This is a genomic window from Haladaptatus rarus (assembly GCF_054177585.1).
This window is the reverse complement of the sequence record NZ_JBPEHG010000002.1, coordinates 1-56,340: the sequence shown is the minus strand read 5'-3', so window position 1 is coordinate 56,340 and position 56,340 is coordinate 1. Positions and strand designations below refer to the sequence as shown.

General features: G+C 61.2%; 55 protein-coding genes and 3 pseudogenes (1 of these 58 only partly in view). 26 read left to right on the top strand and 32 right to left on the bottom strand.

Annotated features, from left to right (window positions below):
• A protein-coding gene (gene thsA, locus ACR3FE_RS05390; protein WP_458206064.1) for a thermosome subunit alpha crosses the window boundary here: on the bottom strand, positions 1–988 show its 5' portion. 683 nt of this gene lie to the left of the window's left edge; only the first 988 of its 1,671 coding nucleotides appear in the window; the start codon lies at positions 986–988; its stop codon lies beyond the left edge, outside the window.
• Positions 989–1,172: 184 nt separating this feature from the next.
• Here thsA and ACR3FE_RS05385 point away from each other — a divergent pair, with 184 nt between their 5' ends.
• From ACR3FE_RS05385 to ACR3FE_RS05370, 4 genes are all read left to right on the top strand, one after another.
• Positions 1,173–2,153 carry an AIR synthase family protein gene (locus ACR3FE_RS05385; protein WP_458206063.1) on the top strand — a complete coding sequence of 327 codons (981 nt, stop codon included), beginning with the start codon at positions 1,173–1,175 and terminating at the stop codon, positions 2,151–2,153.
• A gap of 95 nt (positions 2,154–2,248) precedes the next feature.
• Positions 2,249–4,426, top strand: a complete 2,178-nt coding sequence (gene mutL, locus ACR3FE_RS05380) for a DNA mismatch repair endonuclease MutL (protein ID WP_458206062.1) — start codon at positions 2,249–2,251, stop codon at positions 4,424–4,426.
• Between the two features lie 208 nt (positions 4,427–4,634).
• Entirely contained in the window at positions 4,635–5,261 is a 627-nt protein-coding gene (locus tag ACR3FE_RS05375) for a hypothetical protein (protein ID WP_458206061.1), read from the top strand.
• Between the two features lie 31 nt (positions 5,262–5,292).
• A complete protein-coding gene (locus tag ACR3FE_RS05370) occupies positions 5,293–5,478 on the top strand; it encodes a DUF7333 family protein (RefSeq protein ID WP_458206060.1) in 186 nt (61 codons plus the stop codon).
• Here the strand turns inward: ACR3FE_RS05370 and ACR3FE_RS05365 are convergent, their stop codons facing one another.
• The 9 genes from ACR3FE_RS05365 to ACR3FE_RS05325 form a co-directional block, all read right to left on the bottom strand.
• The gene (locus ACR3FE_RS05365) at positions 5,479–5,892 is read right to left on the bottom strand and encodes a hypothetical protein (protein ID WP_458206059.1); all 414 of its coding nucleotides are present in this window, start codon (positions 5,890–5,892) and stop codon (positions 5,479–5,481) included.
• Positions 5,889–6,326 carry a class I SAM-dependent methyltransferase gene (locus ACR3FE_RS05360; RefSeq protein ID WP_458206058.1) on the bottom strand — a complete coding sequence of 146 codons (438 nt, stop codon included), beginning with the start codon at positions 6,324–6,326 and terminating at the stop codon, positions 5,889–5,891. The genes ACR3FE_RS05365 and ACR3FE_RS05360 overlap by 4 nt, the downstream gene beginning before the upstream one ends.
• Positions 6,327–6,690: 364 nt before the next feature.
• Complete coding sequence (locus ACR3FE_RS05355; RefSeq protein WP_458206057.1) at positions 6,691–7,662, bottom strand: phosphoadenosine phosphosulfate reductase family protein; 972 nt, start codon at positions 7,660–7,662, stop codon at positions 6,691–6,693.
• A gap of 161 nt (positions 7,663–7,823) precedes the next feature.
• The gene (locus tag ACR3FE_RS05350; protein ID WP_458206056.1) at positions 7,824–8,399 is read right to left on the bottom strand and encodes a DUF7110 family protein; all 576 of its coding nucleotides are present in this window, start codon (positions 8,397–8,399) and stop codon (positions 7,824–7,826) included.
• A gap of 105 nt (positions 8,400–8,504) precedes the next feature.
• Positions 8,505–8,852 carry a glutaredoxin family protein gene (locus ACR3FE_RS05345; protein WP_458206055.1) on the bottom strand — a complete coding sequence of 116 codons (348 nt, stop codon included), beginning with the start codon at positions 8,850–8,852 and terminating at the stop codon, positions 8,505–8,507.
• Positions 8,853–8,929: 77 nt separating this feature from the next.
• Entirely contained in the window at positions 8,930–9,946 is a 1,017-nt protein-coding gene (locus ACR3FE_RS05340; protein WP_458206054.1) for a methyl-accepting chemotaxis protein, read from the bottom strand.
• Entirely contained in the window at positions 9,943–10,101 is a 159-nt protein-coding gene (locus ACR3FE_RS05335; protein ID WP_458206053.1) for a hypothetical protein, read from the bottom strand. The genes ACR3FE_RS05340 and ACR3FE_RS05335 overlap by 4 nt, the downstream gene beginning before the upstream one ends.
• Positions 10,102–10,251: 150 nt before the next feature.
• Positions 10,252–10,878 (bottom strand): transcriptional regulator GfcR, encoded by a 627-nt coding sequence (gene gfcR, locus ACR3FE_RS05330; protein WP_458206052.1) that lies wholly within the window; start codon positions 10,876–10,878, stop codon positions 10,252–10,254.
• Complete coding sequence (locus tag ACR3FE_RS05325; RefSeq protein ID WP_458206051.1) at positions 10,875–11,939, bottom strand: glucose 1-dehydrogenase; 1,065 nt, start codon at positions 11,937–11,939, stop codon at positions 10,875–10,877. The genes gfcR and ACR3FE_RS05325 overlap by 4 nt, the downstream gene beginning before the upstream one ends.
• A 128-nt stretch (positions 11,940–12,067) precedes the next feature.
• Here ACR3FE_RS05325 and ACR3FE_RS05320 point away from each other — a divergent pair, with 128 nt between their 5' ends.
• Complete coding sequence (locus tag ACR3FE_RS05320; RefSeq protein ID WP_458206050.1) at positions 12,068–13,108, top strand: NAD(P)-dependent alcohol dehydrogenase; 1,041 nt, start codon at positions 12,068–12,070, stop codon at positions 13,106–13,108.
• Positions 13,109–13,172: 64 nt separating this feature from the next.
• On the opposite strand, the pseudogene gfo6 reads toward ACR3FE_RS05320, so the two are convergent.
• The 5 genes and pseudogenes from gfo6 to ACR3FE_RS05295 all read right to left on the bottom strand — a co-directional run bounded on the left by gfo6 (position 13,173) and on the right by ACR3FE_RS05295 (position 16,015).
• Positions 13,173–14,248, bottom strand: a pseudogene (gfo6, locus tag ACR3FE_RS05315) (D-xylose 1-dehydrogenase Gfo6).
• Positions 14,249–14,321: 73 nt separating this feature from the next.
• Positions 14,322–14,603, bottom strand: a complete 282-nt coding sequence (gene hisE / locus ACR3FE_RS05310) for a phosphoribosyl-ATP diphosphatase (protein WP_458206049.1) — start codon at positions 14,601–14,603, stop codon at positions 14,322–14,324.
• Positions 14,600–15,052, bottom strand: a complete 453-nt coding sequence (locus tag ACR3FE_RS05305) for a bifunctional nuclease family protein (protein ID WP_458206048.1) — start codon at positions 15,050–15,052, stop codon at positions 14,600–14,602. The genes hisE and ACR3FE_RS05305 overlap by 4 nt, the downstream gene beginning before the upstream one ends.
• Before the next feature lie 251 nt (positions 15,053–15,303).
• Complete coding sequence (locus tag ACR3FE_RS05300; RefSeq protein WP_458206047.1) at positions 15,304–15,618, bottom strand: ASCH domain-containing protein; 315 nt, start codon at positions 15,616–15,618, stop codon at positions 15,304–15,306.
• 31 nt (positions 15,619–15,649) lie between these two features.
• Complete coding sequence (locus tag ACR3FE_RS05295) at positions 15,650–16,015, bottom strand: DUF5518 domain-containing protein (protein WP_458206046.1); 366 nt, start codon at positions 16,013–16,015, stop codon at positions 15,650–15,652.
• A gap of 99 nt (positions 16,016–16,114) precedes the next feature.
• On the opposite strand from ACR3FE_RS05295, the gene ACR3FE_RS05290 reads away from it, so the two are divergent.
• Positions 16,115–17,074 (top strand): NOG1 family protein, encoded by a 960-nt coding sequence (locus ACR3FE_RS05290; protein WP_458206717.1) that lies wholly within the window; start codon positions 16,115–16,117, stop codon positions 17,072–17,074.
• A gap of 12 nt (positions 17,075–17,086) precedes the next feature.
• On the opposite strand, the gene ACR3FE_RS05285 is transcribed toward ACR3FE_RS05290, so the two are convergent.
• Both ACR3FE_RS05285 and ACR3FE_RS05280 read right to left on the bottom strand, forming a co-directional pair.
• Positions 17,087–17,836, bottom strand: a complete 750-nt coding sequence (locus ACR3FE_RS05285) for an SIMPL domain-containing protein (protein ID WP_458206045.1) — start codon at positions 17,834–17,836, stop codon at positions 17,087–17,089.
• A 34-nt stretch (positions 17,837–17,870) separates the two neighbouring features.
• Complete coding sequence (locus ACR3FE_RS05280) at positions 17,871–19,199, bottom strand: TIGR00341 family protein (protein ID WP_458206044.1); 1,329 nt, start codon at positions 19,197–19,199, stop codon at positions 17,871–17,873.
• 103 nt (positions 19,200–19,302) lie between these two features.
• Here ACR3FE_RS05280 and engB point away from each other — a divergent pair, with 103 nt between their 5' ends.
• The 3 genes from engB (at position 19,303) to ACR3FE_RS05265 (ending at position 21,911) form a co-directional block, all read left to right on the top strand.
• Complete coding sequence (gene engB / locus ACR3FE_RS05275; RefSeq protein ID WP_458206043.1) at positions 19,303–19,923, top strand: GTP-binding protein EngB; 621 nt, start codon at positions 19,303–19,305, stop codon at positions 19,921–19,923.
• 499 nt (positions 19,924–20,422) lie between these two features.
• Positions 20,423–21,646, top strand: a complete 1,224-nt coding sequence (locus ACR3FE_RS05270; protein WP_458206042.1) for an HAD family hydrolase — start codon at positions 20,423–20,425, stop codon at positions 21,644–21,646.
• A 115-nt stretch (positions 21,647–21,761) separates the two neighbouring features.
• Complete coding sequence (locus ACR3FE_RS05265; protein WP_458206041.1) at positions 21,762–21,911, top strand: TRASH domain-containing protein; 150 nt, start codon at positions 21,762–21,764, stop codon at positions 21,909–21,911.
• Here the strand turns inward: ACR3FE_RS05265 and ACR3FE_RS05260 are convergent.
• Together ACR3FE_RS05260 and ACR3FE_RS05255 are read right to left on the bottom strand one after the other, a co-directional pair.
• On the bottom strand, positions 21,908–22,543 hold the full coding sequence (locus ACR3FE_RS05260; protein WP_458206040.1) for a hypothetical protein: 636 nt from the start codon (positions 22,541–22,543) through the stop codon (positions 21,908–21,910). The genes ACR3FE_RS05265 and ACR3FE_RS05260 overlap by 4 nt on opposite strands.
• A 140-nt stretch (positions 22,544–22,683) precedes the next feature.
• Positions 22,684–22,956, bottom strand: coding sequence for a MoaD/ThiS family protein (locus tag ACR3FE_RS05255; RefSeq protein ID WP_458206039.1), 273 nt, complete (start codon positions 22,954–22,956; stop codon positions 22,684–22,686).
• A gap of 101 nt (positions 22,957–23,057) precedes the next feature.
• Here ACR3FE_RS05255 and ACR3FE_RS05250 point away from each other — a divergent pair, with 101 nt between their 5' ends.
• Positions 23,058–23,972: a dihydrodipicolinate synthase family protein gene (locus ACR3FE_RS05250; RefSeq protein WP_458206038.1), complete on the top strand. Its 915-nt coding sequence runs from the start codon at positions 23,058–23,060 to the stop codon at positions 23,970–23,972.
• 66 nt (positions 23,973–24,038) lie between these two features.
• Positions 24,039–24,845 carry a NosD domain-containing protein gene (locus ACR3FE_RS05245; RefSeq protein WP_458206037.1) on the top strand — a complete coding sequence of 269 codons (807 nt, stop codon included), beginning with the start codon at positions 24,039–24,041 and terminating at the stop codon, positions 24,843–24,845.
• Positions 24,846–24,863: 18 nt separating this feature from the next.
• Here the strand turns inward: ACR3FE_RS05245 and ACR3FE_RS05240 are convergent, their stop codons facing one another.
• Positions 24,864–25,967: a cellulase family glycosylhydrolase gene (locus ACR3FE_RS05240; RefSeq protein ID WP_458206036.1), complete on the bottom strand. Its 1,104-nt coding sequence runs from the start codon at positions 25,965–25,967 to the stop codon at positions 24,864–24,866.
• A gap of 226 nt (positions 25,968–26,193) precedes the next feature.
• On the opposite strand from ACR3FE_RS05240, the gene ACR3FE_RS05235 reads away from it, so the two are divergent.
• The 4 genes from ACR3FE_RS05235 to ACR3FE_RS05220 all read left to right on the top strand — a co-directional run bounded on the left by ACR3FE_RS05235 (position 26,194) and on the right by ACR3FE_RS05220 (position 31,227).
• Complete coding sequence (locus ACR3FE_RS05235; protein ID WP_458206035.1) at positions 26,194–27,657, top strand: thioredoxin domain-containing protein; 1,464 nt, start codon at positions 26,194–26,196, stop codon at positions 27,655–27,657.
• A 202-nt stretch (positions 27,658–27,859) separates the two neighbouring features.
• Positions 27,860–27,985 carry a hypothetical protein gene (locus tag ACR3FE_RS05230; protein ID WP_458206034.1) on the top strand — a complete coding sequence of 42 codons (126 nt, stop codon included), beginning with the start codon at positions 27,860–27,862 and terminating at the stop codon, positions 27,983–27,985.
• An 80-nt stretch (positions 27,986–28,065) separates the two neighbouring features.
• Positions 28,066–29,304, top strand: coding sequence for a mandelate racemase/muconate lactonizing enzyme family protein (locus tag ACR3FE_RS05225; protein WP_458206033.1), 1,239 nt, complete (start codon positions 28,066–28,068; stop codon positions 29,302–29,304).
• Positions 29,305–29,562: 258 nt separating this feature from the next.
• Positions 29,563–31,227, top strand: a complete 1,665-nt coding sequence (locus tag ACR3FE_RS05220; protein ID WP_458206032.1) for an outer membrane protein assembly factor BamB family protein — start codon at positions 29,563–29,565, stop codon at positions 31,225–31,227.
• A gap of 54 nt (positions 31,228–31,281) precedes the next feature.
• Here the strand turns inward: ACR3FE_RS05220 and ACR3FE_RS05215 are convergent, their stop codons facing one another.
• Positions 31,282–31,644 (bottom strand): hypothetical protein, encoded by a 363-nt coding sequence (locus ACR3FE_RS05215; protein WP_458206031.1) that lies wholly within the window; start codon positions 31,642–31,644, stop codon positions 31,282–31,284.
• A gap of 237 nt (positions 31,645–31,881) precedes the next feature.
• Here ACR3FE_RS05215 and ACR3FE_RS05210 point away from each other — a divergent pair.
• The 4 genes and pseudogenes from ACR3FE_RS05210 (at position 31,882) to ACR3FE_RS05195 (ending at position 34,883) form a co-directional block, all read left to right on the top strand.
• A pseudogene (locus tag ACR3FE_RS05210) lies at positions 31,882–32,745 on the top strand (IS1595 family transposase).
• Positions 32,746–32,926: 181 nt separating this feature from the next.
• A pseudogene (locus ACR3FE_RS05205) lies at positions 32,927–33,567 on the top strand (RNA-guided endonuclease InsQ/TnpB family protein); the annotation flags it as partial.
• Positions 33,568–33,675: 108 nt separating this feature from the next.
• Positions 33,676–34,746, top strand: coding sequence for a thioredoxin domain-containing protein (locus ACR3FE_RS05200; RefSeq protein ID WP_458206030.1), 1,071 nt, complete (start codon positions 33,676–33,678; stop codon positions 34,744–34,746).
• Between the two features lie 5 nt (positions 34,747–34,751).
• Positions 34,752–34,883: a zinc ribbon domain-containing protein gene (locus tag ACR3FE_RS05195; RefSeq protein WP_458206716.1), complete on the top strand. Its 132-nt coding sequence runs from the start codon at positions 34,752–34,754 to the stop codon at positions 34,881–34,883.
• 1,408 nt (positions 34,884–36,291) lie between these two features.
• Here ACR3FE_RS05195 and ACR3FE_RS05190 read toward each other — a convergent pair.
• The 3 genes from ACR3FE_RS05190 to ACR3FE_RS05180 all read right to left on the bottom strand — a co-directional run bounded on the left by ACR3FE_RS05190 (position 36,292) and on the right by ACR3FE_RS05180 (position 38,684).
• Positions 36,292–36,882: a hypothetical protein gene (locus ACR3FE_RS05190; protein ID WP_458206029.1), complete on the bottom strand. Its 591-nt coding sequence runs from the start codon at positions 36,880–36,882 to the stop codon at positions 36,292–36,294.
• Positions 36,875–37,987 carry a DUF3179 domain-containing protein gene (locus ACR3FE_RS05185; protein ID WP_458206028.1) on the bottom strand — a complete coding sequence of 371 codons (1,113 nt, stop codon included), beginning with the start codon at positions 37,985–37,987 and terminating at the stop codon, positions 36,875–36,877. The genes ACR3FE_RS05190 and ACR3FE_RS05185 overlap by 8 nt, the downstream gene beginning before the upstream one ends.
• Before the next feature lie 88 nt (positions 37,988–38,075).
• On the bottom strand, positions 38,076–38,684 hold the full coding sequence (locus tag ACR3FE_RS05180) for a rubrerythrin family protein (RefSeq protein WP_458206027.1): 609 nt from the start codon (positions 38,682–38,684) through the stop codon (positions 38,076–38,078).
• Positions 38,685–38,755: 71 nt separating this feature from the next.
• Here ACR3FE_RS05180 and ACR3FE_RS05175 point away from each other — a divergent pair, with 71 nt between their 5' ends.
• Positions 38,756–39,994, top strand: coding sequence for an MBL fold metallo-hydrolase (locus ACR3FE_RS05175; RefSeq protein WP_458206026.1), 1,239 nt, complete (start codon positions 38,756–38,758; stop codon positions 39,992–39,994).
• On the opposite strand, the gene ACR3FE_RS05170 is transcribed toward ACR3FE_RS05175, so the two are convergent.
• Both ACR3FE_RS05170 and ACR3FE_RS05165 read right to left on the bottom strand, forming a co-directional pair.
• The gene (locus ACR3FE_RS05170) at positions 39,991–40,203 is read right to left on the bottom strand and encodes a hypothetical protein (protein ID WP_458206025.1); all 213 of its coding nucleotides are present in this window, start codon (positions 40,201–40,203) and stop codon (positions 39,991–39,993) included. The genes ACR3FE_RS05175 and ACR3FE_RS05170 overlap by 4 nt on opposite strands.
• A 45-nt stretch (positions 40,204–40,248) precedes the next feature.
• Positions 40,249–41,022 carry a YihY/virulence factor BrkB family protein gene (locus ACR3FE_RS05165; RefSeq protein ID WP_458206024.1) on the bottom strand — a complete coding sequence of 258 codons (774 nt, stop codon included), beginning with the start codon at positions 41,020–41,022 and terminating at the stop codon, positions 40,249–40,251.
• Between the two features lie 163 nt (positions 41,023–41,185).
• On the opposite strand from ACR3FE_RS05165, the gene ACR3FE_RS05160 reads away from it, so the two are divergent.
• Together ACR3FE_RS05160 and ACR3FE_RS05155 are read left to right on the top strand one after the other, a co-directional pair.
• Positions 41,186–41,770 carry a flavin reductase family protein gene (locus ACR3FE_RS05160; protein ID WP_458206023.1) on the top strand — a complete coding sequence of 195 codons (585 nt, stop codon included), beginning with the start codon at positions 41,186–41,188 and terminating at the stop codon, positions 41,768–41,770.
• On the top strand, positions 41,767–42,579 hold the full coding sequence (locus tag ACR3FE_RS05155; protein ID WP_458206022.1) for an AAC(3) family N-acetyltransferase: 813 nt from the start codon (positions 41,767–41,769) through the stop codon (positions 42,577–42,579). The genes ACR3FE_RS05160 and ACR3FE_RS05155 overlap by 4 nt, the downstream gene beginning before the upstream one ends.
• 30 nt (positions 42,580–42,609) lie before the next feature.
• Here the strand turns inward: ACR3FE_RS05155 and ACR3FE_RS05150 are convergent, their stop codons facing one another.
• Positions 42,610–42,945 carry a 2Fe-2S iron-sulfur cluster-binding protein gene (locus tag ACR3FE_RS05150; RefSeq protein WP_458206021.1) on the bottom strand — a complete coding sequence of 112 codons (336 nt, stop codon included), beginning with the start codon at positions 42,943–42,945 and terminating at the stop codon, positions 42,610–42,612.
• Between the two features lie 123 nt (positions 42,946–43,068).
• On the opposite strand from ACR3FE_RS05150, the gene ACR3FE_RS05145 reads away from it, so the two are divergent.
• On the top strand, positions 43,069–44,436 hold the full coding sequence (locus ACR3FE_RS05145; protein WP_458206020.1) for a geranylgeranyl reductase family protein: 1,368 nt from the start codon (positions 43,069–43,071) through the stop codon (positions 44,434–44,436).
• Between the two features lie 226 nt (positions 44,437–44,662).
• Here the strand turns inward: ACR3FE_RS05145 and ACR3FE_RS05140 are convergent, their stop codons facing one another.
• Positions 44,663–45,163 carry a GNAT family N-acetyltransferase gene (locus ACR3FE_RS05140; protein WP_458206019.1) on the bottom strand — a complete coding sequence of 167 codons (501 nt, stop codon included), beginning with the start codon at positions 45,161–45,163 and terminating at the stop codon, positions 44,663–44,665.
• Positions 45,164–45,273: 110 nt separating this feature from the next.
• Between ACR3FE_RS05140 and ACR3FE_RS05135 the strand changes: the two genes are divergently transcribed.
• A complete protein-coding gene (locus ACR3FE_RS05135) occupies positions 45,274–46,236 on the top strand; it encodes an ABC transporter ATP-binding protein (RefSeq protein ID WP_458206018.1) in 963 nt (320 codons plus the stop codon).
• On the top strand, positions 46,233–47,066 hold the full coding sequence (locus tag ACR3FE_RS05130) for an ABC transporter permease (protein WP_458206017.1): 834 nt from the start codon (positions 46,233–46,235) through the stop codon (positions 47,064–47,066). The genes ACR3FE_RS05135 and ACR3FE_RS05130 overlap by 4 nt, the downstream gene beginning before the upstream one ends.
• A gap of 49 nt (positions 47,067–47,115) precedes the next feature.
• Here the strand turns inward: ACR3FE_RS05130 and ACR3FE_RS05125 are convergent, their stop codons facing one another.
• Entirely contained in the window at positions 47,116–48,165 is a 1,050-nt protein-coding gene (locus ACR3FE_RS05125; protein WP_458206016.1) for an NAD(P)-dependent glycerol-1-phosphate dehydrogenase, read from the bottom strand.
• A gap of 686 nt (positions 48,166–48,851) precedes the next feature.
• The gene (locus ACR3FE_RS05120; RefSeq protein ID WP_458206015.1) at positions 48,852–49,841 is read right to left on the bottom strand and encodes an NAD-dependent epimerase/dehydratase family protein; all 990 of its coding nucleotides are present in this window, start codon (positions 49,839–49,841) and stop codon (positions 48,852–48,854) included.
• A 91-nt stretch (positions 49,842–49,932) separates the two neighbouring features.
• Here ACR3FE_RS05120 and ACR3FE_RS05115 point away from each other — a divergent pair, with 91 nt between their 5' ends.
• The gene (locus tag ACR3FE_RS05115) at positions 49,933–50,667 is read left to right on the top strand and encodes a GNAT family N-acetyltransferase (protein WP_458206014.1); all 735 of its coding nucleotides are present in this window, start codon (positions 49,933–49,935) and stop codon (positions 50,665–50,667) included.
• 66 nt (positions 50,668–50,733) lie between these two features.
• Here the strand turns inward: ACR3FE_RS05115 and gltB are convergent, their stop codons facing one another.
• Positions 50,734–55,269, bottom strand: a complete 4,536-nt coding sequence (gene gltB / locus ACR3FE_RS05110) for a glutamate synthase large subunit (RefSeq protein ID WP_458206013.1) — start codon at positions 55,267–55,269, stop codon at positions 50,734–50,736.
• 204 nt (positions 55,270–55,473) lie between these two features.
• Entirely contained in the window at positions 55,474–55,974 is a 501-nt protein-coding gene (locus ACR3FE_RS05105) for an Lrp/AsnC family transcriptional regulator (RefSeq protein WP_458206012.1), read from the bottom strand.
• Between the last annotated feature and the right edge of the window lie 366 nt (positions 55,975–56,340).

Genomic DNA, 56,340 nt, shown 5'->3' with positions numbered 1-56,340 from the left:
CGACCCGCCCACCCGTCGCGCGCGCGAGATATTTCATATCGCTCGCTTTCGCCCGACGGACGGCGAGGATGCCCTCCTGTGCGAGGAAGTGCTGGGCCATGTCGTCGATCCCCTTCTGGCAGAAGACGACGTTCGCGCCGCTTTCTACGATTCGGTCGACCATCTCGCGCAGTTGTGCCTCTTCGCGTTCGAGGAACGTGGTCAGTTGGTCGGGGCTGGTGACACTGACCTCCGTGTCCGTCTCCGTCTCGCGCACTTCGATCGCCGAGTCTACGAGTGCTATCTTCGCGTCCTCGACGCGCCACGGCATGTTGTCGTCCACACGCTCTTTGTCCACGACGACGCCCTCCACGAGTTCGGAGTCAGAGATGCCACCGCCGACGACCGTCTCGACCGAGACGTTCGAGAGGTCGATCCCCTCTTCGTCCTCGTCTCTGATCGACCGTACCGCCTGGACGACGAGTTCTGAGAGCGCCTCTCTCGCCGCTTCCGCACCTTTTCCTGTCATCGCGGTCTGGGCGATCTCGCTCAGCAGGTCGGTCTCCTCGACCGGGTGGGACTTCGATTCGAGCACGCGGGATGCTTCCTCGCTGGCGAGTCGGTAGCCTCGCGCGAGTGTCGTCGGGTGGACGTTCTGGTCGAGCAGGTCTTCCGCGCGTTTCAGCAGCTCCCCCGCGAGGATGACCGCGGTGGTCGTTCCGTCTCCCGTCTCGTCCTCCTGGGTCTCGGCGACCTCGACCACCATCGTCGCCGCCGGGTGCTCGATGTCCATCTCTTTCAGGATGGTGACGCCGTCGTTGGTGACGACGACGTCGCCCATCGAATCGACGAGCATCTTGTCCATCCCCCGCGGGCCGAGCGTGGTACGAACGGCTTCGGCGACCGCTTTCGCCGCGGTGACGTTCATCTCTCGAGCGTCACGACCGCTGGTTCGCTGTGCATCCTCTCCGAGTATCAAGATCGGTCCCGATCCGAGTTGGTTCGCCATGGTATCCCCAACCACGGTACGACAGCATCCACAAAAGAACTAATCCCGCCACGCCCACCATTCGATCCGCTCCATCCCTGTGATTCGATTCCGCCACACCCGCCATTTGACTCTCCACGGGCACGATTCGGTTCACCACAGCCGCGGCGAAACGCACATTGGCGCGCCCTGAGAACGTCGCGGCATGATCGGCAAACTCGACCCCGAGGCGCTTGCGATGGTCGTCTCACGCACGGGTGCGGAAGACGACGACGTGCTGGTCGGCCCCGAGTACGGTGAGGACGCCGCCGCGATTCGGGTGGACGACCGAATCCTGGTCGTCAGTTCCGATCCGCTCTCGCTGGCACGGGAGCGACTCGGAACCCTCGCGGTAAGTGTCGCCTGCAACGACGTGGCCGCTTCCGGTGCCGACCCACGCTGGCTGACGAACGTCGTCTTCCTCCCGGACGACGATTCGGAGACGCTGGACGTGGTGACTGGCCAGATAGACGATGCCGCAACGAACCTCGGGGTCGCCATCGTCGGCGGTCACTCCGAGTACGCTCCCGACCTCCCACGTCCGACGGTCACGATGACCTGCATGGGGCTGGCCGACGAGTTCGTCCCGACCGGCGGCGCGGGACCGGGCGACCGCCTCGTTCTCACGAAGGGTGCCGGAATCGAAGGGACGGCCATCCTCGCGACAGATTTCCGTGACCAGGTCGGCGCTGCCGCAGAAGGAGGCGAATCGTTCTTCGAGGAGATCAACGTCGTCGAGGACGCCCGTATCCTCCGCGAGTACGCGACCGCCATGCACGACCCGACAGAGGGCGGCGTCGTGACCGGCCTGCTGGAGATGGCCGAAGCGTCGGGAGTTCGGTTGGAAGTAGAGCGTGCCGACGTGCCAGTTCGGGACGTGACTCGGGGTTGCTGCGACGCGGTTGGTGTCGACCCCCTCCAGATCTTCGGGTCGGGTGCCCTCCTCGCGGCGGTTCCACAGGAATCGGTAGCGGAGGTGCTCGAAGCACTCAGTGCGGCAGGGATTTCGGCAGCGGAGATCGGGCAGGTGAGTGATGAAATTGGTGACGGTGACGGTGACGAGGATGACGATACCGGAGAACTCGTGTTGGATGGCGCGGTCATTTCGGAACCCCCGCGCGACGACCTGTACGATCTCTGGGAATAGCGACGAGCAACACACAGCGCAAGCGAACATCCGACGGACGACCAGTCGAGCGAATACACGAAGCTTGAAGAAGCCGGAACGAAACGGTTCGAGAGATGACCGACGGCGAGACGAACATCCGCCCGCTTTCTGAGACGACCGTCCAGCGAATCGCGGCAGGGGAGGTAGTCGAGCGACCGGCCTCCGTGGTGAAGGAACTGGTCGAGAACAGCCTCGACGCGGACGCGTCGCGTATCTCGGTTCGCATCGACGGCGGCGGAACGGAGAATATCACCATCACCGACGACGGCGTCGGGATGAGCGAAGCAGACGTGCAGGTCGCCGTCGAAGAGCACACGACGAGCAAGATTCGGGATATCGACGACCTCGAATCGGGCGTCACGACGCTCGGATTCCGCGGCGAGGCCCTGTACACCATCGGGGCAGTGTCGCGGATGACCATCCGGACGAAATCCCGAGGAGGTGCGCGAGGCACCGAACTCCGACTCGTCGGTGGCGAGGTCGAGGAAGTCGGGCCAGCGGGCTGTCCGGAGGGGACGACAGTCGAGGTCGCGGATCTCTTCTTCAACACCCCGGCGCGCGAGAAGTACCTGAAGACCGACGCGACCGAGTTCTCGCACGTCAATCGTGTCGTCACGCAGTACGCGCTGGCGAATCCCAACGTGGCGTTCTCACTGGAACACGACGGACGCGAGGTGTTCTCGACGACAGGGCAGGGAGACCTCCGATCGACGATATTGTCAGTGTACGGACGCAAGGTCGCTACCGCGATGATCGCCGTCGATGGGTCGAGAGAAGTCGACGTCACGGGCTACGTCAGCCACCCCGAGACGACCCGGAGCACCCGCGAATACGTCGCCACCTACGTCAACGGTCGGTACGTCCGGTCCGCGGTCGTCCGCGAGGCCGTCCTCTCGGCCTACGGCAATCAGCTCGCGCCCGACCGCTATCCCTTCGCCGTCCTCTTTCTCGACGTTCCTGGCGACTCGGTTGACGTCAATGTCCACCCCCGGAAGATGGAAGTCCGTTTCGGGGACGAGGGCAGGGTTCGCCAGAGCGTCCGAAACGCGGTAGAAGACGCGCTCCTCGACGAGGGACTCATCAGGTCGTCCGCCCCGCGTGGTCGCTCCGCACCTGCTGAAACCGACGTGACGCCCGAAGCGGTGCAGTCGGAACTCGACGCCACGACAGACTCGGGTAGTTCGAACGACACCGAGAATACCTCGGCTTCTCCTCCCTCTCCTTCTCAGACTGCCGAGACGAGCGAGCAGACCCATCGTACGAGTGGCTCTGAGTCGCGCGCGAGCAGTTCGAATCCGAACGCGAACACCCCGACAAGTTCGATAGGTTCGGCACGTTCGACGAGTTCGAACGGTCAGGATTCGACTGAGACGAAACACCTGACGAAAAGCCGGCAGACGCCAGACAGCCAGACTGAAGGACGACAGACAGCGAACCAACCTGCGACGGAGCGACCAACGACAGGCCGACCAGCGACGAACCGACCGGCAACCAACTCCGCGACCAGCGACGCCGACACGAAACCCGAGCCACCCCGCGAACCGGAGCGGAAGTTCCGCGCGCCGACCGAAGCCGGGACGCTGGTGGACTCGCCCGACGAAGACGCAGTGCCGAACCGAGAGGAGTTCGACCGCCTGCCACCGATGCGCGTCCTCGGGCAACTGCACGACACGTACGTCGTCGCCGAGACGCCGGACGGGTTGGTGCTCGTCGACCAGCACGCTGCGGACGAGCGCGTGAACTACGAACGACTCTGCGAGCAGTTCGCTGGCGACACGACGACACAGGTGCTCGCCTCGTCAGTCGAACTCGAACTGACGGCGGCGGAGGCGGCGCTGTTCGACGAGTACCAGGAGGCGCTGGCGCGGTTGGGATTCCACGCCGCGCTCACAGGAGAACGGACGGTCGAGGTGACGACGGTTCCCACCGTACTCAGCGAAACGCTTGCGCCCGACCTACTGCGGGACGTGCTGAGCGAATTCGTCTCGACCGACCCGGATGAACGAGACAGAACTTCGGCGGAGGCGGTGGCCGACGCGCTCATCTCCGATTTGGCGTGTTATCCCTCCGTCACCGGCAACACATCGCTTCGGGAGGGTGACATGGTACAGCTTCTCTCGGCACTGGACGACTGCGAGAACCCCTACGCCTGCCCACACGGGCGACCGGTCGTCATCGAGCTCAACGGACAGGAGATCGAAGACCGGTTCGAGCGGGATTATCCGGGGCACGCCGGTCGGCGGGCAGAATGAATCGATGGAAGGAGATGATTGAAGGACAAGTAGTATCTGGAACTGGTAAGGAGAAAGTTCTTATCGGCTGGCCGAATCAAGCCAGAGTATGGCACGCGGGACGAGTCAGGGAGGAGGACTCATCGGCGCGATACGATTCGACATACAACAGTTACACACAGGGTGGATGTCGCTGTTCTTTCCACGACAGTGACAGAACTCCCACTCCGTGCTCGGGAAGTGGACACCCCAGAGCACGTCGGGAAAGATGGCATATCGTGTGTGGGGTGGAGTAGGGGCGTTCGTCGTCGCCCTACTCTACCCGTTCGTCCTGTTCGGGTTCGCGGCGCGCTACTACACGAGTCGCATCGACCGAACGGCGGCGAGTCTCGGAGTGCTGGGCGTCATGCTGCTGTCGGTGGTCGTGTGGGGCGGTCTGGCAGCACTGGCGCGGATACGCTTCACGCAAGAGGGATTCCTGGCGGTTCTCGCCGCCGGGGGCGTCGCCACCGTCGCGGCAGTGCTGGCGTACCTCACTAGCAAGTACGGCGGTCGGATAACCACGGTGCTGTTCGCCTACCCGTTCGGCATGACGGCGCTGTTCTTGCCACCCGTCGTCGCGGCGCTGTACTCGCCGACGATTTCGGCGGTCGTGTTTCCGAATAGCGAGTCCATCGCGGTGTGGTTGCTCGACAACGTCCTCGCCTACGGAAACGTGAACGACTACCTCCGAACACGGTACGACCTCGAAGGACTCGCCTACGTCGGTATGTGGTTCGGCATCGCGGTTCCACTCGACTGGGTGCTGGGTGTTCTGGTGACGCTGGCGAATCTCATGCGCCCGAAATCGGAGTAACGCTTTTAATCGCGTCGGCTAACCCTCTCGTATGAAGTTCGACGAAGTCACGACAGCAGTCGCGTTCCTCGTCCTCCTGGCAGTCGTGCTCGGCGGGACGCTGACGAGTGGCATGCCACAGACGATATCGATGATGGTCAGCGGCGGACTGGTCGTCTTCGGCGCACTCGTGTTGGCGCTGGGGGTAAAACACGGTGAGTATCGGGCGACGAAGTAATCACTCGACGCGACCGACCGCGAGGATGTGATTCGACAGGTCGGCGATGGTCGGGTCTTCGCGGAGCGTTCGGACGATTTCAGCGACCCTCTCCTGTGCATTCTCGTCAACCTCTTCCAGTGTCGTCCCGAAGTTGGAGGCCGGGCCTTCGAGTCCGGCGACGACCTCGACCGCAACGCCGTGGTCAGTCAGCAGGTGGCGGAGTTCGTCGGCGGGGAAGAAGTGACACTCGACGAAGGCCGGATCGTCGCCCTCGTACTTCTCGGCGAGTTCGGGCGAGTACGTACCCGTCTCGATGAATTCGGGGAGTTGTCGAACCCCCGCCTCGAAGTGGGGTGCACTCTTGATGAGGTTCTGGACGACCGCGACGAACCCCATCACGGAGACGAAGGCGGGGGCACCCGACCTAGTCACGCGATGGAGTTCACGGACCGCCTCGCGGCGTTCGTCGGCGTCGATGACGTGCGAGAGCGGCCCGCCGAGACAGAGGGTGGCGTCGAAGCTGTCGTTTTAGGAAGGTCGCGGATGTCGCCCTGCTGGACGGTAACACGGTCTTCAAGGCCGTGCTCCGCAACGCGCTCTCTGGCGATGGCGACCTGTTCCGCCGAGAGGTCGAGCAGTGTTACGTCGTATCCCTGCTCTGCCAGCCAGACCGAATACCGACCCGCAGCCCCGCCAGCGTCCAGCACCCTCCCCGACGCCGGGAGATACTGGTCGAGATAGTCGGTCGTGCTCTCGAACTCCAGCGAGTTCTTGAACGTTGCTTCGAGGCGCCCCCACTCGCCCTCGGCGAGACGGTCGTAGTAGTTCGCCGGGTCGGTCTTCGCTAACGGGCCGTCGTCTGACATCTTCACCCGACGATACCGGAAGTACGCTAAAATCCTTTCTCGAAACATGCTAGCAAACCGCACCACCTGCCGAACAGCGACCGAGTGAAACGAGGGAGATAGGTAGACCGACCGCCAGAGAATCCGTGAACCGACACCGGCAACTGGAATCAGCGGGTGACACAACCACCAGAGATCAGCCCACTCTCCGCGAGCGAGGAACGTAGTGACGAGCGAGCGGGCCGACGACTGAGCGGAACGGTAGTGGAGTGAAGAAGGAGTGCTTTTGGTCTAGCTTTTACAGGGAACCCGCGAGCACGGCGATGGTGGTCATCGCCGTGCTCGCCTGTGACCGTCGTAAAAGGTGGTAGCTAAAAGGTCGTTTTTACATGTAACCGAGATCGCGCAGACGCTCCATCAGGTCTTCTTTGTCCTGGGCGCGGCCTGCACGCTCGGTCGTGTTCGCCATGTCCTGCAACCATGCAGGGTCTTCGTCGCTCTTCTCGGTGCTGATCTCGCTGCCGAGCGAGCGGAACCCTTCGAAGTACTTGGGCGAGACTGGGATGTCATCCTGCGTGAGCCCGTTCGGAAGGTCGTCGTAGGACTCCGGGACGTACCCATCGTCGGGGTAGTCCTCGACGGTGTCCGGCACGACGAAGTGCCAGAAGGCGTCCCAGACGGCTGCCTCGTCGAACTGGAGGATGGGCTGGATGCGGTCGTGGGGTGGGTAGATCTCGGGATCGTGGCGCGGGCTGAAGAACGTCTCGTCGGCGCGGGCTTCCTGCTCGTCCCAGCGGACGCCGGAGATGACGCCGTCCACGTCGTACTCTTCGAGCGCGTCGTTCAGTGCGACCGTCTTCAGCAAGTGGTTGCCGACGTAGGTGTCGAGCAGGAACGGGAACGTGTCCTCTTCGTATTCGAGGAGGTTCCGCACGTGGTGCTGGTTGTGCTCCGAGAGGTCGGCGATGTCGATGTCGTCGCCCGGTTCGAGACCGTGCTCGTCCACGTATCCGCCGACGTCCTCGTTGCGGGCGTAGATGACGTCCAGATCCCACTCATCGGCCCAGCGATCCACGAAGTCGTGGATATCCTGGAAGTGCTGGAAGTGGTCGATGAACACCGCGGGCGGGACTTCGAGGTCGTGACGCTCCGCGACCTCTTTGATGAAGTACAGCGTGAGCGTGGAGTCTTTCCCGCCAGTCCACATGACGACAGGGTTCTCGTACTTCTCGAGACCCTCTCGCGTGACGTCGATCGCTTTCTCGATCTTGTCTTCGAGCGATGGGTAATCTTCAGGGTCTTCGCCTTCGCCGTCCGTGTAATCTACATCGAGGTAGTCTGGGAACTCGTCTGGCATGACTCGTAATTACATATAATTAGGCGGCTAAAGTGCTTTTCGGCTCACCGTGAACAATCATTTCAATTCTACACGTGGTGCAGTTCGAATTTCGAACTGCCGTCGGAGAAAAACTGTGTGGTTCGAACTCGATAGGTGCGAAAGCGTCGTAAAGCAGCGAGTTAGGAGATGAACTTGTTGTCGCGCCAGTTCACGCCACTGGACGAGGAACTCTCCTTTCGCGGCCCCTCTACCACTTCGATGGAGGCGGGGCGGTCGTCCCCGTCCACGATGCGGGTCGCTTCCAGACCGCCCTCAACTTCAGAGATGGCGGTGAGTGTGCCTTTCTCGGCTTGGCGGGCGAGCGAACAGAGCACCTCGAACATCGGGTACTGGAGCGCGGTGTTCTGGAGCACCGTCTCGCGGTCGCCCTTGAACGCGGCCATCTCGATGAGTTCGCCCGTCGGCTCTTCTTCGTCTTCGTCGTACTCTTCGCCCCATCGCGGAGCGTTGCGACGTGCTTCCTCCTCTTCGGTGAAGACGCGCGTCTCGGAGACGCTCGCTTTCAGCTGAGCAGTGGGGGTGTACTTGCTGATGCTTTCGTCCGTCGAGACAGCACTGATGATAAGCGTGTTGTTACGGCGAGTGATATCGATGCTGTCGATCCCCTCCGGTAGATGGGGGTCGCTTTCGAAGTAGTCGTAGACGGTCTCAAGCGGCAGTTCGAGCGTCGAGTGCAGTCGGTATACCTGGCTCATTTGTGGTCGGTGGTTCCGTCTCCCGTCGGTTGTCCAATTACTCCTACGCGCCCCGAACTTATAGGGTCTACTCTTTCGGTTGCAGATGTCGCCACTGAAACGACCCTACTCGGTTCGGAGTGTGGCTTCTAGTTCATCGCGCTCTTCCATCTCCGCCAGCACGTCGCTCCCGCCGATGAATTCGCCGTTGACGAACGTCTGTGGAATCGTCTCCCACCCGCTGTGGGCCGAGAGCGACTCGCGGTAGGCGTCCAGGTTGTCGAGGACGTCTACCGTCTCGAACTCGTCGCCACGGTGTTTGCCGATGAGTTCCATCGCGCGCTGGGAGTAGCCACACTGAGGCATCATCGGCGTCCCTTTCATGAACAGGACGACCGATTCGTCTTCGAGCGCCGAATCGACTCGCTCTTTTACTTCGTCGGAAGAGAGCTGTTCGCCGGGTGTGAATGTCATACGTTTGCGTTGGAACCGACGCCGCAAAGAAGTTGCGACCGAGTCTCGAACCGGTCGTCCAATCGCAACCGCGCTCGTTATTCGTTCAGCCGCCGGACGGATCGCTCGATCTCGTGTACCTGTTCGGATTGCTGTTCGGCGGCGACGGCGATATCCCGAATCTCGGTCGTTATCTGCCCTGCCTTCCCGGACACTTCATCTACCATCGCAGCGATCTTTTCCGCGCTCGCGGCCTGGTCGTCCGTCGCATCCGCGACCTCCTCGATACCGTCGGCGGTCGCGCGCACGGCTTCGACGATATCCTCCAGTTGGTCAAGCGACGACTCGATGTGGTCGATACCCTGTTCGATCCGTTCGTCGGTTTCGCGCAGGCTCTCGACCGTCTCGTCGGTGTTCGTCTGCATCTCGTCGATCATCCCCTCGATGCCCCCCGCCTGCGTCTTCGACTCCTCGGCGAGGTCTTTTATCTCGTCACCAACGACCGCGAATCCGTTGCCCGCCTCGCCCGCACGAGCGGCCTCGATATTGGCGTTCAGTGCGAGCAGGTTCGTCTGGTTCGCGATCTCGTTGATGACCTCGACGACCTCGTCGACCTCGCTCGCGGTCGACTGGAGGGCGTCCATGTCTGCCGTGACCTGATGGCTCGCGTCGTCGATGTCCTGCATGACCTCGATGGCGTCTTGCGCTGCCGTCTGGCCCGTCATAGCGAGTCTGTCTGCCTCTTTGCTTTCGCGCTTGACTTCGCTGGCACTGGCGGCGATCTCCTCGACCGTCGCACTCATGCTCGACACCTCGGCGGCGACCTCCTCCATGTCCTCGGACTGTTCGTCGGAGAGTTCGGTTATCTCCTCCGTAGCGCCCGTTACCCCTGCCGTCGTCTCGCGGAGTTCAGCGACCGACGTGCCGATTCGTTTCGTCGCCTCGGAACGCCGCTCTAGTTCCGTTTCCATCTGGTTGCTGTAGGAGTCGATGTACGTGTCCATCGCCACCTGCTGGTCGATGTTGATGAGACGGAGAACGGACATGGTGCGCTCGACGACCTCCTCGACGGCGAGTTCGACCGCATTGTCGGAGTTTCGATAGGTTTCCGTCACGTCATGCTCGACATCTCCGACAGTCGCTCGGCGTCCGTCCGGTCGAATCCGGTGTACCCCTTGCGCCAGTGGATCTCTTCCTGGTCGATACAGATATTTTCGAGCAGTTCCTGATCATCGACCTGCGATGCCAACTCCCCTTTAGATTCAGACATGAACGGTCCGACACAACAAATAGATAAAATTTTATCCCCAACGACCTTCGAGAATGCTGTTAGATTTATAAAACAGCTGTATGTTCTAAATCAGGTAGGTGACTCTGTACGAGTCGTGTCGGGAGGGAGTAAATACGACGATCGGCGAAACTACTCCTCGCTTCCGACGCCGATGACCTGCACCAGCGAATAGACGGGGACGCCGTTCAGTTCTTCGGTTCCTTGCTTGTCGGCGAGGACGATGCAGGCGACCGGTTCACCGCCACGGTCTTCGATGGCCTCGATGGTCTCGGTCATCGTCGTCCCACTCGTGATGGTGTCGTCGACGACGTAACACTCGCGGTCACGGATCTGCGCGAAGTTGCGCGAGAAACTGCCGCCGTGCTCGTCGATGTCACCTTCTTCCCACTGGTGCTTTCGTGGGGCGTACGTTCCGAGGTCGGTGTCGAGTTCGCGCGCCACCACCGTCGCCAGCGGCGCCCCTGCTTTCTCGATACCGATGGTCAGATCGACTTCTTCGCCGTGTTTCGACAGCAGGTCGGCCATCGCCGCGCCGACGTAGGAGAGTCGGGCACTGTCGCGCCCGATGGCGCTCCAATCGACGTGGATGTCCTGCGGGCCGCCCGTGGGTTTGGGGGCTGTTGCGCTGCCACTGCGCTCGACCAGCCAACTGGCCGTCTCGCGCGACACGTTCAGTTCGTCCGCGATCTCGCCTTTCGAGAGGCCACGCTCCGCGAGTTCCGCCGCACTTTCGATGAGGTCGTCTACGTTCTTCATTGGGTGTGGAATTTTACCGCCGTCTTTATTGTCGTTTCGTCGTCCGCGAAGGCGTCCTCGAAATTCGACACGTCGAAGATGCCCGTGACGAGGTCGTCCAGCAGCCAGTCGGGGAGTCCGGCGAGCGTTTCGACCGCCGACTCGAAGTGCCGGTAGCCGGAGTTAACGCTCCCGACCAGCGCCTTGTTGCCCATCACGAGTTCCCGGTGAAGCGCACCGCCATCGACCTCGAACGTCCACGAATCCGGGACCCCGAGCAGTGCCGCGACACCGTTCGGGGCGAGTGCGTCGATAGATTCGAAGGCGTGTTTCGCGTACCCCGTCGCCTCGTAGACGAAGTCCATCGATTCGTAGGTGTCCGGAATCTCGGACACGGGCGTCTCGCGCGAGTCGATGTACGTCGCTCCCAACGCCTCGATGATGTCGATGGTCGGATCCGGGCGGTCGCGCCGCCCGAGACAGTAGGTTCGCTCGAACGAATCACCGAGCATGGCTAACGTGAGCAGTCCGAGACTGCCGTTTCCGAGGACGAGCGCGTTCTCCGGTTGCCAGTCGAACGACGACCGCGACGCGCGGGCCAACTCGATCGCCTTCTCGGAGATGCTGATCGGTTCGACCAGAAAGCCACATTCGGCGAGGTCGTCCAGAATGGGCACCAGGAACTCGGCCGGGCTGGTGAAGTACTCGCTCATGAAACCGTGTGCACCCGAGATGCCACGCTCGGCAGTTTCGTCTGCCGGTGCCATGTCGGGTTCGCCGTGTTCGAAGAACTCCGTCGGGCCGTTCGGAAGTGGCCTTCGAACCGTCGGGGCGACTACGTCACCCGGTTCGAAAGCGGTTCCGTTCGGGTCTTCGACGACGCCGACCGCCTCGTGGCCGAGGACGAGATGGTCGTCGCCTGCCGGAAAACCGCCGTGGTGTCCGGCGATGACCTCGTGGTCGGTGCCGTCGACGCCGACCGCGAGCGTCCGCACCAACACCTCTCCCGAATCCGGTTCCGGTCGAGGTTTCACCAGTATCTCGGGGGTATCGGCCCCACGTGGAAGTGCGACTGCGTCCATACGAGACCATTGACACTGCTAGCTCAAAAGATTTATTCTTTACCGAGTAAATACTTTGTATCGCTGTTTCCGTCAGCCGTCTCCCTGTTGCCACAACACCTGTTGTCGTTCGCGTCGTGGCTCAGCGTATGCGCGCTGCAAGACTCCACGAGTACACTGACGAGATGGGTGATGCGCTCTCGATCGACGAGGTAGACCGACCAACGGCGACGGAAGGCGACCACGTCGTCGTCGAGATAGAGGGTGCGGGCTGGTGCCAGACCGACAACCACGCTATCGAGGGCATGTGGGAAGAGCCGATGAACCAGTCGCTCCCGATGACGCTCGGCCACGAGAACGCCGGAATCGTTGCCGAGACGGGCGACGACGTGACGCTCGTCTCGGAGGGTGACGCCGTCATCTGCCACCCGGCGATGACCTGCGGTATCTGCCGGGCCTGTCGTCTCGGGCATGACATGCACTGCGAGAACCTCGCATTCCCCGGTCTCTCGACCGACGGCGGGTTCGCGGAGTATCTCCAGACGAACGAACGCGCCGTGATTCCGCTTCCCGACGGGGTCGATCCAGCAGAGATCGCACCACACGCCGATGCCGGAATCACGGCTTACCACGCGGTGAAGAAGGCGGCCCGCGAACTGAACCCCGGCGACCACGCCGTCGTCGTCGGTGTCGGTGGTCTCGGCCACATCGGCCTGCAAGCCCTGCGGGCGATGAGCGCGGCAGAGATCACGGCCGTCGAAGTGAAAGACGAAGCACTGTCTCTCGCGCACGACCTCGGTGCCCACCACACCGTGAACTCGCGGGACGAGAACGTGGCGGACGAAGTGGACGCCATCACGGACGGGTCCGGCGTCCAGCAGATCCTCGACTTCGTGGGTTCGGATGGGACGCTCGACTACGCGCCGAATCTGCTCGCGGCGGGCGGCGACCATCACGTCGTCGGCTACGGCGGCCACATCCACGAGCCAGCACAGGCGCTCGTCAACGGCGATTTCGACTACCGAGGGACGCTCGTCGGCAACTACACCGAACTCCAGGAACTCATGGCACTCGTGGCCGGCGGCGACGTGGACCTTCGCACCTCGCGGTACGAGTTGGACGAGATCAACGACGTGGCAGAAAAGTTAGAGCACGGAGAGATCGAAGGCCGGGCCGTCATCACCCCGTGAAAGATCTCGGTCGTCGGAGCGAATCGCGGTCGTCACGGCTCGACGGGAACGCTTCGAATTCGGTTCACTCCCGAATCGGCACTCGTTCGCCGGTTTCGGCGGACTCGTAGATGGCGCCGATGGCTCGCATATCCACCAGTCCGTGTTCGCCATCGGGTTCCGGGTCACGACCTGCGAGCAGGCAATCCGCGAAGTAGTCGAACTCCGCCGCCACCTCGTCCACCGGTTCGACCGTAAAGTCCGCTTTCGCATCGCCGCGTTCGACCGTCAACTGGGCTTCGCCGAAGAACGCCGGGTCGAGTGTCAGTCTCCCCTCGGTTCCCGTGACGGTGAAGCGACTCCGGCGCTGGGCCAACTGGCTGGCGGTACAGGCCGCCGTAACGTCGTTCTCGAACTCGACTTCGAACGAGACGTGCTGGTCGACGTCCGTGAAGGCCTCGTGTGGACTCGCGATGGTTCCCTGTGCGCTCACGGGGTCTGAGCCGAGGACGAACCGGGCCGTGTTGAGCGAGTAGATGCCGAGGTCGATGAGGCAGACCCCCCGGCGAGGTCAGCGTCCAGTCGCCACTGGTTCGGGTCGGGTGAGATGGTCTCGAAGACGTTCTGGCACATCGTCCCCTCGACGAGTGCGGGATTCCCGACGAATCCTTCTCGAACGAGTTCACGGAACCGCCGCACTGCGGGATTGGTGTGCATCCGGTAGCCGACCATCAGGGTGACTCCGGCGTCGTCGCACGCATCGACCAGTCGCTCGGCACGCTCGACCGTCGCCTCCATCGGTTTTTCACAGAGCACGGCTTTCCCGAGGTCTGCCGCCGTCTCCACGAAATCGAGGTGGGTCGCGTTCGGCGTGGCGACGTAGACGGCGTCGTAGTCCTCGACTCCGTTCCCCTCGTGGAATTCGTCGTAGGTGAGCGCGCTGTCTGCATCCGTCTCGTCGCGGACGCGCATCGCCTTCTCCGGGTTACCGCTGACGACCGCCCCGATTTCACAGAGGTCGCTCTCCGCGATGGCGGGGATGACGGCGGTTTCCGTGAACCAGCCGATACCGACCAGCGCGACCCGGATTCGTTCGTCCGGGTCGATGACGGTCTGCCAGTCGCGCCGGACGAACTCGGAGAGATGATCTGCGAGTTGCATCTGTGTTCTGGACGACGGGCGTGATTCGGTTAGAAGTTAGGGCAGAGATCGCTCGGGAAAACGCGAGCAACGATCACCGATTTCGTAGTTCCGTACGGAGGTCGTCCAGGGTCATGTCCTTCATCGACAGCAAGACGAGCAGGTGGTAGACGATGTCGGCGCTCTCGTGGGCGATCTCGTCGTAGTCGTCGTCCTTCGCGGCCAGCACGAGTTCGGTCGTCTCCTCACCCAGTTTTTCGAGGACGGCGTTCTGGCCCTTCTCGTGGGTGAACAGCGATGTGGTGTAGGAGTCCTCGGGAAGCGTCTCCTTGCGGTCTTCGATGAGGGCGAAGAGGTCGTCCAGAACGTCGCTCATGGACCGATCTGGGCGACTTCCCGGATATCCTGAAGTTCGTCGAACTGCGCGCGTTCCTGCCGTCCGTGTTCGAACACCTCTTCTGCGACTTCGATGGGTGCGTTCGTTCGAGATGCCAGCGCCAGCGAGTCACTGGGTCGGGCGTCAACGACCTCGTGCCCACGCGGCGTCTGGATGTGCAGGTCGGCGATGTACGTGTTGTCCTGAAGTTCGCTGACGACCACGCGGTCGATCCGTCCCCCCAGTTCTTCCACGACGTCGAGCAGCAGGTCGTGGGTCAGCGGTCGACCGATATCCTCGGCTTCCATCCCACGAGCGATGCTGATGCCTTCCTCGAATCGAATGAAGATAGGGAGGACGCTGTCACCATCGTCCGGCGTGAGTACGACCACGGGCAGTGGGCCGTCGCCGGTCGCGGCGACACGCACCGCGTCGATTGATACGTTCATACCAGAACCGAAGTGTCCCAGTGCCAAAAACTTGCTTACCGCCTCGCGTATCGGCCTCGCGATAGCTGTTTTCCGGTCGTTTTTCGGCACGCATAGACGTTGTCCCGTCTCGAAGTATCATGTTTCTTTTAGGTATTCGATCCGTCCTCAGACAGTACATTCCAGTACGAATCAGGAGGTATCAGTACACGGCGACTGATCAGTACATTCCAGTACAAAACAGTACATCACGGCGGCGGTGGCGGCGTCTCTTACTCCGCTTGCTCGAAGCGGTGCCGATACACCGTCGCGTTGTCGTCCCACTCGAAGTGTTCGTGGGCCTGGTCGAGTCGCTCCCTGTACTCCTCTAGATTCGCCGACCCCTCGGCCTGCGCGTCTTCGTCGGTCAGATCACCCAACTTCCGCTCGGTCACTTCGACCACCTCGAACGTCTCGCCGTCGATGTCGAAGGTGTCGCCTTCATCGGCATACTGGTCGCCGCGATGCAACTGCGATACGCGTCCCGATGCGACCGCCTGTCGGATGTGCTCTGCCGGAAGTACCGTACTGGCGTCGATCTCGGCCATGGTGGTCGTTCGACCTGCGAGCGGAAAACAGCTAGCTTTTCAGCAGTGAGCCGAGCACCCCACCGAGCGCGCTGTCGAGCGCCATGATGAACGCGACGATGACGGCTGCGACGAATAGGCCGACGCCGCCGAACAGCGAGCCGACCGGGCCGCCCGCCAGTCCACCGAGGATGGTTCCGGCGAGGCCGAGGAAGAGGGCGACGACGAGACCGCCGAGCGACCCGGCGAGCAAGCCGTGCCAGAATCCCCGACCCAATCCCCCACCTGCGACGTAGCCCGCAGCGAATCCGCCGATGAGCCCGGCACCGATGTGGCCGATTCCGGGGACGGCGAAGGCGACGATTCCCGCGAGAACCGAGACGACGAACCCGACCAAGACTGCGTACCAATCGGTCATGCCACGAGAATAAGGGACGAACCGGCAAAAGCATCCCGCCGAGAGAGGTCGAACGACGCTATGAACGCCCTTTTAAGGGGGGAGGCCATACGGATGACCATGATTTTCGAGACCCTCCCGACGACGCCCACGTCGGAGGAACTCATCGACAAGGCGTTCTCGCGGGCTGCACGGGCGGGCCGGGCCAAGAGCGGTGTGCAGGCCCAACAGTCCATGCTCCAGACCGCTTCGAACGTCCTCTCGGACAACCTCCAGAACGTGGTCACGTCGTGGCCCGACTTCCGAGAGGTCGACCCCTTCTACTACGAACTCGCCGACGCTGTGGTGGACGTAGACGAAGTGCGAAAGAGCCTCTCCGAGATCCAGTGGGCCTCCCGGAAGACGAAAGAGATCGGACGCGAGTATCAAGGGAAACTTCGTGGCGACATCGACTACGCCCGTAAAGTTCGAAAACAGGGGTTCGCCCGCCTCGCGGACGTGGTCGAAGAGGTCGAAGACGACCTCGACCGGGTCGGCGCGGCGCGAAACGACCTTCGTGTCCTCCCCGACATCGACCCCGACGACCCCACCGTCGTCGTCGCGGGCTACCCCAACGTCGGCAAGTCCTCGTTCGTCAACAGCGTGACCCACGCACGCAACGAGATCGCGGAGTACCCATTCACGACCAAGGGTGTCCGGGTCGGCCACTTCGAGCGCGACCACATCCGCTACCAGATCGTGGACACACCGGGACTCCTCGACCGTCCTGCCGACGAGCGAAACGCCATCGAATCACAGGCCGTCTCTGCGCTCACTCACCTCGCCGACTGTATCCTGTTCATCGTCGATGCGAGCGCCTACTGCGGTTTCCCGCTCGACGCACAGCTCGAACTCAGAGATTCCGTCGAGGAGCAGTTCGACGACGTGCCCGTCCTCACTATCTGCAACAAATCCGACCTCTCGACCGACGTGGAGGCAGACCTGTTCATGAGCATCGAGGAGGACGACAACGTCACGGAAACGCTCGACGCCGCCGTCGAAGCCATCGGCTACGAACCCGAACTGCCGTTCGACGGATAGCAGCCCGAACCGTTACCGCTCTCCCGACCGCGCTTCGTAGGTTACCACCACCTGTACCGCGACCGTCACCGGGCCGGATTCCACCTCCGTCTTCCCGCCAGCATCCGCAACTGTCGTCGCCCGAGTCTCGACTGGAACGAACGACGAGTCCACTGTCGAGACGGTTCTGACGCCCGTGACCGTCAGATTCTCAGCTCCGGCGATGCTCTCTGCGTCGGTTCGTGCGCTCTGCATCGCTCGCTGGAGTGCGCGCGCTCGCAGTTCGTCGCGCCGGGCCTCCGAGAGCGTGAACGCCACTCCATCGACCTCGTTCGCACCGTTTTTCACCGCCGTGTCGATGACGCTCCCCACGCGATCGGTGTCGTTCAACGTGATCTCGAACGTGTGAATCCCCCGAAAGTCTGCCGGGGCACCTTCTTCGTCGCGGTCTTGGCGAATATCGAATGCGACGGTTCGAATCTGCTCGTCGCTGACGTCGATCTGGCGGAGTGCCTCCCGCAGCCGCGAGACGTTCTTGGCGAGTCGCGTTCGAACCATCTCGGCATCGTCTCCAGACTGGACGACTGCGACTCGTAAGAGCGCTTGGTCCGGTTCTGCCTCGGCTTCTCCGACTGCCGAGACGCGAATCGTGGTGGTCGCCGTATTCACCGTGTTCTCGGTCGTCGTTTCGTTCTCTGCTTGTGTCACACCACCGGCAGTCCCCCCTCCTACGGAAGCGAGCAGGACAGCAACCCCCAGTGCTGCGATGAGTGCGAGTCGCATGGCGACAGAAGTACACCGCCGAGTGACAAATAGCTCAGGCTGAAACTTCGTCAGTCTCGACGTACCGAACCTGCACCCAGACTTCTTGCCCAGTTCGGCGCTCGATCCGATTCTGTAGCTGACTCGCGAGTCTGGGATAGCGGCTGTCCGCCGGTCGCCCTACGGTTACGACGACTCTGTCAGGTTGTCTGAACGGGAGGCTGCGAGCGTATGTGCTTTGTCCCATCGGGAGACCACTTCGATACTGAACCTGAACGTCGATCCGCTCTGCTTGCTGGTACTGAGATTCGGAGAGGACGTTCCCGACCGCACGATTGGTCTGTTCCTCGAACTGAGCACTCTGGTAGGACGAGTACGTGACACCTCCGAGGAAGAGGGAGAGCACGGCGATAGCGAAGACGAGAATACCGATTCTGCGGTACATCTCGGTCTGCGAACGCTCCAATTTGAACCAGCTTTTCGGTTGATAGCCCATGTACTGGAGCGTCACGATGGCCGAGAGGTTGATAGACAGGACGTTCACCAACACGAGAACGCCAGCAGCGAGCGCGATGGTCGGTTGTCCCCACGCGATGCCGATACCGACTGCTGCGGCGGGCGGGATGAGTGCCGCCGCAATCATGACGCCGACGAGCGCGACCGACACGCCTGCCGCGAGGCTGACGACCCCAGCCGACCCGGCACCGAGGGCAACGATGAGCGAGAGGAAATCGGGCGTCAGTCGCCCGCTTATCTGCGAGATCGACGTTACATCGGTGTTCGGCGGGAAGAGGTAGAGATACCGGACGACGAGAGCGAAGATGGTCGAGCTGATGATAGCGATGACGCCACCGAGCACCTGTAGTTTCACGCCGCGACGAAACAGATCCTGATCGTTGAGGACGGTGCCGACACCTGCCGAGAGCGCAGGGCCGACCAACGGTGCGATGACCATCGAACCGACGACGACGGCAGGCGAATCGATGAGCAGTCCTGCCGTCGCAACGACAGCACTCACGACAGTCATGAAGACGAACGTCCGAAACCGGGGGGACAGCTCTCGCGCCTGCATGAGGATCTCGTCGCGGGCGATACGGTCGCCACCGTTCTCCGCGTCGTATCGCTTCGACAGTTCCTCGAACTCGCGGGAAGTGTCGGTTTCGGCGTCGATGATGATGGCGTGTGCGTCGTCGCTCAATCCCGCCTCGTAGAGTTTGTCGATGACGGACTGTACCGCGTTCTGCGGGAGGGGGAACGTCGCAATCGCGGTGTACTTTCGACTGCCCGTTTCGTCGGTGAGAAAGTAGTCGACACCCTCGGCTTCGAGCGCCTGAACGACGGCTTTGCGCTTGCCCGTCGGGATAGAAACCTGTACAAGTCGCACGTTTTACGGTGGGAGGTGGAGTGTGATATAATCGCTGGGTCGAAGAACGATACGGTGGACCGCGAAGCACGTCGGTTAAGCGTCGGCGATGGTAAGCGACGGTATGTTCGAGAATCGGCCAAACCGGAGCGCAGAGATCGTGTTCGTCGGACGGTCCAACGTCGGCAAATCCACACTGATGCGCGAACTGACGGGCCACCGCTTCGAGACTGGCGGAAAGCCCGGTGTCACGCGCAAACCGAACCACTTCGATTGGTCGAGCGAGGATTTCATGCTCAGCGACCTGCCGGGGTTCGGGTTCATGTCCGGCGTTCCCGAAGAGCGGCGTGAACAGATCAAGACCGATATCGTCCAGTACGTCGAAGAACACGCGGACGACATCCTCCTCGGCATTCTCGTCGTGGACGGCAAGAGCGTCGTCGATATCATCGACCGCTACTCCGGCGAGGACGAGATTCCACACGACGTGGAGATGTTCTACTTCCTCCAGGACGTGGGCATCCCGGTCGTCGTCGCGGTGAACAAGATGGACAAGGTGGACGACAAAGACGAGCGACTGGACGACCTCTGTGACCGCCTCGGCCTGCATCCACCGTGGCGGCAGTGGCAGGACACCATCGCCCCCATCAGCGCGAAACGCGGGAACATCGAGTCGCTGAACGAGGCCGTCAAGACCCACCTGCACGAGGAGAAGCGTGACGACCTGCTGAAGTTCTTCTCGTAGAGTGGGTGTTTGCGGTTCTCGTTCGTTTCTCTCGGGCATCGACGGTTCTGGTCGCTCGATCGTTTATAAATGTTCGTGCGACGAGTAGGTCACAGTAACCCCCGTTGCCCCGCTCACGCCGGTTCGACCACTCCCGATTCTTCGAACCAGATAACCCTTTCAGTCCACCAGGATGTAGAAGGGATGGACAGGGGCGCTTTCGTGACAGAGCGGTGTGGTCGCCCAGCGGTTGATCGGCCTTTCGTCGCGGTGTCGCGTGCGAGCAACGCGCGCGAGGGACGCCCACAGGGAGAAGGCTGGGGAAGGACGAGATGCGGTGACTGTTGCGTGGCGGTTACGTCGTCTGGGTATCCTCGTGAGTGACGATGGAGCGGGCGAAGGTTCGTCGTACTAAAATGTACTGGAATATACTGAAATGTACTACTCGACGGAACCGTCGAGACGCGAACGACGAACGAACGACCCGAACTTTATCCCGGAAAACGACCCACTTCTGAGCATGGAACGCTACGACGCCCTCTATCGCCTCTACGACGAGTTCGATACGAAGACCCTCAGAGCGTATCAGGACTTCGTGAACCTCTTTCCGCCGGTCGATTCGCGGGTCGCACTGGAACACTGGCAATCGGTCAGCGAAGAACTCGACACCAAGAAAGACGAGATTCGCGGGGGGTTCGAGGCAGGCGAGACCTACGCCGACATCGCCGCGCACGCCACGCGCGACCAGTCGTTTACCGCGCTCGACCTCTACTCGAAGTACGGACGGGCGGTGAACGCGCTGGTGTTGGACGTGGACGAGACCCTCCGCTCTGCGGGCGGGACGGACAACGAGATTCCCCGTGAGACGCTCCACCTACTCACCGAATTCCACGAGAAGGGCGTCCCTATCGTCGTCTGCACCGGACAAACTCTGGAGAACGTCAAGGGATTCGCCATCCAGGGACTCGGCAACGAGATCGTCCACTCCGGGAACCTGAGTATCGTCTACGAAGCAGGAACAGGAGTGTTCACGCCCGGCCACGGCGCGGAGACGAAGCGCCTGCTCTACGAGGAGTTGGACGACGAGATCCGCACGGTCTTCGATACGGTTCGCTCGCAGGTGCTCTCGGCCGCCCCCGACGAACTCCGGCGATGCACCCATCTCCAGGGCAACGAGTTCAACGTCACGATGAAGCCGAACTTCGAGACGGGAAGCACGCGGGCGGTCGAGGTTATCGACGACGCACTGGTCTACCTGCTCGACCTGCTCGGCGAGACGGTGGCCGACGACGGAAGCGACTGGGCGCGCGCCTACTACGCCGATAGCGACCCCGAGATTCGCGGCGTGCTGGAAGAACACGGCGAGACCCCCGACCACGACGTTGCGGAGATTCCGGCGGACGTGCAGGACACCTTCGAGCGGATCGACGTGGCCTACTACGAGGGAGACGCCGCCGAGATCGGCAGCCGAGAGTTGAACAAGGTGGTCGGCGTGGAGGCTGCACTGGCGGTACTCGGCGTCGACGACCCTTTCACGCTGGTGATGGGCGACAGCAAGAGCGACCTGCGCGTGATGCGATGGGTAGCGGAGAACGACACCGGCATCGCCGCCGCCCCCGAGCACTCCTCCCGCGACGTGTTAGACCACGTCGTCCGCACCGACGAACTCATCTTCGACCGCGGGAAGGCAAGCGACGTACTTCGGACGGTGTACGCACTGAATCGGCTGGCGCGACTGGGGTAGAATGACGCGCCTCGGGTGGGATGGCACGACCGGGTAGCACCTGTCGTCGCACGATTCGAACTGCCTTGCCATCGCAACCAAAGCGACCTTTCGCCCGACCGCCGAACCGGCAGGTGTGCAACAATGCCCAGTCTGCGGAACTGATCTCTACGAGAACCGCGAATCGGAGTTCGTCACCCGCCATATCGGTCAACAGTACCGGTTCTGCTCGGAAGACCATCGAGAGCAGTTCGAACGTGCGCCGGGCGAGCACGCTACCGGTTAGCCGTACCGGTAGACGAAACCGGCGACCGAAAGCGGGACGGTGGCGAGCCAGAGAAAAAGACGGACGGCGAGCAGTTGCACCGACGAGAGCGGGTCGGATATCCACGAGTCCTGGACGACGTAGTATCGTCCATCGTGACGGACGATACGGTGCTGACCGTCGACTTCGTGGGACGAGACCGCGTGACCGCCCTCGATAGCCTTCTGTATCGATTTATCGTGTCCCGAGACTGACGGAAGCGGTGAGTATGCGATATCCGAGAGGACAGCCGTTTTGGACACCCTTCGAGACGAGAGATACACCGTTCCGTTCTGCTCCTGGACGGTCGGTTCGAAGTATCCATCACGGGTAGCGACGTACTGATAATCCGCGTACAACTCCGTGTCTTCAGCGTTGAGGGCTATCGGTTCGTTCCTCGCTTGCAGTTCGATTCCACAGGTGCGGGATTTCTCGAGGATACACCGACGAACGGACGGATGTGCATCGATGTAGTGGCGTGCATTCGATTCGTTCAACTCGACGGCCCGATACTCGTACCGCGGTTCGTCGGCGTGCGGAAACAGCCAGAGCGTGTTCGCGGCGAACGCGAGTGCCAGCGCGAAACAGAGCAGGCCCACGAGTCGCCTGTTCACGAGAACACCTCTCGTCCGGGAACCATGCCGACAGAATTGCCAGTAACCGTTATATGTTTTATGATGGTCAAGAAGGGAAGGAAACGAGGTGGGAGGGAGAATCGAGGTGAGAGAAAGAACCGAGAAATCCGAAGGCCTGCTCAGGCGTTCGGCTGGACGCGCACAGTGTCGCCCGCTTCGAGCGGACTACGAACCGAGAGCGGTTCCACGTCGTGGTCGGATTCGCGGAGAACCTTGGTGTCCGAACGGAGGCCGAGACCGTCGACGATTCCGGCGCGAACCTGTGGGCCGTACTGCTCGCCGAGTTTGTTCACGACGTCTTCGACCGTCGCCTCCTCGGGGACTGCAACACGGGCGTCGCGGGTTCCAGTTCGCGCGACCAGCGTGCCAGAGAGTTTGACTGTGACGTTCATACTCGTACGTACGAAGCAGGGGAACAAAAAGTTTACTCACTATTGAAAAAGTCCTGCTGTGGGCAAAACTGCTTATTGGTTCGAACCACGACCATCCCACCATGGCGCACGCACCCGAACCGGGTTCGGACGACCCGCTCTCGCTCCACGGGGTCATCCCACCCACGATAACGGCGTTCCACGAGGACGAATCGGTCGACTACGAATCAACGGCTGCCCACGCAAAATTCGTCGTCGAAGGCGGCGCACACGGCGTCTTTCCCCTCGGGACGAACGGGGAGTTTCCACTCCTGACGGGCGAAGAACGCCAAGGTGTGGTCGAAGCGGTCACCGACGCCGTCAGCGACGTCCCCGTCATCGCGGGTGTGGGTGCACCTAGCACGCGCGAGACCGTCGCCCACGCCGAACACGCCGAATCGGTGGGCGCGGATGGCATCGTCGTCGTCACGCCGTACTACTTCCCGCTCGACCACGACGCCGCCGTCACCCACTATCGGCGCGTCTGCGATGCGGTCGACCTGCCGGTGTACGTCTACCACATCCCGAGCAAGACCGGTAACGCGCTGTCGCTCGACACCCTCGGCGACCTCGCCGCCATCCCGAATCTCGCGGGACTCAAGGATTCGAGCAAGGACGTTCCGTGGCTCGCGCAGGCCATCGCCACCTATCCCGAACTCACCTTCCTCGCGGGGTCCGACTCCCTGCTCTTCCCCGGACTGGAGATCGGTTGTACCGGCATGGTCAGCGCGGTCGCAAACGCCTTTCCGGAACTGGTCGTCGACCTCTACGACGCCTACGACGCTGGCGACGAAGAGCACGCCCAGGAACTCCAGAGCGAGGTGTTCGCGGTGCGAGATGCCCTCAAAGGTGGTTCGTACATGGCTGGCGTGAAGAGCGCCCTCGATCTGCGGGACATCGACTTCTCACCTGGCCCGCTCCGGAGCCCTCTCCGAAAGATGAACGACGCAGACCGTGCGGCGCTCGAATCCGACCTTCGAGCACTCGATCTACTCTAAATTTTCTCGGTGACGTGTCGTTCGTTGGCGATAGCATATAACAGGGAGGACGGCGTGCATGAGCGCATGGAGGTTTCGCGCGCTCTTGCGGTCGTCCTCGTGGTCATCTGCGTTCTCGGTGGTATCGCTCCCACTGCAACTGCACGCCCGACCGCCCCGACTATCGATTCCTGCACGACGATCACGGAACCCGGACACTACGTCCTCGGAAGCGACATCCACAACGGGAAGACGCGAATCTCGACCGGTTGTGTCGTCGTTCAAGCCGACGACGTCGTGCTCGACGGTCGCGGGCACACGCTCGACGGATTCGGCGTCAGCGATACGAGCGGTATCCTCGTCGAAAACGCCTCCGACGTAACCGTCAGGAACGTCCACGTGAAAGACTGGAATCGCGGTATCGCGGTCAGAGATTCGAACGACGTAACGATACAGGGCGTACGGGCTTCGCGGAACGCCATCGGCATCGACGTTCGGAACTCGAACGCTCGACTGGTCGGCAACACCGTGACGAAGGATCTGCAGGGCATCGTCCTCGCCGATCCGTGGGACGACGACCTCCAGAACAACGATATCCAGAACAACCACGCGCTCGACGTTCACGCACCCATCTCGGTCGTCGACGTATTCGGCTTCCGACTCACGCTCGGTCCGCCGCTCGACCCCGACGGGGACGGTCGCTACGAGGACGTGACCGGCAACGGCCACACCGGATTGTGGGATGCGGTAGCGTTCCCGGTCGTCGTGGTGACGGACAGCCTCGGGATCGGAGACGTTCCAGCAGAACAGCAAAGAGCCCTCGATTTCGACGGTGACGGTGCACTCGACCACGGCGACGTGTTGTCCTACGCGGGACTCACGAACACGGCCTGATGTCGCCCGCCACCGAATTCACGAACGCCGCTCGATCTCTTTTGCCCACGCTGGCCACTCTTGGCGCTCCTCTCCATCGAAATCGGCGTGGCCGGACATCGATTTGATGGCACTGGCGTCGTCGGTGCTCCAGACTGCCCCATCCTCGTGGAAGACGCCGTTCAGGACACCGCGCCTGCGCTGCACGAGCGCGTACGCGGGTTGGAGCATAAGTGACCAGAAGAAGTTCCCGACGCCAGCGTCGCGGATGACTGGCGCGAGCGATGCGTAGTTCGGACTCGCCTGTTCCGGTGAGATATCTGCATTGCCCCAACCGAAGTTGGCGACCCGTTGCCACTCGGTCAGCCAGACGGGCATGCTGATACTCTGCTGGAGTTCGACCGCCTGTTGGAGCAGATTACGGTAGATGCCCCGCGAGTCCGGATAGTTGTAGTGAAACTGCACCACGTCGATTCCCCAATCGACGTAGTCGGCGACGTTCGCCAGACTCGTCGAACCGACCGTCAGCGGGACGCTTCCACGGTTCTCGCGGATGACGCGGAACATCTCTCGGGCGAACCGCTTCTTCCACGATTTCCATCCCGGTTCGTTCATCACTTCGATGGCGAGCAGCCGTTCGTCGTCCCCGTAGCGATCCATCACCCACCGGGAGAACCGCCTTGGGGCATCCCACTGATCTCGGTTCTTCATCACGTCCTCGCTCGGCGAGAAGACGCCCGTGGCCGTCCACGGGTCGGTATTGTGGAGGTTCTTCTCCGTCGGCTTGCGCCCCACACCCTCGAAGATGCCCAGTAGAACGTCGATTCCGTGTGACTCCGCCGTCGAGAGGAAGTGGTCTATCGACCGTTGGAGTCCCTCCGGGTCTTCGAGCCACGCCTCGTAACTGAGCCACGTTCGGAGGGCGTTCAGATTCAGGCGGGACGCAAAGCCCATATCGCGCTCCGTGACACCTCGCTCGTAGGTGTGCCACATCTGGAAGAAGTTGAACGCACGCGCTGGAATGTACATCGCACCCCGGACATCGACCGGCGGGTCTTCGGCGAACGCCGTACAGCCAGCGAGCGGAACAGCAGAAGCGACACCTGCGGCGAGAAACCTTCGTCTCGTGCACCGACCGTCCATAGCGTCGCTAACGACGCCGACCTACCTCAAACTGATGGCACGCTCGAATTGGTACTTGCGAAAGACGTTTTATTTCCGCAGAATATTTCGAAAATCTCAAATCAACCGTTCGCAACTGTCTGCAACGTCTTAGGCTGCATCTGGGAAAAGTGAATGATTCTCTCATTTTATATCAAACACCCATTTGGCTGGAACCGTGACGCGAAAGACGAATCGAAGACAGTTCATGCGGCTCACTGGCGGTGCAGCACTTCTCGGAATCGCAGGCACTGCGAGTGCGAATCACACGACGAGCGACCCCGTTTCTGGCGCACCGGTACCCAACGACCCCGGTCAGTTCACGTACGCGACGATGGGTGCTGGCGACAACCCAACCGCGACGCTCTACGGGAACTTCAAATGCCCGTACACGAAGGATTTCGTCCTCAACAATCTCGAAGACGTGATCGAGAAGTTCGTCGAACCCGGACGCCTCGACCTTCGATACCGGGCATTGGCATACGAACCACCAGGTCAGTCTTCACACGGCTCTTCGTACTACTACATCTCGGACAGCGACCCGCGAATCTCGGAGTGTGCGATGGGTGCGTGGAACGCCGAACCGAACGAGTACTGGGCATTCTTCCGCGATATGTTCGAAGATCTGGTGTCCGGCACCGTCACCTACGAGGACATGCGGACACGAATGGCCCAGTCCGATCTCGAAGAACGAGACACGGCCATCGCGTGGGCGAAAGACGGCCGGTACGAAGATCCCGTGTATCAGACGCGCTACGCCGCTGGCGACGACGGTGTGACGTTCACACCGACGTTCGAACTGAACGGCGAGACGACAGCACCACACCACGACACTCAGGATCTTCTGAACTGGATCGAGAATCACCTGCCCGAAAACAGTACCAGTAGCGTTGTAGGTGAATCCGGGTCGGTGTCGGCCCAACAGGGCGGCGAAGACGAGTGGTTCGGTGTCAGTCTCTCGAAATCGTACGACTCGCCGACGGTCATCGCCAAATCGCTGACGTACAACGGAAGTCATCCGACGCACGTTCGGCTGAAGAACGTCGGCAGCGACCACTTCGCCTACCAGCTCGAAGAGTGGGATTACAAAGACGGCTGGCACGCGAAAGAGCGATTGGGATACGCGGTTCTCGAATCCGGCACGCACTCGCTCGATGGCCTGAACGCAGAGGCGGGCCAGATGACGACCGACAACACCTTCCAGTCGATCAGCTTCGACCAGTCGTTCTCCTCGACACCGGTCGTCTTCAGTCAGCCCCAGACGTACAACGGCTCCCACGCAGTGGTGACACGCCACCGAAGCGTCTCGTCGAACGGGATGGACGTCCGACTGCAAGAACAGGACAGCTACGGCTGGCACGCGAACGAATCGGTGGGTTATCTCGCCGTCGAACCGGGGCGCGGTACGCTCGATGGGGCAGCGTTCGAAGCGGGCCGGACACCGGACACGGTCACCGAAGACTGGCACTGGGTCTCGTTCGACCGATCGTACACCGACCCGCAGTTCGTGGCAGACATCCAGACGTACCACGGGAAGGATACGGCAGAGATCCGCTATCGGAATCTCTCGTCGTCGGGCGTCGAGGTTCGCATCGAGGAAGAGCGGAGTGACGATAGCGAGGTCAACCACACGACCGAGTCTGTCGGCTACCTCGTGACCGAAGGCGCGTAACCTCCACAGTGCCAATTTGTAGACAATTCTCCGAATCGAGAGCGTCTTAGACACTGCTTAATCGTCCCCTGAACCGGTGATTCAACGCGGGCGTGCAGTTGAACATTCGTCGGTGTACAGAACGGAACGGTCTGCCTATCCCACCGTGCTACTCGTTAACTGGTCAATAGTAAGGGGGAGGGAAATCGAAGGGTTTGACGAGATGCCTGACCAGCAGACCGCACCCCGGGTCGTTGGCTACTATCGCCGCGGTCGGTACGAGCTTCGAACGGAAGATTCCATCCACGCGTGGATCAGTGCGGAAAAACCGGTAGACGTTCTCCAGTAAGTGGAGTACCACGTTCGCGCCCCCTTGTAAGAACAGTCGCTACCAGTCGAACTTTTACTACGGACAGAGTAGTCGGAAGCATGGGACGCGAGTACGCGACACTGCACGACCCCAATGCAGAGTACACGATGCGTGACCTTTCAGCCGAGACGATGGGTGTCACGGGCGAACGAAGCGGCGTACGCGACATCGAGATAACGGACGTACAGACGACAATGGTGGACGGGAACTTCCCGTGGACGCTCGTCCGCATCTACACCGACGCCGGAATCGTCGGGACGGGCGAAGCCTACTGGGGCGCAGGTGTCCCCGAACTCATCGAGCGGATGAAGCCGTTCCTCGTCGGCGAGAACCCGCTGGACATCGACCGCCTGTTCGAACATCTCGTCCAGAAGATGTCGGGCGAAGGCTCCATTGAGGGTGTCACGGTGACGGCCATCTCGGGGATCGACGTCGCCCTCCACGACCTCGCGGGCAAAGTTCTCGACGTACCTGCCTACCAACTGCTCGGGGGGAAGTACCGAGACGAAATTCGGGTGTACTGCGATTGCCACGCCGGAGAGGAGGCAGACCCCGAGTCGAATGCCGATGAAGCAGAGCGCGTGGTCGAAGAGTTGGGCTACGACGCCCTGAAGTTCGACCTCGACGTTCCATCGGGTCACGAGAAAGACCGGGCGAACCGCCATCTCCGGAATCCGGAGATCGAGCACAAGGTCGAGATCGTAGAAGCGGTCACCGAACGCGTCGGCGACCGCGCAGACGTGTCGTTCGACTGCCACTGGACGTTCTCCGCCGGGAGCGCGAAGCGACTGGCCCACCAACTCGAAGACTACGACGTGTGGTGGCTCGAAGACCCGGTTCCGCCGGAGAATCACGACGTTCAGCGCGAAGTGACCGAGAACACGACGACGCCCATCGCGGCAGGCGAGAACGTCTACCGCAAGCACGGCCATCGAAGACTCCTCGAAAAGCAGGCCGTGGACATCATCGCGCCCGACATGCCCAAGGTCGGCGGCATGCGCGAAACGCGGAAGATCGCCGACCTCGCGGACACCTACTACATCCCGGTCGCCATGCACAACGTCGCCTCCCCCGTCGCCACGATGGGGAGCGCTCACGTCGGCACCGCCATCCCGAACGCGCTGGCGGTGGAGTACCACTCCTACCAACTCGGCTGGTGGGAAGACCTCGTCGAGGAGACCGTCATCGAAGAGGGTTACATCGAGATTCCCGAAAAGCCGGGACTCGGTGTGACGCTCGATATGGATGTCGTGGCGGAGCATATGGTCGAAGGTGAGGAGTTGTTCGACGAAGCGTGAACTTCGTCAACCTATGAAATTTCGAATCTTCTAATTAGAGAGGGTGATACGACGATTCAAACGTTTTCTTCGAATCGCGTATTCCACACGACAAACAGAAAATATCCATCGTCTACCCTCGCCTCTTACCCCATCGATAGACGAATTACGCATCCGTACTAAATACCCCGACACATTATGGAATCGTCAACTACCGAAACTGTTTTTTATAGTGTTCCGACACAAAGCTTATTCGACGATAATAACTCTAAATTGGACATGGCGAGAACACACCGACGGGAGTTTCTCAAAGCGGTCGGTATCCTCGGTGCGACAGCCACGGTCGGAGCCGAGTTCGCACACACCGTGACGGGTACCGGCGAATCCACTGGGCCGTGGACGACGTTCCGCGGAAACGCCGGACGGACAGGGGCGACCACCGATAGCGGACCCGGTTCGAACGTGACCACCGACTGGTCGTTCGATATGGGCGGTGAAATGTACGGCGTCGAACCGGTCGTCGGGGACGGTACGCTGTACCTGGCCGTGACCACGGCCAACTCCCCTTCGGTCAATGAGGGGTACGTCGCCGCATACGACCCGACGACGGGTGACGAACGCTGGAAACGGGACGACATCTCTGCCCCGGCGACGCCGACTGTCGGTAATGGCACCGTCTACTTCGACACGGGAGGTTCCGAGTTCGCCGGTTCGACTGGATTCTTCGCGGTCGATAGCGAGACTGGCGAGACGAAGTGGCACAAAGAGCCCTCGTCCGGTGTGGGCGACCCGTTGGTCGCGGACGGTCGATTGTACTCCAAGATAGCGGGGAACGCCTGCGAACTCGACCCCGAAACGGGGGAGGACGTCTGGAAGACCGACGATATCAGCGGAGGTGCGTGCTACGCCGAAGGAACGCTCTTCTACGGCGGGGGTGTCGCCCTGAGCGCCGACGACGGTTCTGTCCGCTGGGACATATCTGGGGACGACGACGAACTACAGACGGTCGCCGACGGGCTGGTGTTCGGCGTCGTGAACGAGAGCGGCGGCGACGCAGTCGTCAAGGCGCGGTCGACTGCCGACGGGGCGGTTCAGTGGTCGTACTCCCTCGGAAACGAGCGCTACTGGTGGGCAGACCGACTGACGGTCGCTGGAGGGCGTGTCTTCTTCCGAATCAACAGCACGATACGGGCACTCGACGCGACGACGGGGGAGGAAGCGTGGACCTACGAGGCGGATGCAGAACTCGCAGGTGCCCTGACGGTGGCAGACGGCACCCTCCTTACCGGTGGCCGGACGAACCCTGAGTCCGATTCGGGAGACGCCATCGTCGTCGCCATCGATGCGGCGTCGGGCGAGCACAGGTGGGACTACATCTTCGGAAGCTGGGAGTTCGAAGATTACGGTCCCGCCGCCAACACGCCCGTCGTCGCCGACGGAAGAGTGTTCACCGCCACGTTCCCAAAAGGGTCGACCATCGACTGGGAGTACACCGAGTACGGCGATTTCCACGTTCTCCGCGCCGACGAAACGACGGAGACGACCACAGAAACAACGAGCGAAGAGACGACCACAGAAACAACGAGCGAAGAGACGACCACAGAAACAACGAGCGAAGAGACGACCACAGAAACAACGAGCGAAGAGACGACCACGAAGACGACTACAGAAGCGACAGACACCACCGAGACGACGAAAACAGCCACCGAGACGACGACGGCGACTACGAAAAGCTCCGAGAAATCCACCGAGAGAACGACAACAGTGACGACTTGGACGGAAGCGCCAGGAACGAACACGACGGAGACGACAGGGTCGGCAGGCGGCGAGATGGGAACCACCACGACCGCGACTGACGGCCAACCGGGATTCGGTATCCTCACTACGGTCGGCGGACTCGCAGGCGTGGGTGCGTACCTCCGAAATCGTCTCGAAGACGACTGACCTCCGCTCTCGGGGTTCCTCGTTCGTCGCGGTACGCAGGCCGAATTCGATAGTTCAGGCTCGCAACTGCTCGCCGCCCGTTTTTCTGAAGACGGCAGCGACCGCACAGACGGTGAACAGCCACACCGCCACGATTTCGAGAGAGGTCGCCCGACCGGCGGTCAACCCGGTTCCGAGGAGGAGATGAATCCCGACTGAGAGCAAGAAGACGAGAAAGCCGAAGTGCCAGACGCCATCGACGGACAGCGCCGGGTTCTGCAAGAGGAGTACGTACGCGATAGCGCCAGGGAGTCCGATGTAGCCGACGAACCATGTCGGATTCGTCGCGCCGAGGACGTCCGCCAGTGGACCGAGGAGCGTCACGAGCGCCAGTTGTAGCGCCACCGTGACGCTGATGACGTGGAAACCATTGACCATGATGTCGATTAACGATGCTGGATGATAACTGTAATCAAATCGAAACCACCCGACGGAACGGAACCACTCGACGGAACGGAGAGTCTGGTTTACGCCTTTTCGTCGAGTATCGCGTTCGCCTCTTCGATGCTGCTCGCAACTTCGGTGGTACGCTCTTTGGAAGCAGATTGTTGGTCGGGGTAGAGCTGCCGCTGTAAAAGCGTAGCGGGCAAGGGTGACGCGTTCGCGTCACCCGACATGTTCCCATTTGACTTGCTGAACTCAGAGGCGAGCGCCGCGAACCTGCTGGAGCAGGTTCGCTGGCGCGATGGCCTCCAGTACCCACGCTGCCGGTCCGAGTCGGCGATCAATTACGGCAGCTATCGAGATTATCAACGGTATCTCTGTAAGGATTGGGACCGCACGTTCAACGACAAGACCGGCGTCGATCTTCGCGCGCGAAGATCGGCCGTCAATCGGCTCCTGTTCGCATTCTACTCGTTGCTCCGGTTCAACACGAGTATTCGCCAGCTAGACGCTGAACTCGGCGTTTCCCACCGATCGCTTCGCCAGAACGCTCGACGCGCCTTCTCTCAATCTCGTTGGCTCCATCGAGCTTGACGAAGTCTATGTGACTGCAGGGGTGAAAGGCCGCAAGCGCGATTCCTGATCGCGCTTGCGCAGCCTCTCGAAAGGTGGCCGAGGGAACTATGCTACGGAGAAGCCACCAGTATTCACGCTCGTTGATCGCGGCAGCGATCAGCGATATCTCGTGCCCGCGAAATCCGCAAACGAATCGACCGTGCGACTCCTCCTCGGCGACCACAAGGAGGAGTCGCTCACCGTCTACCTTGACGGATTTCGAGCATACGATCCACTCGAAGACGACGAGAACTACCGGCGAGAAGCAGTCATTCAGGCGAGGGCGAATACGTCGATGGAGACGCCCATGTGAATACCTGCGAGAGCCACGCGTCGGTGGTGCGACGGTGGCTCTCGCCACATCGCGGTGTCTCCAGGGATAAGCTCACGCCGTATCTCAGGGCCTTCCAGCTCCGCCGACAAATCTTACGCAAACCCGATCGAGAAGCTCTCAAAGAAATCGTCCGAACCGTTCTCTGACTCACCAACAACGTGCTTCACAAGAGTGTTAGTAAATTGTATCCACGACCAACGATTCGGGACATTCAGTCTGTCAGATCGTTCGCTTCGTCTCGATCCTGATACGGTGGTACCGAGATATCCTGTTCGATCATGTGGTCGATTCGGGCTTGCGTGACTTCCTTAGCGCACTCCTCGGTTTCTGAAGTACGCCCACGACACGGACGGATTCGCCGTCGGGTCACTCAAACTCTCAGATGAGCGGGAACGTCTGGAACGCGGGCAACGAAAACTCTCGCGGAAAGAACACGGCTCGAACAATTGGGAAAACAACGTCGTCGTATTGCGGAATGCCATCAGCGCATCAAGCGTAAGCGGCGTGACCTTCTCCATCGGCTCTCAGCGTACTACGCCCAAGAGTACGACCTCATGGCAGTCGAAGACCTCGACGTGAAGGGGATGCTCGAATCACCGAAGAACAGTCGCAACATGGCATCGGCGGCATGGCACACCTTCCGACGGATACTTGAATACAAGTGTGAACGCGGAGGCACGCACTTCGTGGCGGTTGAACCCCAAAGGGACGATCAAGGAGTGTGTCAAGTGTGGCGTTGAGACGGCCAAACCGCTGTGGATGCGCAAACATTCCTATCCTGCGTGCAGCTTCGAAGCGGATCGGGATGCGAACGCGGCGTGGACCGTTCTTTCTCGCGGCCTTAACGAGCTAGGAGTGGTTCACTCCGAAGAAACGCCTGTGGAGCTGCGCTTCCTACGGGAACCACTTCGGTTCCTGCAAAGCGCGTCCTCGAAGCAGGAACTGCTCTTTCAACGCACGAAGCGTAAGGTGAGGTAGTTCACGTCCTGTTCGGCTATATCAATTTGATAGTAATGAAACAGTTATACAATGAGTCGAAATTATAGAATTTGAATAGCGAATGTGTGGGTATTATAGTGCTTGATATTTCATTATCATCGTATATGCCGGGCTCAAATGCATCCCGTCGGAAGTTTTTAAAAACAACTGGTGTAGTAGCAACTGCAGCCGCTCTGGGTAGCACTCGCGGAAGTGCTGCAGAAATGCCTGCTGCGCCGATACCCGATGACACTGACTCACTCACGTACGCAACCATGGGGACTAACAAAGACAACCCTACGGCGACGGTTTATGGCAACTTTAAGTGTCCCTACACACAGGAATTTGTGCGTGGAGGTTATCTTGAAGCCGTGCTAAACGAGTATGTGACCTCTGGGGACCTAAACCTTCGGTTCCGGGCACTCGCGTACCAGCCACCTGGAACTACTTCCCATGGTACTTCAGACGTTTATATTTCCGAGAGCGATCCGCATATTTCGGAAGCTGCAATGGGTGTATGGGACGTTTCCCCTGATGACTACTGGGAATTCTTCAACTACATGTTCTCAGATCTCATCTCGGGGAGTGTTTCATTCAGTGAGATGGCAAGCCGAATGCAGTCCAGTGATGTGGATGACATCAGCACGATTATCGAACACGCCGAGTCCGGCAAGTACATGGACGCCGTCAGACAAAGCCGCTATCCAGCTGGCGAATATGGCGTTAGCTTCACCCCGACACTTGTCATGAACGGCGAAACCACCGCACCCCACCACGATGTCGACGAGCTGCTAAACTGGCTCAGCCACCATATCTCGAAGTCTTCGGATACGACCAGTGATGAGACGAACTCCGATACGTCAAGCGAGGACAGCACCAAAGATAGCAGCTCAACAGACTCAACCAGCGACGAAGATAGCAGCTCAACAGACTCAACCAGCGACGAAGATAGCAGCTCAACAGACTCAACCAGCGACGAAGATAGCAGCTCAACAGACTCAACCAGTGACGGAGCCTCTGGACAATCAATAGATTCCTCAGAGTCTGAAGACATGAGTACATCAGGTAACGAATACATATGCTCGTCGAACTCATCTACTGATCAGTCGAGCTCGTCTCTTGATGAATCAAGCTCGGTCAAAGAGGAGTGGACCTGGGTCGCGGTATAGATTAGCTGAAATTCCTTCTTTGGGCGGGCAATTCATATGGAACGACCAGAGCGTGTGCAACCTGTGGCGTCACGATAGACAAGCCGTTATGGGTCCGCAAGCATTCCTGTCCTGCGTGTGGGTTCGAAGTGAATTGAAACGCGAATGCGGCGTGGAACATTCTATCTCACAGCCCCACAGAGGATGGAGCGGGACGCACCGAATCACCACCTGCGGAGACTGTCTTCTCGGTAGCTGCCTCAGAATCTGCAAAGCGTGGCGTCAAACCGGGAAGCCCCACCCTCAATCGTAAGCCATCAAACAGGCAGTAGGGTGGGGTAGTTCGCACACGGTCAATGTGGTGAAACCCTGGGTGGATATTTGGAAGCCGTTTCAGAGCACAAAGCTCGCGAGCAGCCAGAAAAACACAAGGATGGCAACCCAGGCGAGCAGCTGGAACAATATAAACGCACGAAGCCGGAATGATGATCGTTTGTGTGTCACTACACCATCTCTACGGTGTTACCACTCTTAAATATGCAATTCATATTCATAAGAGTTAGGCTAGTAAGGAGTGTTTGCTGCTTCGAAAGGGGATATTGACTAAGTGAAAGAGACTCTAATAATAGATTGCACTCACAGTAGCACCAAGCTACTGGGGAGTATAGCAAGCCTGATTCCACCGGCGCCGAAAGCTCTGGTACTGGGCTGGCCTTCCAGTTATATCAACCAACTTTCCACGAAAGTTCCAGTTGTGGTTCAGGCAGCTGTTATTTCACCCGTGAGTCGCAAGTGTTCACAGATTTTCGTCCGTCGCTAGCAGTCCCCTCGTCTGTGAATATGCACTCCAATCCACTCCTTTGCAACACCAAATATTGATACAGCGTTCTCAAGAGCGACGCTCTCGTATGCGAACGAGACGCAAGCGTCTCGTTAACGCCGTTATGCATCTGTCGGACATGTCACGGTTGCGGCCATCGTAACCGCCTTCCGGGCACAAGCTTGACCGGTGGGACTCGGATCGAGTTCGACAACGTAGCAGAGCTGTCGACCGAGAGCACCACACTCTGACATTCCTCGAGGACTCGAACCGAGTCGTCTAGAAGACGGGGCTAAAATAGGTCTCGTCGTTTTGCACCGTCATCTCCGGCACTGCCTGCAGTGCCTCACTCGACTGGGTAAGGTTGGGATCGTATTCGGCGATAAAACTCATCTATCCTCTTGTAGACTGCATGTGAAGATAACATCCCGCCCAACCACGAACGACCGTCAAAAATATTATCATCTATTTCAATAATCATGGATTATAATTTATAATATTCTTTTACGAGTTCCGCTTTCGCCTACTGTGGTAACGGTTTGTACTCGCTCATACCGTTGACGAGAGAGAAGCCGGGTTCGAGTTCATCGATTGCGGCGATCAACTGGCTCGACACTTCTTTTGCCCCATATATTTTATCTAAAATAATATAAAATTTAGCTATTAATTATTATGTTATATTATCCTTTATAATTAATTATTATAGCTTATTTAATAGCCATCGGACGAAACTGGAGCTAATTCTCTCACACCGCCGCAGGGTTAACCTTCCGTCCGACCCATAACAAACTCCCGACGAGCAAGATCAGCGCGAGGGGGACGAGCGCCGAGAACGCAGTCAGGAGGATTCCCGACGCCTGAACGCCGAGAACGATGAGCACGACCGGACCACAGCAGGCCGCACCCGAGAGGAGTGCCGGTATCCCGGCGAAGATACCCGACGACCCCGAGATCCCGCACGCTTTCGGCTGTCGCCACGCGAGATAGGTCACCGCGAGGTTCACCCCCACCAGGGTCGCGAGTATCCATCCTAACAGGAGATTCAGCGGCGAGACGAGCAAGGTTGCGACGCCGGCGTCGAGGCGAGCGACCGGTTCCCACGAGAGCGACCCGACGGGTTCGAACGCCCGCGAGAGCGGGTCGCTCACGACGAGCAGTCCGAACTCGCCGCTCCCGGCCGTGAGGTGACCGATGGCGAAGAGGTAGGCGGCCAGATAGCCGACAGTCACTCCCACGAACACGAACAGAGCGTCCGTTCTGTGGAGCGTCGCCCTGACCGCGAATCCGGTTCGAGCGAGCGTCTCACCTCCCCATCCCCGGTGAATCGACTCAGTCATGAACACTCGTCTCCGGGTAGAATCCTGCCCATGCGAACCACATCGCGTCGAAGGCGTACTGGCGGTCGAGCGGGAGTTCTTCGGGTGCGTGAGCCGTTCCGTCCGGACCGACTGCCCGCCCGTCACGCGACTCGAAGGTCTTCTTCTCCGGGTTACGGTAGACGTACGCCGTGTCGAGCGATGGGTCGTAGACGGCGAGCAGTGGCGTTCCCGCGAGTCTTCCGGTTACGATGCCCTTCTTCCGGAGTGTGTCTTTCGGGAACGCGGCGGCCCCTTCGGACGTGCGAACCCCGACGACGACGCTCTTCGTGGGGAGACGGTCGTCGGATTCGAGTGGGGGAAACAGGGGCGCTCCGCCGGCGTAGTAGCCGCCCCGAGGGGTGTACGACCCGTAGGGGTCGCGGTCGTAATCGCGGACGTAGCCGGTGTCCTCGGAGAGGACGCGGGTATCGGGGTGTGCGTCCCGCCACCTGCCCCACGTCGTCCAGACGAGTCGGAACTCGCGGAGCGAGCGACCTTCGAAGGTACCGGAGATGGCCGTCCCGAGCATCTGGGGCCACCTGCTGTCGGTCTTCCGGTCGTACATCACGAGGTTGTCGTTTAACAGTCGCCCCGAGACGCCGAAGGTTATCTCCCCGCGTTCGAAACCCATCGCGGTTCCCGTCAGGGGACAGTAGGAGACGGTGACCGGTTTCCCGCCGAGCGCGTCGTTCGTAATCTCGTGCCAGACGAGGATTTCCTGCGGGTAGGCTTTCACGTCCCCGTCGCGGGCGATGCCGAACACGACGCTATCCGCAGAGAGGCGGTCGTTCGCCTTCTTCGCGTTCGTGAACGACGGTTCGTCGATGGAGGGGATACCGTCCTTGGGCGGGCCGCCGGAGACGACCTCTTCTCGGAGTTTCTTCATCGAGTACTGGACGGTGAGCGGATTCGCTGCGAGTGGTAGACCCTTCATCGTCGGGCCGGTCGTGGACGGGGTGGTGGTCTGCGTCTGCTGCTGGTCCGCACTGCCTCGACCAAAGTCGGAGCCGAGACAACCAGTGAGCGCCGCTATCCCCCCTGCGGCGGTCGTCGCTAGAAATCTGCGCCGAGCTTGCTGTGTCATGTTCTGTCATAGCACCAGATGGCGGTTAACAGTTATACGAGTGTGCAACCGGCCTGCACACCCCGTCAGGTCAGCGGATTGCGTCAGGTCAACAGATCGGCTTCGGGTCGAGTCCCATCCCGGTCAGTGTGTCCGCGTAGTCGTCATAGGCGACCTGGATGGTTTCTTCGGCCACGTCGTGCGCTCGCTCCCAATCTTCCTCGCTCTCACACCACTCGGCGAGCATCGAGACGCCGTCTGCAACGTTCTCGTTCGTTTCGGCGCGCAGGTCGCGGAACAGGTTCGCCCGCCGTTCGGCGGCCCTGTTGACGAAGAAGTTCACCACCTGGAGGAGCGTCCGGTCGCCGACGAGCGACCGCCCGACGAGTCCACCCGCCCGTGAGACATCGTCGTCGAGTTCGCGGAGGAAAGCGTGCATCGGGTCGGGGTCGGCGGCTTCGAACTCGTCTCCCTCCTCGACCACTCGCCGGTGGTGGTCTCGCTCTTGGTCGGCCAGTCGCTCGAAGGCGTCGTTCGACTCGGCCCACGCAGAGAACGTCTCGGCGGCGGTGTGCTCACTTTTCGCCGCCGCCGAGAGCACCGTCTCCGGTTCGAGGTCTGCTCCGGTGAGCGCGACGAGTAGCTGTTGGGAGCCGAGACGGTCGAGTTCGGTCGTTTTCGCATCTCGTACCGAGTCGGCGAAGTCGTCTGCGTCCATAGCAGCGAGACGACGACACGCGACAAAACGTTTGGGCGACTCCTTTTCTCCTCGGGTTACGTAGTCAGCACATGGCCGATGCCCTCTCCGCCCGCGAACTGTACGACCGCCTCCAGCGCGGTGACCAGGTGACGGTGCTCGACGTTCGCAACCGCGACGAGTTCGAGACGTGGCACATCGACGCGCCGAAGACGGTACAGACGCCCTACGCCGAGTTCGTGAGCGCGAAGGTGCGCGACGAGGTTCCCGAACTCGCGGAGTCACTCGATTTGGACGACGGGGGCGAACCGGTCGTCGCGGTGTGTCCTCGAGGCGAAGCGAGCGAACAGGTCGCGGAACTGCTCCGAGCGGCGGGCATCGATGCGATGAATCTGGACGACGGGATGGAGGGCTGGGCGCGGGTGTACGTGGCACGCGAAATCGGTGGGAGTGAGGGAGACGAGGAAACCGTCGTCCAGTACGACCGCCCCTCCAGTGGCTGCCTGTCGTATCTCGTCGTCTCGGACGACGAGGCCGCAGTCATCGACCCGCTCCGTGCGTTCGCCGACCGATACGCCGAGGACGCGGAGGAACACGGCGCAGATCTCCGTTACGCCATCGACACGCACGTTCACGCCGACCACGTCAGCGGAATCCGCGAGGTTGCCGAGGTGACCGGCGCAGAACCAGTTCTGCCGACGGGCACGAGAGAACGCGGTCTCGCGTTCGACGCGACCCTGGTGAACGACGGTGACGAACTCGCTGTTGGGGAGGCCACGCTGACCGCCATCCACGCGCCTGGCCACACCAGCGAGATGACGCTGTTCCGACTCGGAGCCACCCTGTTCAGTGCGGACACGCTGTTTTTGGATGGTATCGGGCGGCCTGATCTTGAGCACGAGGCGCGTCGCGTCTCGGAACGAGCGAGCGGGGAGGGTGAGACTCCTGCGGAGTCTCCGAGCGGTGAAACCGCGAGCAACGACCCGCGAGCCGGTGCAGACGGTGCATCGGCACTCGCTGACGACCTCTACGACACGCTCCACGACCGCGTGCTCGCGCTCCCCGACTCGACGCTCGTCGCGCCGGGGCACGTCCACGCCGAGACGCCGCGGGCGGACGATGGCACCTTCACTGCGCGGTTGGCGACGGTACGCGAATCGGTTCCCCTGCTCGAACTTGACCGCGAACGGTTCGTCGAACGTGTCGCTAGCGAGTTACCGCCCCGCCCCGCGAACTACGAGGAGATCGTGGCGGTGAACCTCGGCGAGACGAGTGTCGAAGAAGAAACGGCGTTCGAACTGGAACTCGGGCCGAACAACTGCGCCGTTTAAGCGCGGTCGGTCTCCTCGTCGACGTCGACGTGTCGCCCGTCGGCCCGGTCTTCGTCGTCTCCCTCGTTTTCGTCAGGGATGCCTTCGGCGTCGGACTGTTCGAGTTCCGCCGAGTCCATCTCCTCGTCCACGCGGTCGAGTTCGGCTTCGATCTCCTGTTCGCGCTCTTCTTTCATCTGTCGCTCGCGGTCACGGTTATCTTCAGCCATCGTTCCGATGGGAAATAGTGTCGTCCAGTACTTTGGTGTGGTGGCTTACCGACCTCTCAGGACGACGTTCAGCGTAGCTCCGACCAACAGGAGGATGCCCGCGAAGTAGAGCCACGTGAGGAAGATGATGACCGTCCCGAGGATTCCGGCGAACCCGTACTTGCTCGACCCGCTCATGAACAGCTGGAAGCCGAACTGGAGGACGAGCCAGCCGACGGCGGCGAAGAGCGTTCCAGGTAACGCTTCTCGAATCGACACGTCCACAGGCGGGAGCACGTAGTACAGCGGGAGGAAGACGAGCACGAGTCCCACCAGGAGGAGGGAACTGATGGCGACGTTGAGGAACGGTATCCACGCGAGAATCGGCGTCCCGAGCACGGCACCGACGGCGATCATCAGTGCGACGCCGAGAACCACCGCGATGAGGGTCACGATACCCTTCTTCAGCTGTTCGACGATCCCGACGTCGGGAAACGTCTCGTACACCTCTTCGAAGGCGACGACGAGCCCGCGGAACAGTTTCAGACTACTCCAGAGGAGGACGACGAGGCTCGCCACAGATGCGCCGGCACTGCCGGACGAGTTCTTCAACGTCCGGTTCAACAGTGCCTTGCCCTCTTCGGAGAGGAACTGTCCTGCTCGGGTGACGAGCGTATTGGCGAACGCCTCGCCGCCGACGAGTGTGCCGACCGCCAGCGCGAGCAAGACGAGGGGGAACAGCGAGACGAAGGCGTAGTATGCGAAACTCGCCGCGAGGAACGTGACGTTTCTCTCCTGGACGACATCGACCACCGACCGCGCCGTCGAGGTGACGCTCATGGGAGAAGGACGTGCTCCGGGGTAAAGTTTGATTCGGCTGTTTTCGTTGCAGTGTGTAGCGACGAGCGTGCGAAGAAAAGGAGCTGACTTCGACATCGCTCCCGATTCCGGCAGAACCGACCGTCCCCGGAACTGGTTTGTCGGCTCGTTTCCACGAACCGATATGGAACTCGACCCGACGGAGGTGCGGTCGCTCTATCGGACGCTGGCGGGTGCCGTCGTCCCACGGCCGATCGCGTGGGTGAGCACCCGGAGTCCGGACGGTGTGGACAATCTCGCACCGTACAGTTTCTTCAACGTGGTGAGCGTCGCGCCGCCGGTCGTGATGTTCGCCCCGGTCGATGGCGAAGATGGACTGAAAGACACGCCTGCCAACGTTCGGGAGACGGAGGAGTTCGTCGTCAACGTCGTGACCGAACCGCTCGCAGAGGCTATGAACGAGACGAGTGCGACACTTTCGCACGGTGAGAGCGAGTTCGACCACGCCGGACTCGACCGTGCCGAATCGACGACGGTCGACGCGCCGCGCGTCGCGGATTCGCCGGTCGCGTTCGAGTGCTCGCTGTACGAGATGGTCTCTATCGGCGCGTCCACGATGGTTCTCGGTGAGGTCGAGTGGGTTCACATCGCAGACGAGGTGACGACCGACGGGAAGGTCGACGTGGAGAAGATAGATGCTGTCGGTCGCCTATCAGGAATCTTATATACGAAGACGCAAGAGCGATTTTCGATGGAGCGACCACCATGACCGAAGGAGATACCATCGACGAATCCGACACGCCGGTCACCGTAAACCGCCTCGAAGCCGACCTCCGAGAGTTGGGCCTCGCGGCGGGTGACACCGTGCTGGTTCACTCTTCTCTCTCGTCGCTCGGGTGGGTCTGTGGCGGTGCACCAGCGGTCGTGGACGCACTTCTTTCGGTCGTCACCGAGAACGGGACGGTCGTGATGCCGACCCACACGGCGGGCCACTCCGACCCGGAGGACTGGCAGAACCCACCGGTTCCCGACGATTGGGTGGACGACATCCGGGCGACGATGCCGCCGTTCCGCCCCGACGTGACGCCGACGCGCGGAATGGGTGCGATTCCGGAGTGTTTCCGCTCCTATCCCGGCGTCATTCGGAGCCAGCACCCGCACTACTCCTTTGCGGCGTGGGGTTCGGACGCGGAATCGATCGTCGCCGACCACGAGTACGATTTCGGACTCGGTGAATCGTCACCGCTCGCAGGAGTGTACGACAGAGATGGAAGGGTTCTCCAGTTGGGGACGAGCTACGAGACCAACACGTCGCTCCATCTCGCCGAATATCGCGGCGATTTCGAGAAGGAGATCGTCACGGACGGAGCGCCGGTGTTGGAGGAGGGCGAACGCGAGTGGATAACGCTCGAAGCACCGGAGATAGACGACGACGATTTCGAGGAGGTCGGCGGAGCGTTCGAGCGCGAGTGCCCGGACGCAGTCGCTCGTGGACGAGTAGGGGACGCTGATTCGACGATCGTGAGTCAGCGAGAACTGGTCGATTTCGCCAGTGAGTGGTTCGGGAGAAATCGGTAGTCGACGTTTCGACTGGCAGTTAGTCGTCTGTCAGTCGTCGTCTGCCGCCGCTGTATCGGCGTCCATCGCTTCGACGTCCGCCTCGATGCTCGGCGGGTACTTGCCGCGGTCGAGGACGAGATCGCTCTGCGGGCGAGCCATGCACGTGAGGGCGTACTGTTCGGCCTCTTCTTCGGTCAGGCCGCGGGCCGCCGGTTGGGTGACCTCGCCTTCGACGATCTCTGCGGAACAGGCGAGACACATGCCGACGCGGCAGGAGTACTCCTGTGCGATGCCCTCCTCGATGCAGCGGCTGAGGATGGTCTGTTTGTCCGAGACCTCGATGGACTCGCCCGTCCCGACGAATTCGACGGTGTGATCGGTCATATCCCGGCGTACGAACGACCCGGCCAAAACTCTTTATGCACGCTGTCAGGTGTTCTGCGTCGTCTTCGAGGGGACACAATAGTGGATAAAGAGTTTTCTCGGTTCCCTCACGTAGCGAAATGCATGACTGAACAGTACGACATGGTCGTCGTCGGCGCGGGAACCTCCGGGTGTTACGCCGCGGCGACTGTCGCCCACGAGGGGTACAACGTCGCAGTCGTCGAGCGAAAGTCGGAGGAAGAAGCGGGACACATCGCCTGCGGCGATGCGCTGAAGGGAGCCGACGCCTTCCCTGAGGCCATTCCGAAGGAGAAGATACAGGCCGCGTTCACGAACACCGACGTCGACCACGGTCGATTCGAGATACCGAAAGAGGACACCGTGCTGGAGATTCCGGTGCCCGGCGAACTCGCGGTTATCGACCGCTGGGAGTACGGACGCCGCATCATCAACGGCGCGAAAGAGGCGGGTGCCGAGTTCCACTACGACACCGTCGTTCAGGACGTTACCCAGGCCGACGACGGGCGCGTCACGGGCGTTCGCGCGAAACGCGACGGAAGCGTGGTGGAGTACGAATCGGAGATTCTCGTCGATGCCGCTGGATCGCTCTCGTTGCTTCAGGACAAGACGGATTTCTCGGATTCGACGTTCGACACGAACGTCACCTACTCGCAGTTCTGTTCTGCCTACCGTGAGATCGTCCACGTCGAGGAGCCGGTTCCGTGGGACGACGCTCTCGTGTTCAAACCGACCGACCGCGCCGCGGGCTACCTCTGGTACTTCCCACGGACGAGCACCGAGATCAACGCCGGACTCGGCTTCCAGATGAACGAAGAGCCGATGAAGCTGGTCGAAGACCTGAAACGCGACCTGCGAAACCGTCCCGAGTTCCACGGTGCCACCGTCGAGGACAAACTCGGTGCGGCGCTGCCGACGCGGCGACCCTACGACTCCGCCGTCGCCCCCGGCTACATGGCCGTCGGTGACGCTGCTGGGCACGTCAATCCAACGACCGGCGGCGGCATCGCGGGCGCGGCCTACGCGGGCAAGTACGCGGGCGAGCAGGCCATGGAGGCGCTGGAGCAAGGCGACGTGAGCGAACAGACGCTCTGGCGGTACAACCAGCGCGTCATGGAGCACTTCGGCTCGCGCTACGCCGGGCTGGACATCTACAACGTCTTCACGACCGCCGTGGAGGTAGACGACCTGATGGGGATGCTCGGGGCGCTTCCGACCGAGAAGCTCTCGGAGGCGCTCTACTCGGGCAGCGCGAACATCGGCTGGCGGCTCAAACTCCAGACCGCCATCGATGCCCGCGACCACTGGCGACTCATCTACGACCTCTACAAGACGAAGAAACTGGCCGACCAGATCATCGACCACTACGACCACTATCCGACCGACCCGCGCGGCCTTCCTGCCTGGCAAGAGGCCCGTGACGACCTGATGGACCAGGTGTACGCGACGACCGGTGCAGCACCGAAGTACTGACGCTCTGTTGCGCTTTCTCGATAGTACATTTCGATACGTTCTTATCGATAGTACATTTCAGTACGTTTCAGTACATTCGATTGGCAGTGGTTCAGAAACGGCGAGTTCAGAACGGCGGTTTCGTCGAGATGGCTCTTTTGACGACGATCTGGGTATCAGAGTTATCATTGCAAGAGAGACCAAGCGAGACAGAAGATCACGCACCGACCACTTCTCACTCACGTCGCTACAGTTCTTTCTGGTAGACGTACTCCGTGGCATCGAACGAATCCACGTAACGCTCCTCGATGCGGTCGAAGCTACGCGATTCGTAGAATCCGACGCCGACCTCGTTGTCGGCGAAGACGTTCAATCGGAGACGCTCGATGCCGCGGTCACGCAGACGACCCTCGACACGGTCGAGCAGGCGCGTTCCGAGGCCCGACCCCCACTCGTCCGGGATGACGTAGATCCGAACGAGCAGGTAGGTGTCTGGCTCGTCCGGCAGGGGCGCGGCGTGAGCGAACCCGACGAGCGAAGCTCCCGCCCCGTCTACGACGGAGAACTCGTGGTCGTCGGGGACGATGCTGTCGCGGAGGCTATCGATGTCGTACCACTCGTCGATGGTCTCGTCTACGGTGTCAGCCCCGATGATGTCGTCGTAGGCGGCGTGCCACGACTCGCGGGAGACGCGCTGGATCGCAGTCGCGTCGTCCGGGACGGCGGCGCGGATGGTGTACTCAGTCACGGAGAAGCGTTCGGTGCTAATTGTCAAAAATATATCCACCATTCGACGCCAGCGTGAGGATATCTATCATAGTAAATACATTTAAACCACGAACGGACCAACGTGGGGGCATGGCCGCTATCCAAACGAAGGCCCTGACGAAGCGATTCGGCGACGTGGTCGCCGTCTCGGATCTCGACCTGACGGTCAAAGCGGGCGAGATCTTCGGCTTTCTCGGGCCGAACGGCTCGGGCAAATCGACGACCATCAACATGCTCCTCGATTACGTCCGCCCGACCACCGGCACCGCGACGGTGCTCGGCTACGACGCCCAGGCGGAGACACAGGCGATCCACCAGCGCATCGGCATCCTCCCCGACGCGTTCGACCTCTACGGTCGGCTCTCCGGCCAGAAACACATCCAGTTCGCCATCGACTCCAAACAGACCGCCGACGACGTCAGTGACATCTTGGAGCGCGTCGGCCTCTCCCCAGAGGATGCCGCCCGCCCGGCGGGCGATTACTCGAAAGGGATGCGCCAGCGCCTCGCGCTCGGGATGGCACTGGTCGGTGACCCCGACCTGCTCATCTTAGACGAGCCCTCCTCGGGTCTCGACCCGAACGGCGTGCGCGAGATGCGCGAGATCATCCGCGCCGAGGCCGAGCGTGGGACGGCCGTCTTCTTCTCCAGTCACATCCTCAGTCAGGTCGAAGCCGTGTGTGACCGCGTCGCCATCATGAACCGGGGCGAACTCGTCACCGTCGACACCATCGACGGCCTCCGCGAGGCCACCGGGTCTGGCGCGACCATGGAACTGACCGTGGACAGCGTCCCGGAGATGGCACTGGCAGACATCGACGGCGTGACGGGTGCGACGGTCGACGGCCACCGAATCACGGTGGCATATACAGATTCGAGCGCGAAAGCGAAGGTCATCAATCACGTCGAGGAGGCCGGTGTGACCGTCACCGACATCACGACCAGAGAGTCCTCGCTCGAAGACCTCTTCTCCGCCTACACGACCGATGCCGGCGACCAGCGGCTCGACGAGACGACGGACGATACCGAGTCGGAACAGGAGGTGCAAGCATGAGCTGGGCGGTCGTCGCCCGCAAGGACTTCGAGGATGCGGCGCGCTCGAAGATGCTCTGGGCCATCACCGCCCTGTTCGTCCTAACGACTGCCGGTGGGATGTATGCGGCTGGCGTCATCCTCGACCAGCAGAAAGCCAGTCAGGCACTGCAGTGGCTCAGCGCGCCAGCAGCGATGATAATTCCACTCGCCGCCCTTGTCGTCGCGTACCTCGCCATCGCTGGTGAACGCGAGACCGGCAGCATCAAGATACTGCTCGGATTGCCACACACCCGATTGGACGTGGTGCTCGGCAAACTCCTCGGGCGCGCGACCGTCGTCGCAGTGGCGACCGTCATCGCGTTCCTCGCAGGAGCGGTCGTACTCCTCGTCCAGTACGGTTCATTTCCGGTCGTCGAATTCACTCTGGTCGGCCTGAACACCCTGTTCTTCGGACTGGTGTTCGTCGGTATCGCCGTCGGCTTCTCGGCGATGATGGCGACACGAGGGCGGGCGATGGCTGGTGCGATCGGGCTGTTTTTCATCTTCCAACTCATCTGGGACTTCGTCCCGCTTGGCGTCTACTACGTCGTCAAAGGTGGAATTCCGACCGCCACGAGCGGGCTTCCGGCGTGGTACTTCTTCGTCCAGATGATAAACCCGAAGAACGCCTACTCGACGCTCTCGACGTATCTGATGAACCCTGACACTACGACCCAGTTCGAGATGATGCTCGGTGGTGACGTTCCCTTCTACCTCCAGGACTGGTTCCTGGTTGTCATCCTCACTGTGTGGCTGGTCATCCCGGTCGTCCTCGGCTACTGGCGGTTTCGAAGCGTCGACCTGAGCTAAGTTCAGGGAGGCTCCGGCTACGTTCTGGAGCGTTTCAGCTACGTTCCAACTAGATCACGCCCGTTCTCTCCGCCGCTTCGATGGCGGCGGCTTCACTCATTCCGTTCCCGAGGATCGTGTAGCGGTCGCGCATCTCGTGGGCCGTCGTGAGCGATTCGACGACCGTCTCGGCGTCGATACCGAGTTCGTCCGCCGTCGTCGGTGCGCCGATAGTTGCGAGCGCGTCACGGATGCCGCGCCAGTCGCCACCGTGGAGGTATTCGGTGATGATGGAGCCGACGCCCACCTGATGGCCGTGGAGCGCGTCACCGGGAGCGAGTCGGTCGAGTCGGTGCGAGAAGAGGTGCTCCGCGCCGCTGGCCGGGCGGGACGACTCGGCGATGCTCATCGCCACGCCGGAGGAGACGAGCGCCTTGGTGACGACCCACGCCGACTCTTCGAGGCCAGGTTTGATGGAGTCGGCGTTGTCCACCAGCATCTCGGCGGTCATCTCCGAGAGTGCAGCCGCGTACTCGGAGAATTCGACGTTCTGGAGCCGGTTCGCGAGTCGCCAGTCCTTGACGGCTGTGTAGTTGCTGATGATATCGGCACACCCCGCCGTGGTGAGCCGCCAGGGTGCATCCGCGAGGATCTCCGTATCGGCGACCACCGCGAGCGGCGGTTCTGCGGCCACGCTGTGCCGGGTGTCTTTCTCCGGTACTGAGCCGCGGCCACTGACGATACCGTCGTGACTCGCCGCGGTCGGGATCGAAACGAAGCCGTATCCCAACTCGTCGCTCGCCATCTTGGCGATGTCGATGGCCTTCCCGCCGCCGACGCCGACGAGATAGCCAGCATCGACTTCGCGGGCGACTTCGATGACTCGCTGTACCGATGCGAAACTCGCTTCCTCGACGATGACGGTCTCGACGTCGATTCCTGCGTCTTCGAACTGGGCCGCGACGCGCGTACCCGCCACCTCGTTGGGCGTCGGACTCGTTACGAGCAGAGGCATCCCGTCGAGGTGCAGTTCGGAGATGGCCGCCACCGTCTCCGCGAGAACCCCGTGGCCCACCAGGACGTTCCGCGGGAGACGAATCCACGTAGATTTCTCGAACATACCTCTCATTCGTTTGGGGGGCATCAAACCAGTTCCGCTCCCATGACAGGGACGGGTTTTCGTTTCGGTTGGTTCGGTACTCGGAGTCGTCGTTCGTGTCCTTTTAAGCAGTACATTTCAGTACGGATTAGTTGTTCTCGGTACATTCGCCGGGACGGGTGTGAAGTGGTGTTCTGAGGATCGAGTTACTGCAGTAGCGATGTTCCCGAAAGTCCCCGGTCGCTCTCGTTACACTAACTCTGACAGCACCGACGTAACGGAGTCCCCGAAAGCCCTCGCTCGAGGGCCGAGTATCGCAACGAAGTGAGAAACGCAGGCGGTTGGGGAGGACGAGGTGCGGCGGCGGTGGCTGTTGCGATGCGGGATGGGACTGAAAGGGGCCGGGCGCTTCGATCTTGCCCAGACGAAGTAAGCACTGGAGGGAGCGACCAGTGGGAGCGACCGAAGCGCGCAGCGAGGGTCTCGTGAACGAATGTGAACGAGAGCCAGCAAGAGCTTCGCTCTTGCGCAGCCCGGCAGGTCGAGCGACCAGGGGCTTTCGAGGACACGGTTACCCCGTTGTCAGCATCATTCCGAAGAGGAGAACTAGCGACTTTCGAGGATAGCACAACTGCGAGAATTCGACATCAAGTCACGAACTGGTCTCGGAGACGAGTACCAGTCGTCCAAATCAGCCTCCAAACTCTTCAGATCGTCTCCAGTACGCCCAATACTTTCTCCTCGTTCTCGCGTCCGGGGTCGTGATCGCTGCCGTCGCGGTCGCTCTCCAGATGTTCGTCGACGGTTCGGGCCATCGCCTCTGCGACCGGCGTCGATTCCCAACCGAGAGACGCCAGTTTGTTCGTATCGAGGACGTGCGGGTAGTCCCGATAGAGGATGTAATCGTCCACCGAGAGGCCCGCGGTCGAGAGTTCGCGGTCGCTTGCGTGGACGAGTTCGACGGTGGTTTCGAGGGCGTCCGCGATGAGTTCGATCATCTCGTCCATCGTGACGAGCTGTCGGTCGCCCACGTTGTACGATTCGCCGGGTTCGCCGCGCTCTGCGACGATCCGGAGGGCGCTCGCCACGTCCTCGACGTAGGCGCGGTGCCAGAGGTTCTGGCCGTCGTCGGGGACGAGCAATCGGTCGAAATCGTTCACCCGGTCGAGCCAGAAGTCGAGGCGCTCAGTGTAGTCGTACGGCCCGTAGACGATACAGGGGCGGACGCTCATCGCGTTCACGCCGCGCTCTGCGGCCTCGAAGACAGCGCGGTCGCCCTCCGCCTTTCGCGGGCCGTAGGAGTCGTGCGAATCGTCGGTTGCCTGTTCGGGCGTGCAGGCACAGAGTTCCGTCTCGTTCTCGCGTTTGGGGATCACTTCCTCGCCGTAGGCGCTCCCGCTGGAGATGTAGACGTAGCCGTCCACGTCGGCGAATATCTCCGTCGCGGCGCGCACGTCGCGGGGTTCGTACGCCACGCAGTCGATGACGATGTCGGGTTCGACCTCCATCGCCGCCCGTTCGAGTGCGCTGTCGTTCGTCCGGTCGCCCTCGAAGTGGGTGACATCGACGGTCTCCGCGAAGGGATTCTCGTGGTTCCCCCGGTTGAAGATCGTCACCTCGTAGTCGTTGTCCAGCAGGTCTGTCACGAGGTGGCGACCGATGAATCGCGTCCCCCCGATGACGAGTGCAGTATCCATACAGGGAGACGAGAGCGATGTGGGAAAACGCTACCGAAGACGGTGAATGGGCCACTACAATGTTTATCCGTCGCGCCACAGTAGACCAAGTATGCAGGTACGCGAAGCCCGAACCGAAGACATCGCAGGAATCCGAGACGTGGCAAAAGAGTCGCTCCGGTCGTCGTACAGTCACTTCCTGGACGAAGAGATCATCGAACACGCCGTCGAGGAGTGGTACTCCGAGGAGAAACTCGAATCTGAACTCCAGAGCCGTGGGCTGATGCTGCTCGTCGCACTCGAAGGCGGTGACGTGATCGGCTTCACCCAGAGCGACATGCTCCCCGACGTTCCGGAAGGCAACATCCTCTGGTTGCACGTTGACCCCGACCGCCGCGGAGAAGGCATCGGAACCTCACTGCTCGGTCGGACGCTAGAAGAACTCAGGGAACACGACGTCGAAACACCGGTCGGTCTCGTGCTCGCCGACAACGAGGAAGGCAACCAGTTCTACAGGGAACACGGGTTCGAGAAGGTCAGCGAGCACACCGCTGAGATCGCCGACCAGACGTACACCGAGAACGTCTACACGGAGACCGACAGCACGGTGCTCGAACCGCGTGAGTTCGAAGGTCGAACCCTCTACATCAACCGCGCGGAGAGCAGTCGCGGGTCGAAGGCACCGTTCTTCGTCGCGTTCACCGACGAAGCCGCCGAGAACCGGTACGGCTACTTCTGCTCGAACTGCGAGTCGTTCGACAACTCGATGGACAGCATGGAGCGCATCGAATGTAACAACTGTGGAAACAAGCGCAAAGCAGTGCGGTGGGACGCGGCGTACCTCTGAACTGCCGATACCATCTCGGTCACCCGACGCGGTCTCGGACACGATATCGACTTCTGACGCTGTTTTTCAGTCGTCTGACACCACTTCGAAACCGGACGACTGCCCACCGGTCGAAACCGAACTGGGCGGTGACGTGCGAACGTCCTCGCGGCCTTCGACGATGGCCTGCCGATAGGCGTCGGGCATGACCTTCACGAACCGACCTTTCGCCGTCTCCCAGCGTTCCAGCAACGACCGCGCTCTTTCGCTTCCGGTCGAAGCGAGGTGGTTCTCGATCAACCGGCGAAGGATTACTTCGTCACGGTCGTCGAGTTCGTCCGAGAGCGTCACCGTCTCGGCGTTCACGTTCTCACCGAAATCGCCCGCACCGTCCTCACCGGAGGACTCGGTGAGGACGTATGCCACGCCACCGGTCATCCCGGCGGCGAAGTTCTCGCCCGTCTCACCCAGGACGGCCACGACGCCACCGGTCATGTACTCACAACCGTGGTCGCCGACGCCTTCGACGACCGCTTTCGCCCCGCTGTTGCGGACACCGAATCGTTCGCCGGCGACGCCGTTGACGTAGGCTTCGCCCGCCGTCGCACCATAGAGTGCGACGTTGCCGACGAGGACGTTCTGGGCATCGTATCCGGCGACGTCGGGCGTCCGGACGACGACGCGACCGCCCGAGAGGCCCTTCCCGACGTAGTCGTTGGCCGCCCCGGTCAGGAACAGATCGACGCCGGACTGACAGAACGCACCGAAGCTCTGGCCTGCGGTGCCCTCGAACCGACACGTGACGGTTCCGTCCGGCAGTCCCGAGGTTCCGTGCTTCGCGGAAATGCGTCCCGAGAGCAGTGCACCGACGGCCCGGTCGCGGTTCGAGATCGACCGTTTGAGTTCGACCGCCTGCTCGTCGTCAAGTGCGGGGGCTGCCGCTTCGAGCAGTTCGTGGTCGAGATGGTCTTCCAGTTCGTGATCTTGTGCTCGGGTCTTGGTTCGACCATCGGCATCGATGTCGGCAGCGGTGTCGGCGGGGATTGGGGTGTCGGCGGGAACGGGAGTTGCGAGCACCGCCGAGAGATCGAGATGCCGAGCCTGGGGATGGGAGGTCTCGCGCTGGCGTAGCGCGTCCACGCGCCCGACCATCTCCTCGACCGTCTCGAAGCCGAGTTCGGCCATGTACTCGCGGAGTTCCTGCGCGATGAACGTCATGTAATTCACGACGTGGTCGGGTTCGCCGGGGAATCGCGCCCGGAGGTCTTCGTCCTGCGTGGCGATGCCGACCGGACAGGTGTTCTCGTGGCACTGGCGGGCCATCACACAACCGCTGGTGACGAGGCTCGCCGTCCCGAAGATGTACTCCTCGGCCCCGAGCAGGGCGGCGACTGCCACGTCCCGACCGGTCTTCAAGCCGCCATCGACGCTGACCCGGATGCGCGAGCGAAGTCCGGTCTGGCGGAGCATCTGGTTCGCCTCGGCGAGGCCGAGTTCCCACGGCAGGCCAGCGTTCTTGATAGACGTTCGTGGACTCGCGCCGGTTCCACCCGAGTGGCCCGAGATGTGGACGACGTCTGCGTTGGCCTTGGCGACACCCGCAGCGATGGTACCGATGCCCGCCTCCGAGACGAGTTTCACGTTGATGTCGGCCCCGTCGCTGGCCGCCTTGAGGTCGTAGACGAGCTGTTTCAGATCCTCGATGCTGTAGATGTCGTGCTGTGGCGGCGGCGAGATGAGACCGACGCCGGGCGTCGCGTGGCGAACGTGAGCGATCGTCTCGTTCACCTTCGACCCCGGCAGGTGACCGCCTTCACCGGGTTTCGACCCCTGAGCCATCTTTATCTGGAGTTCGTCGGCCGCCTGAAGGTAGCGGCTCGTGACGCCGAATCGGCCACTGGCGACCTGCTTGACCGAGCACTCGCGCTCGGTGTCGAATCGCTCGGGGGGCGACCCACCTTCACCCGTGTTCGCCTTCCCGCCGATCCGGTTCATGGCGATGGCGTTGTTCTCGTGGGCTTCGGGCGACAGCGAGCCGAGACTCATCGCTGCCGTCGAGAAGCGTTTCACGATCTCCTCGACCGGTTCGACCTCGTCGATGGGAATCGACTCGCGTCCATCGGTGTCGAAATCCAGGAGGCCGCGAAGGGTCTGGAGCTGTTCTTGCTGGTCGTTTATCGCGCTGGCGAACTCTCGGTACTCATCGTCGCTTCCCTGCCTGACCGCGCGCTGGAGCGCCCCAACGGTCTTCGGATTCCACTGGTGATGGATGCCGTTCGAGCGATGTTCGAACTCTCCCTGTCGGTCGAGTTTCGATTCCGCTTCGAACGCGGCTTCGTGGCGCGCGAGCACGTCCTCTTCGATCTCTTCGATACCGATTCCCTCGGTGCGGTTCTCGGTGCCGTCGAAGTACTCCGCGACGAACTCGCTGTCCAGCCCGACCGCCTCGAAGATCTGTGCGCCGCGATAGCTCTCGACCGTCGAGATGCCCATCTTCGCCATCGTCTTCAGCAGGCCCGTCTCCAGCGCAGAGATGTACGCCTCGGTGGCCTCTGATTCCGCTGCGCCATCCGGCCCCGCGACGAGGTCGGCGATGGTCTGGTAGGCGAGGTAGGGGTTGACCGCACCCGCACCGTAGCCGACGAGCGTGGCGAGATGGTGGACGGTTCGAGGGTCGCCGGATTCGACCACGAGGCCGGTTCGAGTGCGAAGTCCTTCGCGGACGAGATGGTGATGAACCGCCCCCGTCGCCAACAGTGACGGGATCGGAACGCGGTCGTCGGTGGTCTTTCGATCGGAGAGGACGATTATCTCGGTACCATCCTCGACTGCAGTGCGAACTTCGTCCCGAACCCGTTCGACGGCATCCCGGAGATCGGTGTCGGGGTCGAAGGTGATGTCCACGACCTCGGTCGGGAGGTCGGCCCGGTCTTTCACCGCCGCCATCGTCGCATCGGTCACGACAGGCGAGTCGAGGACGAGTTGTCTGGCGTGCGCGGGCGACTCGGAGAGGAGGTTGCGCTGGCGACCGAGGCGGGTTTCGAGGCTCGTCACCAGCTCCTCCCGGATGTAGTCGAGCGGCGGGTTCGTCACCTGCGCGAACAGCTGTTTGAAGTAGGAAAACAGGGGGCGGTCGAACTCCGAGAGCACGGAGAGTGGCGTGTCGTCACCCATCGAACCGACCGGGTCTTTCCCCTGGTTCGCCATCGGTTCGAGGAGTTGGTTCAGTTCGTCGTGAGTGTATCCCCAGACTGCTTGCTGTGCGCGGAGTGTCTCGACAGAATCACCGGGCGTCGGGTCGGTGAGGTCGGGTAATCGTACCTGTTCCTGTTCCACCCACTCGGCGTACTTCTCGTCGGTCAGGTCGTCGAAGACCGCGTCATCGGAGACGACACCACCGGCGTCCGGGTCGGCCAGGAAGAGTTGACCCGGTTGGAGCCGTCCTCGTTCGACGATCCGGTCGTCGGGGATGTCGAGCGCACCGGCCTCACTCGCCATGACGAGTCGGTCGTCCGCCGTAACGTCGTATCGACAGGGCCGCAGTCCGTTGCGGTCGAGCACTGCGCCGACGCGCTCCCCGTCCGTCGCGGCGACGAGCGCGGGGCCGTCCCACGGCTCGACCAGCGAGGCGTGGAAATCGTACCACGCGTGTCGGTCGCCGTCGGTGCGCTCGCGCCACGCTTCCGGCACGAGCATCCGGAGGGCGTGTGGCAGGTCACGACCATCCTGTAAGAGGAGTTCGAGGACGTTGTCGAGGCTGGCGGTGTCACTCTGGTCGGCGTGCGTGATCGGCGTGATGCGGTCGACTGCCTCGCCGAGGCGGTCGCTTTCGAGGTCTGTCTCGCGCGCGGCCATCCAGTTGACGTTCCCCCGGATGGTGTTGATCTCGCCGTTGTGGATGACGCGCCGGTAGGGGTGGGCGAGATGCCACGCACCGAGCGTGTTGGTCGAGAATCGGGCGTGAACCATGGCGAGCGTTGACTCGAATCGCTCGTCGGTGAGGTCGGGATAGTACTGCGGCAGTTGCTCGCCCGTCAACAGTCCCTTGTAGACCAGCGTCTTTCGGTCGAGCGAGCAGACGTAGAGTGTGCCGTCGCTCGTCTCGTCGTCTCGCGTCTCGACCTCTTTTTCGAGTGCGCGCCGGGCGACGTACAGCGTTCGGTCGAACTCGTCGATCGACTGGTCGGACGACGGTCGGACGAAACACTGAGCGACTTCGGGTTCGGAGTCGAGCGCCGTCTCGCCGAGGTCGGCGTTCTCGGTCGGAACTGCCCGCCAGTGGAAGACGGTCAACCCCTCTCGTTCGAAGACCGCTTCGACGGTTCGCTGCAGGCGTCGTCGCGCGCGGTCGTCGCGTGGGAGGAACAGTTGCCCGACGGCGTACGTCTCGGGGAGGTCTCGGTTTAGCTCCGCCGCGAAGAACGAATCCGGGCGCTGGACGAGGATTCCGGCACCGTCTCCGGTGTTCGTTTCCGCGCCCGTGGTTCCGCGGTGTTCGAGGTTGGCGAGAAGGGAGAGTCCCTCCGAGACGATATCGTGGCTTGCGTCGGCGTCGAGATCCATGACGATACCGACGCCACAGTTCGACCGCTGGTCAGTCGGGTCGGCGAGTCCGTGAGTCATTGTCTGACTGCATGGGGAACCGATATAAGAGCGTACTCCTGAAGGACTAAGTGAATGCTATTGTCAATATCATCACCTTATATAGTGTATGATCGTGGGAGAAAGTCGTATAGAAGCAGATGATGTCAAAAGAAGTCCCCAGCAGTGTTCCGATTGCCACTCATCTTCGGAGCTGGGTCGACGTTCGTCGGAAAAGCTGATTCGTCAGTCGTTCTCGATAAGCGCTTCGAGGTCGTCCTCGTCGTAGTTGACGAGGAGGCGGGATTCGTCTTTGAACGTTCGCAGTACGACCTGCGTCGAGGAATGTTCGACACCCTCGGTGTGGATGATGCTGTCGATGTACTCTTGCAGGTGGTCGTGGTCGCGCAGGTGAGCGATGATGGTGAACGACTTGTCGCCGAGCATGAAGTAGACGGTCTGAACACCTGAGATGTCACAGAGCGCGTCACCGACATCTTCGTAATCTGGCCCGTAATCACTCCGAATCTCGGTGATCGCCGTGAGTTCGAGACCGAGTTCGCGCGCGTCGAGCTTGGAGATGGTTCCGGAGAGAATCCCCTGCTTGCGATACTTGTCGAGGCGGTAGTACACCGTCGAGGTACTGATACCGAGCTCGTCGCTTACCTCATCTACGTCGATGTCGCCTTCTCGGTCGAGCCATCGAAGGATCTTGAAGTCTTTTTCGTCAAGATTGACGCTTGCCATATCTAACCAACCGTAGCCAGGTTTCTAAAACTTTGCTAAGAATTCGGGGGTTGGATAAATCTAGATCCTACGGATTGCAAGAGCTGTAGATTGAGTAGATTGTACCAATATTCCTCATTAGCTTGTATGAAAAACACATTCGAACCCTCAAATAGTTTTCTTTTTACAACCGTAATTGAAATTCGTTATCATACATTTCTATCGGATCATAGCTCAACCATCACAATTCTTTCATTTATGGTTCTCGGGCACTGTCTAGTTAGGCCAGTTTAAGAAGCGAGCAGTTCCGTGGTTTTGGTGTTCATGCTCAACCAAGAACTGCTCAGTGAAACGTTAGAGACGGCGAATCTTGAATGTTGGGAGAAC

Coding starts and splice junctions, on each gene's coding strand:
- ACR3FE_RS05145 (WP_458206020.1), top strand. CDS start 43,069: ATGACTGAACAGTACGACATGGTCGTCGTCGGCGCGGGAACCTCCGGG.
- engB (WP_458206043.1), top strand. CDS start 19,303: ATGTTCGAGAATCGGCCAAACCGGAGCGCAGAGATCGTGTTCGTCGGA.
- ACR3FE_RS05125 (WP_458206016.1), bottom strand. CDS start 48,165: ATGTTCGAGAAATCTACGTGGATTCGTCTCCCGCGGAACGTCCTGGTG.
- ACR3FE_RS05170 (WP_458206025.1), bottom strand. CDS start 40,203: ATGGCTGAAGATAACCGTGACCGCGAGCGACAGATGAAAGAAGAGCGC.
- ACR3FE_RS05165 (WP_458206024.1), bottom strand. CDS start 41,022: ATGAGCGTCACCTCGACGGCGCGGTCGGTGGTCGATGTCGTCCAGGAG.
- ACR3FE_RS05320 (WP_458206050.1), top strand. CDS start 12,068: ATGCGCGCTGCAAGACTCCACGAGTACACTGACGAGATGGGTGATGCG.
- ACR3FE_RS05175 (WP_458206026.1), top strand. CDS start 38,756: ATGGCCGATGCCCTCTCCGCCCGCGAACTGTACGACCGCCTCCAGCGC.
- ACR3FE_RS05285 (WP_458206045.1), bottom strand. CDS start 17,836: ATGCGACTCGCACTCATCGCAGCACTGGGGGTTGCTGTCCTGCTCGCT.
- ACR3FE_RS05350 (WP_458206056.1), bottom strand. CDS start 8,399: ATGAGCCAGGTATACCGACTGCACTCGACGCTCGAACTGCCGCTTGAG.
- ACR3FE_RS05155 (WP_458206022.1), top strand. CDS start 41,767: ATGACCGAAGGAGATACCATCGACGAATCCGACACGCCGGTCACCGTA.
- ACR3FE_RS05180 (WP_458206027.1), bottom strand. CDS start 38,684: ATGGACGCAGACGACTTCGCCGACTCGGTACGAGATGCGAAAACGACC.
- ACR3FE_RS05190 (WP_458206029.1), bottom strand. CDS start 36,882: ATGACTGAGTCGATTCACCGGGGATGGGGAGGTGAGACGCTCGCTCGA.
- ACR3FE_RS05335 (WP_458206053.1), bottom strand. CDS start 10,101: ATGTCTGAATCTAAAGGGGAGTTGGCATCGCAGGTCGATGATCAGGAA.
- ACR3FE_RS05135 (WP_458206018.1), top strand. CDS start 45,274: ATGGCCGCTATCCAAACGAAGGCCCTGACGAAGCGATTCGGCGACGTG.
- ACR3FE_RS05220 (WP_458206032.1), top strand. CDS start 29,563: ATGGCGAGAACACACCGACGGGAGTTTCTCAAAGCGGTCGGTATCCTC.
- ACR3FE_RS05160 (WP_458206023.1), top strand. CDS start 41,186: ATGGAACTCGACCCGACGGAGGTGCGGTCGCTCTATCGGACGCTGGCG.
- ACR3FE_RS05230 (WP_458206034.1), top strand. CDS start 27,860: ATGCCTGACCAGCAGACCGCACCCCGGGTCGTTGGCTACTATCGCCGC.
- ACR3FE_RS05355 (WP_458206057.1), bottom strand. CDS start 7,662: ATGCCAGACGAGTTCCCAGACTACCTCGATGTAGATTACACGGACGGC.
- ACR3FE_RS05295 (WP_458206046.1), bottom strand. CDS start 16,015: ATGACCGATTGGTACGCAGTCTTGGTCGGGTTCGTCGTCTCGGTTCTC.
- ACR3FE_RS05130 (WP_458206017.1), top strand. CDS start 46,233: ATGAGCTGGGCGGTCGTCGCCCGCAAGGACTTCGAGGATGCGGCGCGC.
- ACR3FE_RS05290 (WP_458206717.1), top strand. CDS start 16,115: ATGATTTTCGAGACCCTCCCGACGACGCCCACGTCGGAGGAACTCATC.
- ACR3FE_RS05105 (WP_458206012.1), bottom strand. CDS start 55,974: ATGGCAAGCGTCAATCTTGACGAAAAAGACTTCAAGATCCTTCGATGG.
- ACR3FE_RS05270 (WP_458206042.1), top strand. CDS start 20,423: ATGGAACGCTACGACGCCCTCTATCGCCTCTACGACGAGTTCGATACG.
- ACR3FE_RS05360 (WP_458206058.1), bottom strand. CDS start 6,326: ATGTCAGACGACGGCCCGTTAGCGAAGACCGACCCGGCGAACTACTAC.
- ACR3FE_RS05370 (WP_458206060.1), top strand. CDS start 5,293: ATGAAGTTCGACGAAGTCACGACAGCAGTCGCGTTCCTCGTCCTCCTG.
- ACR3FE_RS05255 (WP_458206039.1), bottom strand. CDS start 22,956: ATGAACGTCACAGTCAAACTCTCTGGCACGCTGGTCGCGCGAACTGGA.
- ACR3FE_RS05325 (WP_458206051.1), bottom strand. CDS start 11,939: ATGGACGCAGTCGCACTTCCACGTGGGGCCGATACCCCCGAGATACTG.
- ACR3FE_RS05215 (WP_458206031.1), bottom strand. CDS start 31,644: ATGGTCAATGGTTTCCACGTCATCAGCGTCACGGTGGCGCTACAACTG.
- ACR3FE_RS05245 (WP_458206037.1), top strand. CDS start 24,039: ATGGAGGTTTCGCGCGCTCTTGCGGTCGTCCTCGTGGTCATCTGCGTT.
- ACR3FE_RS05120 (WP_458206015.1), bottom strand. CDS start 49,841: ATGGATACTGCACTCGTCATCGGGGGGACGCGATTCATCGGTCGCCAC.
- ACR3FE_RS05345 (WP_458206055.1), bottom strand. CDS start 8,852: ATGACATTCACACCCGGCGAACAGCTCTCTTCCGACGAAGTAAAAGAG.
- hisE (WP_458206049.1), bottom strand. CDS start 14,603: ATGAGCGACGTTCTGGACGACCTCTTCGCCCTCATCGAAGACCGCAAG.
- ACR3FE_RS05185 (WP_458206028.1), bottom strand. CDS start 37,987: ATGACACAGCAAGCTCGGCGCAGATTTCTAGCGACGACCGCCGCAGGG.
- gltB (WP_458206013.1), bottom strand. CDS start 55,269: ATGACTCACGGACTCGCCGACCCGACTGACCAGCGGTCGAACTGTGGC.
- gfcR (WP_458206052.1), bottom strand. CDS start 10,878: ATGAAGAACGTAGACGACCTCATCGAAAGTGCGGCGGAACTCGCGGAG.
- ACR3FE_RS05150 (WP_458206021.1), bottom strand. CDS start 42,945: ATGACCGATCACACCGTCGAATTCGTCGGGACGGGCGAGTCCATCGAG.
- ACR3FE_RS05235 (WP_458206035.1), top strand. CDS start 26,194: ATGCGGCTCACTGGCGGTGCAGCACTTCTCGGAATCGCAGGCACTGCG.
- ACR3FE_RS05385 (WP_458206063.1), top strand. CDS start 1,173: ATGATCGGCAAACTCGACCCCGAGGCGCTTGCGATGGTCGTCTCACGC.
- ACR3FE_RS05300 (WP_458206047.1), bottom strand. CDS start 15,618: ATGGCCGAGATCGACGCCAGTACGGTACTTCCGGCAGAGCACATCCGA.
- mutL (WP_458206062.1), top strand. CDS start 2,249: ATGACCGACGGCGAGACGAACATCCGCCCGCTTTCTGAGACGACCGTC.
- ACR3FE_RS05250 (WP_458206038.1), top strand. CDS start 23,058: ATGGCGCACGCACCCGAACCGGGTTCGGACGACCCGCTCTCGCTCCAC.
- ACR3FE_RS05115 (WP_458206014.1), top strand. CDS start 49,933: ATGCAGGTACGCGAAGCCCGAACCGAAGACATCGCAGGAATCCGAGAC.
- ACR3FE_RS05305 (WP_458206048.1), bottom strand. CDS start 15,052: ATGAACGTATCAATCGACGCGGTGCGTGTCGCCGCGACCGGCGACGGC.
- ACR3FE_RS05225 (WP_458206033.1), top strand. CDS start 28,066: ATGGGACGCGAGTACGCGACACTGCACGACCCCAATGCAGAGTACACG.
- ACR3FE_RS05240 (WP_458206036.1), bottom strand. CDS start 25,967: ATGGACGGTCGGTGCACGAGACGAAGGTTTCTCGCCGCAGGTGTCGCT.